Below are 56,170 nucleotides of genomic sequence, written 5' to 3' on the forward strand. Positions count from 1 at the left end.
GCCTGGGCGACGGTGTTGATGTCCCCGGTCTCCCAGCCGTCCACCTTCACCAGGGCGTCGTAGAAGGCGTCGGTGGAGTAGTACGGGTCGCGGATCTGGGCAGCGGTTCCCCAGCCCTGCGAGGGGCGCTGCTGGAAGAGGCCCAGCGAGTCGCGGTCACCGTAGTCCAGGTTGCGTACGCCTGATTCCTGGTAGGCGGTCGCCATCGCGATCGAGCCCGCGCGGGCCGGCAGCCCACGGTTGACCGCCCGGCCGACGATGATGCCGGCGTAGTGCGCCTGCCCCAGGTCGAGCACCGTCGAGTTGTTCGCGGCGACGAAGCGGCAACGGGACTCGAACGGGGTGGGGCTGATGAACTCGTTCTTGCGTAGCCACACCACGGCGCCGACGACCGTCGCCAGCACCAGGACGAAGGCGGTTGCAGCCGCGATCCCGCACCCCGCGGCCCGACGGGACCGGGGACGGGGACGGGGGGTGGCGGGAACCGAGCTGCGTGGAGGTCTCATCAGTTGGCGTGCAGGGCGGCGTTCAGCTCGACGGTGCGGCCGGCCCGGGACTTCACCTGGACCGCGCCGGTCAGCGAGTTCCGGATGAACAGCAGGCCGTCCTGGCCGGACAGGTCGGAGGCCCTCGCGGTGCTGCCGTCGGGCAGTTCGACCTTGGTGCCGGCGGTCACGTACAGGCCGGCCTCCACCACGCAGTTGTCGCCCAGCGAGATCCCGATGCCGGAGTTGGCCCCGAGCAGGCAGCCCTCGCCGATCGAGACGCGCTCCTTGCCGCCGCCCGACAGGGTGCCCATGATCGAGGCCCCGCCGCCGATGTCGGAACCGTCGCCGACCACGACGCCCTGCGAGATCCGGCCCTCGACCATGGAGTGGCCCAGCGTGCCGGCGTTGAAGTTCACGAAGCCCTCGTGCATGACGGTGGTGCCGCTGGCCAGGTGGGCGCCGAGCCGGGCCCGGTCCGCGTCGGCGAGGCGTACGCCGGCCGGGAGGACGTAGTCGACCATCCGCGGGAACTTGTCCACGCTCAGCACGGTGAGGTGGCCGAGCTTCGCGCGCAGGCGGGCCCGGGTCTCCTCGAAGTCGTCCAGGGAGCAGGGACCGGCGGAGGTCCACGCGACGTTCGGCAGGACGGCGAAGATGCCGTCCAGGTTGATCGAGTTCGGCGCGACCAGGCAGTGGCTGAGCAGGTGCAGGCGCAGGTAGGCGTCCGAGGTGTCCTGCGGCGCGGCGTCCAGGTCGATGCTGACCTGGACCGCCTCGGTACGGACCCGGCGTGCCTCGTCGGTGGTGACGCCGCTGCTGACGGCCGCCGGGGCGGGCGAACCGTCGGGGTCGCCCAGGGCAGGAGCGGGGAACCAGGTGTCGAGCACCTGACCGGACTCGTGGACGGTGGCCAGACCCCAACCGTGGGCCGTGCGTGCGCTGTCAGTCATGGGTCCGACTCTACCGAGTCGGGCCAGCACGACCCTGCCGTGTTCGTGGCCGTACGACCCCCGGCCGGGCCGAGGCTCGTACCGATGCCACGGTGCGAGGGGTCAGTGCCGCACGCCCCGGGCCCGGGCCGAGCGCAGGTCGGCGAGGGCCACCAGGGCACTGACGACGAGGACGGCGCTGATCAGCAGGTAGGCGTCGCGCAGGGCGGTGAACGCCCCGGTCGAGGCGAACGCGGCGAAGAAGATCGAGGTGATCACCGCACTGCCGATGGCGGTACCCATCCGCTGGGCGGTCGACATGACACCACCGGCGGTGCCGCCGACGGCCGTCGGGACGTCCTCCAGGGTGAGGGTCTGGTTGGCCGAGCCGAGCGCGCCCTGGCCGAGACCGGCCACCGCCCACGGCAGCGCCAGCCACCACCAGCTGATGCCGCTGCCGACGACCAGCGAGGCGACCAGGATCGCGCCCAGGCAGGCGATGATGATCGTGACGATCGAAGCCACCACGATCACCCGGCCCCGGCTCAGGGTGTGCCGCCCGGACCAGGCGGCCGCGCCGGCACTGACGATGGCGTTCGGCAGGGTGACCAGCCCGGCTGCGAAGGCACTCGCGCCGAGGCCCTGCTGCACGAACAGGGCCGCGATCACGAAGATGGAGGTGGAGCCGACGAAGAACGTGCCGGTGACTGCCGATCCGTAGCTGAAGGAGTGGTAGGAGAACAGCGCCAGGTCGACCATCGGTTCGTGGCCGCGGGCCTTGTACCGCTTCTCCCACGCGATCCAGGCCACGATCAGGCCCAGTCCGACCGGCACCAGCAGCCACCACCACGGGGAGCCGTGCGCCGTGAACGGGAACATCACGCACAGCACCGCCGCGGCCATCATCACTGAACCGACCGGGTCGAGGTCCAGGTGCGAGCGCTGCAGCCGGCTGGTGTCGCCGTGGGCGCGGGCGGCCCGGATCTCCCGGGACCGGCGGAAACGGCGACGCTCGCGGCCGAACGGCAGCCAGATCAGTGCCAGCACGACGCCGGCCAGGCCGATCGGGACGTTGACCAGGAACGAGGCGCGCCATCCGGACTGCGGACCCAGCCAGGCGATCATCGAGCCGGCCAGCAGCGGGCCGACGGCCACCGACACCGAGATCACCATGCCGAGCAGGGCGAAGGCCTTGGCGCGACCACGACCGCTGAAGAACTGCTGGATCATCCCCATCACCTGGGGGTTGTAGAGGCCGGCGCCGATGCCCTGGACGAACCGGGCGGCGTTCAGCGTCGCCGGGTCGGGGGCCAGCCCGCAGGCCAGGGAGGCGAGCGTGAACAGGGCCAGCCCCATCACGAAGAACATCCCACGGCCCAGCGAGTCGCCGATCCGGCCTGCCGGGATCAGGGTGATGCCGAAGGTCAGGGCGTAGCCCGACAGGATCCACTGGACGTCCGAGGCGGTCGCGCCGAGGCCCTGCTCGACCGACGGGAGGGCAACGTTGATCGACGAGATCGCCATCAGGGCCATCGCGATCGGCACCATCAGCACGAACAGGATCTTGTACCGGTGGAAGGTGCGGTCGACTCCCTCGACCCGGATCACGTTGCGGTCAGTCACCACCTGATTCAACCCCCTGCACCCGCAGGCGCCCAATCGTGGCGTGAAATTGTCTCGAGTAGGGTGCAGCCATGAGTCTGGACCTGCGCAGCGACGTCATCGACCTGCTCGCCGCGATCGTGGACATCGAGTCCGTCAGCGGCGGCGAGCAGCGGCTCGCCGACGAGGTGGAGGCCGCCCTGCGCGCCTGTGACCACCTGGAGGTCGTCCGGCTGGGCAACAACGTGGCCGCCCGCACCCGCACCGGGCGGGCCGAACGGGTGATCGTGGCCGGGCACCTGGACACCGTGCCGCTTGCGGACAACCTGCCCTCGGTGATCCGTACGGTCGACGGCGAGGAGCGGATGTACGGCCGGGGCACCTGCGACATGAAGGCCGGCGTCGCGGTCGCCCTGTCCCTGGCGGCCGAGCTCGAGGCGCCGTCCCGGGACGTGACCTGGATCTTCTACGACAACGAGGAGGTCGAGGCCTCCAAGAACGGGCTGAACACGGTCGAGCGGGAGCGCCCCGACCTGATGGAGGGGGACTTCGCAGTGCTCGGGGAGCCGTCGAACGCACGGGTCGAGGGCGGCTGCCAGGGCACGATGCGCTTCTCCATCACCGTCACCGGGGTGGCCGCGCACGCCGCCCGCGCCTGGCGCGGGGTGAACGCCATCCACGAGGCGGCCGACGTCCTGGACCGGCTCGGCATGTACGTGCCCCGCAAGGTCGTCGTCGACGGGCTGGAGTACATCGAGGGGCTCAATGCGGTCCGTATCTCCGGCGGGGTCGCCGGCAACGTCATTCCGGATGCCTGCACGATCGAGGTCAACTTCCGCTTCGCGCCGGACCGTACGCAGGCCCAGGCCGAGCGGTACGTCCGTGACTACTTCGAGGGCTACGACCTGGTGCTGGTCGACTCGGCCCCAGCGGCCAGGCCAGGCCTCGACCGACCGCTGGCGCAGGACTTCCTGCGTGCCGTCGGGACCGACCCGGCACCCAAGTACGGCTGGACGGACGTGGCGCGGTTCTCCGCCCGCGGTGTACCGGCGGTGAACTTCGGCCCCGGTGACCCGCTGAAGGCCCACCAGGACGACGAGTACTGCTCGCTGGAGTCGGTCCGTACGGTGCGCTCGGCGCTGGCCTCCTGGCTGACCGCGTGAGCCTGCGGGCCTGATCGGCCCGGGTACAGTGACCGCGTGAGCGATCCTCGTGCACGACGCCGCCGGCAGGGTCCGGTTGTCCGCGGACAGGGGCTCCTCCAGCCCACCACGACCGACCAGCGCCTGCTCAGCGGGCGCGGCGACACCGACTGGGTGCACGCCGACCCCTGGCGGGTGATGCGGATCCAGTCCGAGTTCGTCGAGGGCTTCGGGACCCTGGCCGAGCTGGGACCGGCGGTCAGCGTCTTCGGGTCGGCCCGGACCCGGCCCGACAGTCCTCACTACCGGGCCGGGGTGGAGGTGGGGCGCCGGCTGGCCGAGGCCGGTTTCGGGGTCATCACCGGCGGTGGCCCGGGTGCGATGGAGGCGGTCAACCGCGGCGCGGCGGAGGCCGGGGGCGTCTCGGTCGGGCTGGGGATCGAGCTGCCGTACGAGAGCAACTTCAACGAGTACGTCAACCTGGGGATCTACTTCCGCTACTTCTTCGTCCGCAAGGTGATGTTCCTGAAGTACGCCTCGGGGGTGGTCGCCCTGCCCGGTGGCGTCGGCACGATGGACGAGCTGTTCGAGGCCGTCACGCTGGTGCAGACCGGCAAGCTGACCGCCGTCCCGATCGTCATGTACGGCGTGGACTTCTGGGCCGGCGTACGCAACTGGATGGGGGCCACCATGGTGTCGGAGGGGTACGTCCGGCCCGAGGACCTCGAGCTGGTGCACGCCACCGACGACGTGGAGGAGATCGTGGAGCTGATGTGCGCCGCGCACCCGAGCGTGGTCGCGGCCTCCCGAGGGGCGGGGGGCTCCCGGTGATGCCGTGGTTGCTCGTCGGCCTGGCAGGTTTGGTGCTGGTGCTGGCGGCGCTGGCCGCCGTGGGCCGGCTGGGGGAGATGCCGGAGCCCCCGGTGGAGGACCAGTGGATCGGACCGGTGTCGAGCCCGCAGGCCGGGACCGGAGAGTGGCACGACACACCCCGGGACGCCCCGCCTCCAGCTTCTTTGCCCGATGCGGGATAATGGGCGTGGTTTGTACGATCACACGAGGTGAGGATGCACGATGGCAGCAATGAAGCCCCGGACCGGCGACGGCCCCATGGAAGTCACCAAGGAAGGCCGCGGGATCGTCATGCGAGTGCCGCTGGAGGGTGGTGGCCGACTGGTGGTCGAGATGAATGCCGCCGAGGCCACGGAACTGGCCGGTGCGCTGTCCTCGGTCGTCGGCTGAGCGATCACACCGGGCGGCACCGCATCCGCTGACCCGACGTTGGACGTGCTGAAGGGGCCCCGGAATCCCGGGGCCCCTTGCCGTGCCTGTTGCTTGCCGTGCCTGCGCCCGGACGTGACCTGCGCCCGGGCCGGACGGCCGTCAGCTAGTGGACGGCCTTCAGCTCCGGGTGGGCGGCGTAGTAGTCGATCGCCTTGCGGTAGACCTCGACGGTCTCCTGGGCGATCTTCTCCCAGGAGAAGACGTCGATGGCGCGGCGGCGGCCGGCCTTGCCCATCTCCTCGGCCCGGGCGGGGTCGCGGACCAGCTCGTTGAGCTTGGCGGCGAACTCGGTCTCGAAGTTCTTCACGTACTCCGGGTCATCGGCCCTGGCCGGGTCGTACGCCACCAGCAGGCCCGTCTCGCCGTCGTTGACGACCTCCGGGATGCCACCCACGGCGCTGGCCACCACCGCAGTCTCCGAGGCCATCGCCTCGAGGTTCACGATGCCGAGCGGCTCGTAGATCGACGGGCAGGCGAACACCGTGGCGTGCGCCAGCACCTGCCGTACGCTCGGGCGCGGCAGCATCTCCTGCACCCACGTGACGCCGCCACCGCGTGCCTCCTTCAGGTGGGCGAAGGCCGCGTTGAACTCCGCGGCGATCTCCGGCGTGTCGGGGGCACCGGCGAGCAGTAGCAGCTGGGTGTCCGGATCGAGCTGCTCGGCGGCGCGGACCAGGTGCACCAGGCCCTTCTGCCGGGTGATCCGGCCGACGAAGGCGACGTAGGGCCGGGACAGGTCCACGCCCAGCGATTCGATCACGTCGGTGTTCGGGTCGGGGTTGAACTCCTCGGGGTCGATGCCGTTCAGCACCACGTGGACCTTCTCCGGGTCCAGCTCGGGGTAGGCGGCGAGGATCGACTTGCGCATGCCGTTGGAGACCGCGATCACCGCGGAGGCGCCGTTGTAGGCGGTGCGCTCGGCCCAGGACGACAGGTTGTAGCCGCCGCCGAGCTGCTCCTTCTTCCAGGGCCGGTCGGGCTCCAGCGAGTGGGCGGACACGACGTGCGGGATCTCGCGGAAGATGCCGCCCAGGTGGCCGGCGAGGTTGGCGTACCAGGTGTGGGAGTGCACCAGGTCGAGGCCCTCGGGGAGGGCGTCGACCATCGACAGGTCGGCGCCGAACACCCGCAGGGCGGCGTTGGCACCCTCGGGATATTTCTCGGCGTGCGCGGTGGCGCCCTCGCGGGGCTCTCCCATGCACTGCACGTCGACGTCGATCAGCTTTCGCAGCTGGGGAACCAGCTGTTGGACGTGCACGCCGGCGCCGCCGTAGATGGTCGGTGGGTACTCCCTGGTCAGGACCGAAACACTCAGGCTCATGGAGTGATGGTTCCACACCTCGGACCGTTGGGTGACGGCGGCGTGAGGAAACTGAAAAGACTTGGCAAACCGCTTTACTGGGGCGGTGGCGGGCCATAAGTTCAAGGCATGACGTCCCGCCCCAAGGTTCTGTCCATCGTCCTCGCCGGGGGTGAGGGCAAGCGGCTGATGCCCTTGACCCTCGACCGGGCCAAGCCCGCGGTGCCGTTCGGTGGCACCATGCGCCTGATCGACTTCGTGTTGTCCAACATGGTCAACTCGGGTCTGCTCCAGGTCGCCGTGCTGACCCAGTACAAGTCCCACTCCCTCGACCGCCACATCACGCTCACCTGGCGGATGTCGAACCTCATCGGCAATTACGTCACGCCGGTGCCCGCCCAGCAGCGGCTCGGTCCGCACTGGTACCAGGGCAGCGCGGACGCGATCTACCAGTCGATGAACCTGATCCGCGACGCCAATCCGGACTATGTCGTCGTCTTCGGCGCCGACAACATCTACCGGATGGACATCGACCAGATGCTGAAGGCCCACATCGACTCCGGTCTCGGGCTGACCGTCGCCGGTATCCGCGTTCCCCGGGCCGAGGCCAGCGCGTTCGGCATCATCGACGCCGCGGGGGACGCCAAGATCCGCCAGTTCCTCGAGAAGCCGGCCGACCCGCCCGGACTGCCCGACAGCCCGGACGAGTCCTTCGCCTCCATGGGCAACTACATCTTCAACAAGGACGCCCTGGTCGCGGCCCTCGAGGCGGATGCCGCCGACGAGAACGCCCGCCACGACATGGGTGGTGACATCGTCCCGATGTTCGTGGAGAAGGGCGACGCCCAGGTCTACGACTTCACCCAGAACGAGGTACCCGGCGCGACCGAGGAGGACCGCAACTACTGGCGTGACGTGGGCACCATCGACGCCTTCTTCGACGCGCACATGGACCTGGTCGCGGTGAAGCCGAACTTCAACCTCTACAACGACGAGTGGCCGATCTTCACCTACCAGCGCCAGCTGCCGGGGGCGAAGTTCACCCTTCGTGGCACGGCGGAGGACTCCATCGTCTCGACCGGCAGCATCATCTCCGGTGGTGACGTGGACTCCTCGGTGCTGTCCCCGCAGGTACGGGTGGAGAAGTGGTCGAAGGTCGAGCAGTCGATCCTGATGGACAACGCCCAGATCGGCCGCAACGCCGTCGTCCGCCGGGCGATCCTCGACAAGAACGTGATCGTCGAGCGCGGTGCCGAGGTCGGTGTCGACCACGAGGCCGACCGGGCGCGAGGTCTCACCGTGTCCTCCGGTGGCATCACCGTGGTCCCGAAGGACTTCGTGGTCAAGGCCATCTGATCCCGGTTCGCCGGGCTCGACGTCAGGGAGGGCCCCACCCGTCGCGGGTGGGGCCCTCGTCATGCCTGCGGTGTCGTGGCCTGCGGTGTCGTGGCCTGCGGTGTCGTGGCCTGCGGTGTCGTGGCCTGCGGTGTCGTGGCCTGCGGTGTCGTGGCCGTGGCATCCTGTCCGGCGACCGGCGTCCGGCGCTCGAGCGGGGCGGTGCAGCCGGTGAGCCGGGCGGTGCGGGAGGTGGTGACTCAGTCGTCGGCGCGGGAGGCGACCAGCAGCCCGTTGCCTACCGGGAGCAGCGCCGGGATCCAGGCGGTCTCCATCGTGGTGACGGCCTCCAGGGCCTCGCGGATCACGATGGTCTCGTTGTCGTCGTTGGCCGGATCGGCGACCAGGTTGTTCCACAGGGCGTTGTTGACCACCAGCACCCCACCGGCGCGCAGCAGGCGCTGGGCCTGCTCGATGTATTCCGCGTACTCGAGCTTGTCCCCGTCGACGAAGACCAGGTCGTACGCCGCATCGGACAGCTTGGGCATCACGGACAGCGCATCGCCGGTGATCAGGCGGAACCGGTTGCTCGGGATGCCCGCGTCGCGGAACACCCCCCGGGCGACCCGCTGGGCCTCGGGGTCGCTGTCGATGCTCGTCAGCACCCCGTCCCCGGCCATGCCTGCGAACAGGGCGAGCCCCGAGACGCCGGTCCCCGAGCCGATCTCGACGACCGAGCGGGCCCGGGCGGTCCGGGCCAGGAAGGTCAGCATGGTGGCCACGCCGGGGGCTACGGGGACGATCCCGCTCCTGGCGGCGGCTTCGCGGGCGGCGGCGGCCTCGGGTCCCTCGTGGCGGAAGTGCTCGGCGAGGGCCCAGCTGGCCTGGTCGGGTCCCTGTCGGGGCGCACCACCGGGCTCGGCCGATTCGGCCCCCGCGGGGGCGGGCGGGGCCGGTTCCACCACCGGCGGGTTGTCCGGAGCGGTCGGGCTGAAGATGTCGTGCATCTTCGCCGCACTCGTGCTCCGCTTCGCGGTGGAGCCCGAGCCCGTGGTCGTCGCGGCAGGAGCCTGGCTGGCAGCCTTCTTGGTGGTCTTGCGCGTGGTCACGCGTCCACACTAACGAATTGGGGTGGGCCTGCCCCTAACATTGCCGTATGCAACACACCGTGGTCGCAGAGTTGGTGGCATCCGTCCTCAATGTCCACGTCGCGCCCGGAGACACAGTCCAGCCTCTGGACGAGGTCGTGGTCCTCGAGTCGATGAAGATGGAGATCCCCGTCCTCGCGGAGGTCACCGGCACGGTTGCAGAGGTCGTGGTCAACGTCGGTGACGTCGTCCACGAGGGGGACCCGCTGGTCCTCGTCACGATCGCCTGATCGCTCCACCCGTCCCGTCACAGATCGGCATAGAATCGCGCCATGCCCGAGCCCACGCACATGTCCGCCCAGCCGCCGTTCGGCCGCCTGCTGACCGCCATGGTCACACCGTTCGACGCCCAGGGGGAGCTCGACCTCGCCACCGCCCGTGAACTGGCGGCGCACCTGGTCGACGACCTGCGCCACGACGGCCTGGTGGTCAACGGCACGACCGGTGAGGCCCCGACGACCACCGATGCGGAGAAGGCGGCACTCGTCGCGGCTGTCGTCGAGGAGGTCGGCGACCGGGCACACGTTGTCGCGGGAGTGGGCACGAACGACACCCGGCACACCTGCGAGCTAGCTCGCCAGGCGGCCGCCGCCGGTGCCCACGGGCTGCTCGTTGTGACCCCCTACTACTCCAAGCCGCCACAGGAGGGCCTGCTGGCGCACTTCCGTACGGCCGCCGACAGCACCGACCTGCCGATCATGGTGTACGACATCCCGGCGCGTGCCGGCGTGCCGGTCGACACCCGTACGCTGATCGCCCTCGCCGAGCACCCGCGGATCGTCGCGGTCAAGGACGCCAAGGGCCTGATCGTCGAGTCCTCGAAGGTGATCGCGGAGACGGACCTCGCCTACTACGCCGGTGACGACGCGATCACCCTGCCGCTGCTCTCGGTCGGCGGCGTGGGCCTCGTGGGCACCTCCACGCACTTCACCGGGGCCCTGGCCAAGGACATGATCGAGGCCTGGGTGGCCGGGGACGCACGGACCGCGCTGGCCCTGCACCAGCGGGCGCTGCCGGCGTTCCAGGGCGTCTTCGCCGCCCAGGGCTGCAGCATGGTCAAGGCCGGCCTGGCGCGCACCTGGCGCTCCGTGGGTGACCTGCGCTCCCCGCAGGTGCTGCCGTCCCCGGCGCTGGTCGACGCGTTCATCGCCACCCTGCGTGCGGCCGACATTGCGTGAGCCGTCCGCGTCCCCGCGGCCCGGCCGTGGGGACGTCCGTCCGGAACGCGCGTGCCGGCATGGTCGTACGAGTCGGCTAGCGTAGGCGACGTGTTCGGTCTGGGTGCGGGAGAGATCGCGTTCATCGCTGTGATTGCGGTGATCCTGTGGGGACCCGACAAGCTCCCCGAGCTTGCCCGGAAGGCTGCTCGGCTGATCCAGTTCTTCCGCCAGGTCGCCAACAATGCGCAGACGTCGGTGCGCTCCGAACTCGGCCCGGGCTTCGAGGACTTCGACATCACCGACCCCAAGGGCTCGGTCCGCCGCTACGTGATGAAGCAGGGCGGCCTGGACGGGGTGGACGACCTGGTCGCCACCCTGCGGGAGGCCACCGCCGAGCTGGACGATGCCGCCGCAGACATCCGTCGCACCATCGACGCCAACGGCGACGGCGTGATCGACGCCGGTGAGCTGGCGGCGGCGCGGGCCGCGGCCTCGGCGGGCAGCCGCGTCCGGGAAGGCGCACCCTTCGACCCCGAGGCGACCTAGTCCGCCAGAACAAGCACCGCCAGAACAAGCACCGCCAGGACGAGCGCCGGCCGGTCACGCGCCCAGGGGCGCGTGACCGGCCGGTGGTGGTTCGGCGCGGGTGTCAGCCCTGGACCGGGGTGACGCCCAGCGACATGCCGGCCAGGCCGCGGGGCTTGGCGGCCAGCGTCGCGGCGACCTGCTCGATCACGGCGGCGGACGGGCCGGGCTCGGCCGAGCCCACGACCGGTTCGCCCTCGTCACCGGCGACCCGCAGCGTGACGTCCAGCGGGATCCGTCCCAGCAGCGGCACGTCGTAGCCCAGGCGGCCCGACAGCGTACGGGAGACCTGCTCGCCGCCACCGGAGCCGAAGATGTCGACCTCGTGGGTCTCGCCGCACTTCGGGCAGGTGGCCTCGAGGTAGGACATGTTCTCGACCACGCCGATGACCCGCTGGTGCAGCATGTCGGCCATGGTCCCGGCCCGCTCCGCGACCTCCGCGGCGGCGGCCTGCGGGGTGGTCACCACGAGCACCTCGGCGTCGGGGAGCTTGGCGCCCAGCGACATCGCGACGTCGCCGGTGCCCGGGGGCAGGTCGACGACCAGGTAGTCCAGGTCGCCCCAGTAGACGTCGGCGAGCATCTGCTGCAGGGCGCGGTCCAGGATCGGGCCGCGCCAGGCGATCACCTGGTCACGGCTCTGCTTGAGCATGCCGATCGACATCACCTTCAGGTCCCCGTACGGCACCGGCATGATGTACTCGCCGACCATGGTCGGCTGCGCCTCGGCCAGGCCGAGCATCGGGGGGATCGAGTGGCCGTAGATGTCGGCGTCGAGGATGCCGACCTTCTTCCCGCCACGGGCCAGGGCGAGGGCCAGGTTGGCGGTCACGGAGGACTTGCCGACGCCGCCCTTGCCGGAGGAGACCAGCAGCACCCGGGTCAGGTTGCCCGGCTTGGCGAAGGGGATCTCGTGCTGCTCGACCCCGCCTCGCAGCTGGACGTTGAGCGCCTTGCGCTGCTCGTCGGTCATCACCCCGAGCTCGACCTTCGCGCCGGCCACACCTGGGATCCCGCTGACAGCCTTCTGCACGTCCTCGGTGATCGTGGTGTGCAGCGGGCAGAACTGGACGGTCAGCAGCACCTCGACGGTCACCACCCCGTCCGCGTCGATGTCGATCCGGGGGATCATGCCCAGCTCCATCAGCGGCCGTTTGATCTCCGGGTCCATCACGCGGGACAGCGAGGCCACGACGGCCTTCATCAGGGGGTGGTCCGGGGGAGTCGTCACGACGTCAGGCATGCGCCCTAGGCTAACCGCTCCGGGCAACCGCCCCTACGGACGATCGACAGGCGTGCGTCGCTGCCACTCCCGCTCGCCGCGGGACTGGTCCTCACCGTCGCGCTCGTCGTCGTCCAGCTCCGCGAGCATCTCGCGGAGCTCGTTGCGCAGCTCCGAGCGGATGTAGTCGCGGGTGGCCATCTCGCTGACCGAGGCGCGCAGCGACGCGATCTCGCGGGCGAGGAAGTCCATGTCGGCCCGGCTCTGCGAGGCCTGCTTGCGATCCTCGGCCAGCCGGACGTGGTCGCGGTCGGTCTGCCGGTTCTCGGCCAGCAGGATCAGCGGTGCGGAGTAGGACGCCTGGGTGGAGAAGAACAGGTTGAGCAGGATGAACGGGTAGGGGTCCCACTTCAGCCCGAACAGGCCGATGACGTTGATGGCCACCCAGATGATCACGAAGACGGTCATCCAGCCCAGGAAGGCGGGGGTGCCCATGAACCGGGCGAAGGTCTCGGCGAACCGACCAAAGGTGTCGTCGTCGCTGCTGTTGCGCCGCCAGATCGAGATCCGGCCGGGCGTGCTGAGGCGGCTATCGGCCATCGCGGGCCCCCTTCGGCCGGTCGGGGGTGCGCGCGCGGCGCAGTTCCAGGTCCCGTACGTGCCGGTCCGAGCTCCAGTGCGCCTCGCTCGGGGCCAGTCCGTCCATCTGGTCGCCTCGCCAGTCATCGGGCAGCATCGCGTCGAGGACGTCGTCGACGGTCACCGCGCCGAGCAGTTGGCGCTCCTCGTTCACCACGGGGGCACAGACCAGGTTGTAGGTGGCGAAGTAGCGGCTCACGGTGGAGACGTGCGCGCTGGGCTTGAGCGGCTCCAGGTCGGTGTCGACCAGGCTGGAGACCAGCACCGAGGGTGGTTCGCGCAACAGGCGCTGGACGTGGACGGCGCCGAGGAAGCGACCGGTCGGTGCCTCCAGCGGGGAACGGCAGACGTACACCATCCCGGCCAGGGCCGGGGTCAGCTCCTCGTTCCGGACCCGGGCCAAGGCCGTAGCGACGGTGTCGTCGGGGGCCAGGATCACCGGCTCGGGCGTCATCAGGCCGCCGGCGGTGTGCTCGCCGTACTCCATCAGCCGGCGGACGTCCTGGGCCTCGTCCGGCTCCATCCGGTCCAACAGCTTCTCGGCGACCTCCGGGGTCAGCTCGGCGACCAGGTCGGCGGCGTCGTCGGGGTTCATCTCCTCCAGCACGTCCGCGGCGCGCTCGACCTCCAGCGCCTGGATCAGCTCCACCTGCTCGTCCTCGGGTAGTTCCTCGAGGGCATCGGCCAGGGTCTCGTCGTCGAGGGCGTGGGCGATCTCGCTGCGCCGCTGCGGCGTCATGTCGTGCAGCTCGCGGGCGATGTCGGCGGCCTTCATGTCCTCCAGCTGGGCGAGCACCTCACGGGTCGACCGTCCGGCGCCGACGACGAACACGTCGATGTCGCTCCAGTCCACGATCGTGTCGTACGTCCGGCGGGCGAACGGGCCGGTGGAGGCACGCAGCGCCACCTCGTCGATCTCCCAGTCGTGGGACCGGGCCTGGCGGATCGACACGTCGTAGATCCACGCCGGCTTGGTGTGCCCACGGCGCTTCACCTGGGCGTCGATCAGGTCGTGGAAGACCAGCATCTCCGACTCGCGCCGCTCGAAGCGTCGGGTGTTGAGCACCCCGGAGATGGTCACCTGGAGCGCCTCGATGTTGTGCACCCGGACCATCGGGACGAACACCCGGTGCTGGGCGAACAGCTCGACGACCAGCCCCTTCGCCCGTGGGGCCCGGCCGGCGGAGCGGACCTGGACGACCACGTCGCGGACCGTCCCCAGCTTGTCGCCCGCAGTGTCCATCACCGGCAGTCGGCGCAGCCGGGACAGGAAGATCGAGGAGTTGGTCGCGCTCACGTGGGGGAGAGTACCCCGTGCTTGCAGCCGACGAATAGGGTTGCGGTGTGGTGTCCTCCAATCAGCCAGCTGTGCCAGCCATCCGCCGTACGGTCCTCGCCGTGCCGGGTTCCAGCGACCGGTTCCTGACCAAGGGCCTCGGGCTGGGGGTGGACGCAGTCTTCCTCGACCTGGAGGATGCCGTCGCCCCGCCTGCCAAGGCCGAGGCCCGCGGCCGGATCGTGGAGTACCTGCACAAGGACTGGGCTGCTCCAACGGTCACCGTCCGGGTGAACGACTGGACCACCCAGTGGACCTACGCGGACGTGATCGAGGTGGTCGCCGGGGCCGGTGACCGGATCGACGCCCTGGTGCTGCCCAAGGTGCAGGGTCCCGACCACATCCGGGCGCTCGACCTGCTGCTGACCCAGGTGGAGCGTACGCACGGCCTGCCGGTCGGCCGGATCGGGATCGAGGCCCAGGTCGAGGACGCCCGCGGCCTGCTCAACGCGGATGCGATCGCCGGTGCCTCCGCGCGGATGCGCTCCCTGGTCTACGGTCCGGGCGACTTCGCCGCGTCGATGGGCATGCCGAGCCTCAACGTCGGCGCGCAGCCGGCCGGCTACGAGATCGCCGACGCCTACCACCACGTGCTGATGACGATCCTGGTCGCCGCGCGCGCCCACGGCATCGCCGCGATCGACGGGCCGTACGTGGCCATCCGCGACGTGGAGGGCTTCACCGCCGCCGCCCGCCGGGTCGCGGCCCTCGGCTACGACGGCAAGTGGGTGCTGCATCCGGCCCAGGTCGAGGCCGGCAACGCCGCCTTCACCCCGGACCGGGCAGCGTACGACCGGGCCGAGCGGATCATGGCCCGCTACGCCGAGGCCACCTCGCAGGCCGGTGGCGCGGTGGGCGCTATCGTCGTGGACGACGAGATGGTGGACGAGGCCGGGATGAAGCTGGCCGCCACCGTCGCTGCCCGCGGCCGCGCGGCCGGCATGTCACCGACACAGGAGGAGGACTGAGGGATGGCCGTTCCCGACCCGCGCCGGCTGGCATCACTGTTCGAGCTGGAGTTCCCCCAGCTGCTGGCGACGTACAACTCGTACGCGGAGGCGCAGCGAGCCGTGGACTACTTGTCCGACAAGTCCTTCCCGGTGCAGAACCTGGCCATCGTCGGGACCGACCTGCGCTCGGTCGAGCGGGTCACGGGCCGCAAGGACTGGGGCACCGTGGTCAACCGGGGCCTGTCCAACGGCCTGTCGATCGGCCTGCTGTTCGGCGTGATGGCGATGCTCTTCTACCCCCCGCAGACCAACATCTACGAGCTGGCGGCGATCGCCGTGGTCGTCGGCGTGGTGATCAGCGTGGTGTTCGCCCTGATCGGCTACCTGATGACCCGCGGCCGGCGCGACTTCACCTCGGTGACCCAGACCATCGCGACCCGCTACGAGGTGCTCTGCGAGCACAAGGTCAGCATGAAGGCCCGCGAGCTGCTCGCCCAGATGCCCGGCGGGCGCAACGACTTCCGCTGACCGTGGGCACCCGGACCCTACGGCCCCGCCTCACAACCAGTTGTTGCGCCGGAACAGCAGGAACAACGTGGTCATCAGCGACAGGATGATCCCCAGGACCACGAAGTAGCCGTACTGGGTGTGCAGTTCGGGCATGTGGTCGAAGTTCATCCCGTAGATGCCGGCGATCAGGGTCGGCACCGCGGCGATCGCCACGAACGCCGAGATCTTGCGCATGTCCTCGTTCTCGCTGACCGACAGCCGGTTCAGCGAGGCGGCGAGGATCGTGGAGAGCACCTCGTCGTAGGACTGGATCGCCTCCCGCGCCTCCGTGTGGTGGTCGGCAACCTCCCGGAAGTAGGCCTGCGCCTCCGGCGGGATCGCCTTGAACGTACGGGTCGCCAGCGCATGCAGCGGCGCGCCGAGCGGCGCGACGCCACGCTTGAACTCGATCAGCTCGCGCTTGATCTGGTACACCTGCTCGATGTCGCGGGCACCCTCCGGGGAGAACACCGCCGCCTCGACCTCGTCCACGTCCTCCTCGAAGTCGTTGACGACCTGCTGGTAGTCGTCGACCACCGTGTCGAGCACCCCGTACAGCACCGAGGCCGGGCCGTGGACCAGCCGGCCCGGGTGCTTCTCCATCGACTTGCGCAGCCGCTTCAGGGAGGTCTGCGAGCCCCGGCGTACGGTCATCACGAAGGCGGTGCCGACGAAGACCATGATCTGCCCGGTGGTGACGATCTCGGAGGTCTCGGGGCGTTCGCGCCGGGGGACGTACGCGACCGTCGAGACGACCAGGAACAGGGTGCGGCCGAACTGCTCCAGCTTGGAGCGGGTGTGGCCCTCGACGGCGTCCTCGATCGCGAGCGGGTGCAGGTTGAAGCGGCGGGCCAGGCCGGCCATGTCCTCGTCGTCGGGGTCGCGCAGGCCGAGCCAGACGAAGCCCTCGTTCGCCAGTGCGTGCGCGGTGGCCTCCTGGAGGTCGGCGCAGTCCTGGCGGATGCCGTCGACGTACCAGCCCCAGTTCACCACCGAGTCGGGGATCTCGGTGGGGAAGCCCTCGGCGGTCCAGTCGTGCCGGGGACGCTCCGGGAGCGTGCGCGGCGGTGCGCCCGGACCAGGGGTAGGTAGCGAGGGGGCGGGCGCTGGGGCGGGGGGCGTGGGCGTCGACGGGCGGCGCGGCGGGAACAGCGACGGGGCCATGACCTCATCCCTCCAGGAGTGGGGCCATCCAGGCCTCGACGTCGTCGGGCCGGCGGGGGAGCTTGTCGGACAGCACCCGGGGGCCGTCCTCGGTGACCAGGATGTCGTCCTCGATCCGGACCCCGATGCCGCGCAGTTCGTCCGGCACCAGCAGGTCGGTGGACTTGAAGTACAGGCCGGGCTCGACGGTGATCACCATGCCGGGGCGCAGCTCGCCGAGGCGGTACTGCTCGGCCCGGGCACGGGCGCAGTCGTGCACGTCGATCCCCAGGTGGTGCGAGGTGCCGTGCACCATCCAGCGCCGGTGCTGGCCGCCCTCCTCGGAGACCGATTCCTCCGGGGTGACCGGCAGCAGGCCCCAGTCGTACAGGTGCTGGGCCAGCACGGTGACCGCCGCCTGGTGCACGTCCCTGAACGTGGTGCCCGGCCGGCAGACCGCGATGGCGGCGTCGGCGGCGGCGAGCACCGCCTCGTACACCCTGCGCTGCGGGTCGGTGAAACGACCGTTCACCGGCAGGGTACGGGTGATGTCTGCGGTGTAGAGCGTGTCGACCTCGATGCCGGCGTCGACCAGGATCAGGTCACCGTCGCGGACCTCCCCGTCGTTGCGGATCCAGTGCAGCGTGCAGGCGTGGTCACCGGCCGCGGCGATCGTGTCGTAGCCCAGCGCATTGCCCTCGTGTCGGGCGTACAGGCCGAAGACGCCCTCCACCCAGCGCTCGCCGCGACCCTTGGCGACCGCCTCGGGGAAGGACCGGACCACCTCACCGAAGGCGGCGCAGGTCTTGTCGCAGGCCTGCTGCATCTGCTCGATCTCGAAGTCGTCCTTGACCAGCCGCAGCTCGGACAACGCGACCTCGAACTCGTCGTCACCCTCGGTGGCGTCCTGCTCGGCGCCGACCTGGGTGCGCAACGCGTCGACCTGGGCGGTGAGGGCGGTGTCGGCCTCCCGGACCAGCCGGATCCTGGTCGACCCGGCGTTCTTGGCCAGGGCGTCGGGGAGCTGGTCGATGGGGGCGCAGGCCAGCCCGGTCATCGCGGCCATCTCGTCGAGCGACTCGCGCTGGCCGACCCACATCTCGCCGTAGCGTGCGCTGGCGTAGAACTCCTCGTCGGTGCGCGGGGCCCGGGGCTTGAAGTAGAGGGTGGCCTGGTGGCCGTCGTCGGTGGGCTCCAGGACCAGGACGGCGTTCGGCTCCCGGTCGGTCCCCAGCCCGGACAGGTGCGCGAAGGCCGAGTGTGGCCGGAACCGGTAGTCGTTGTCGTTGTTGCGGGTCTTCAGCTCGCCGGCCGGCAGGACCAGCCGCTCGCCTGGGAACATCTCGCCGATGGTCCTCCGGCGGCGTGCCGCGGGCCCTGTGGCGGGCAGCGGCTCCGGCAGGTCGGCGGGATAGGGCGCCCAGTCGCCGACGATGAACTCGCGGAAGGCGTCCGAGAAGGGACTCTGGCGGTTCGGCAGCTTCGTGGTTTCCTGGGGCACCTCGTCTTCAGCCATGCTGCCCATTGTGGCACCGGGTGCCACGGGCTCAGGCCAGGTAGCGGGGCAGCGCCGGGCGGACCAGCAGGTAGGCGACCAGCCCGACCACGGAGGTCCCGAGCAGGATCAGGGCCAGCGGGGTCGGGCTCTCCCGGGTGACCAGGCCGACCACCGGGGCCAGGGCGCCGCCGATGGCGAAGCGTACGGCGCCGAGGACGGCGGCCGCCGTGCCCGCCGAACGGCCCTGGCGGTGCAGGGCGATGACGGTGAGGTTCGCGTTGTGGATGGCGACCAGGGCCATCGCGAAGAACAGCGGTGCCACGAAGCCGACCACCCCGCCGATCCCGCGGGAGACCAGCACGAACAGCACGATGGCCACGACCACCGAGGCGACGGTGGCGCCCAGTTCGGTCCGGACCAGCCCGAAGCGGCGCAGCATGATCGGGTTGAGCTGCCCACCGGCGACCATCGCCAGGCCGATCGCGCCGAAGAGCAGCGCGTACGTCTGCGGGTCCAGCCCGAACTGGCCCTGCAGGATGAAGGAGGAGCCCGAGATGTAGCTGAACAGGGTGCCGGCACTGGCGGCGCTGCCGACCACCATGGCGATCACCACCGGGTCGCGGAACAGTCCCAGGTAGGCGCGGGCGGTCGCGGCCGGGTGCGGGTCCATCCGGCGTTCGGCGGGGTGGGTCTCGGGCAGCCAGAACGCCGCGGCGAGCAGCAGCACCACGCCGGCCGCCGCGAGGAACACGAAGGTCCCCCGCCAGGACATCACCTTGAGCATGAAGCCGCCCACCGTCGGGGCGAGCACCGGGGCCAGGCCCATCACCAGCATCAGCCGCGACATCAGCGCCGCCGCCCGCTCACCGGTGAACAGGTCGCGCACCACCGCCATCGCGGTGACGGCCGCCGCGGTGCCGGCCAGCCCCTGCAGCACGCGCAGCACGATGAGCAGGTCGATGTTGCCGGCCAGGGCACACCCGATCGACAGCAGGGTGTGGGCGGCCATCCCGGCGATCACCGGCAGCCGGCGCCCCAGGGAGTCCGACAGCGGCCCGGCGACCAGTTGCCCGACACCCAGGCCGATCAGCGACCCGGCCAGGGTCGACTGGACCTGGGAGTGGGTGGCCATCAGTTCCCGGGCCATGTCGGGGAAGGCCGGCAGGTACACGTCGGTGGACAACGGGCCGATGGCGGCGAGCAGTCCGAGGACGACGACGAGTCGTACGTACATCCCTCGCGGGATCGGCACTGCTGTCGTGGGGGAGCTGGCCACTGGGCCTCCGGGTCTCGGCGATGGACAGGGATCGACTAGACCAGAGATGGCGGACCGGCTGCCAGCGGACCGTGCCGTATCGCGGCATCGGGGCGGGGACGGTCGGGTGGGCAGTCACGGCCGCGCTGGCCTAGAGTGGAGAACCACACCGGAACAGCGGAGGACATTGGCGATGAAAGCCCCACAGAGTGCGCAGCGCCGGCTGCTGGACCTCAACAAGGTCGACACGGTCCTCGTCCAGCTGGCCCACCGCCGCAGGCACCTGCCCGAGCATGCCGAGGTGCTGCGGATCCAGGCCGAGCTGGGAACCATCGATGACGAGCTGACCTCGGCGGAGACCCTCGTCGCCGACACCGAGCTGGAGCAGCGCCGCGCCGAGACCGAGCTGGAGCCGGTCCGCGACCGCCGCCGTCGTGACCAGGTCCGGATCGATGCCGGTGACGTGGACGCCAAGGCGCTGCGCGGGCTGGTCGACGAGGTCGCGCACCTGGACCGGCGCATCGGTGAGCTGGAGGATGCCGAGCTGGAGGTGCTGGACCGCCTCGACCAGGCCACCGCCCTACGCGACGAGGTCGCCGCCCGGCGCGGAACGCTGGCCGAGCGGCTGAACGCCGCGGTGGCCGCCCGCACCAAGGTGGCCCAGGAGATCGATGCGGATGCCAAGGCCTACCTGGCCGAGCGGGCCACGATCGTCAAGGACCTGCCGCAGGACCTGTACGGCCTGTACGAGAAGATCCGCCAGCACAGTGGCTCGGGGGCGGCCGCGCTGACGGCCCGCCGCTGCCAGGGCTGCGGGCTGGTCGCGAACGCCTCCGACCTGCGCTCCTATGCCGCCGCGGCCGGTGACGACGTGGTCCGGTGCGCCGAGTGCGGGCGGATCCTGGTGCGTACGGAGGAGTCGGGCCTCTGAGCAGGGCTGACCGTCCGGCTCCGGGCTGCTGTCGGTGTCGGCCCTGTCCGGGCCGGGATCAGCGCCGTAGGGTGGGGACATGCCCGCGCGTCACCTGAACCTGCACGGCGTCGTGCCGTCGGCGCTCGCCGAGGGCGTCGCCCGCCTGCAGGCCAAGCTGAACATTCCCGAACAGTTCCCCGCTGACGTCCTCGCCGCTGCGGAGGCCGCCGCCCGCGAGCCCCGGCTGCCGGCGCTGGACCGCACGGACATCCCGTTGGTGACGATCGACCCTCCGGGCGCCCGCGACCTTGACCAGGCCCTGCACATCGCCCGTGACGGGGCCGGCTACCTGGTCACGTACGCGATCGCCGACGTGGCCGCCTTCGTCCGCCCGGGGGACCCGGTCGACCTCGAGGCGCACCGGCGCGGCCAGACGTTCTACGCCCCGCACCGCCGGTTCCCGCTGCACCCGCCGGTGCTCTCCGAGGGAGCTGCGAGCCTGCTGGCCGGCCAGACGCGTCCCTCGCTGCTGTGGCAGATCCGTCTGGACGCGGACGGTGCGACCCTGGATCGTACGGTCGTCCGTGCCTTGGTCCGGTCGCGCGCCCAGTTGACGTACGACGAGGTGCAGATGGAGCTGGACACCGACCGGGCGGACGACTCGCTCGACCTGCTGCGCGACGTCGGGCTGCTGCGTGAGGAGCGCGAGATCGCCCGCGGCGGCGTCAGCCTGAACATCCCCGAGCAGGAGATCGAGGTACGGGCCCCGGGCAAGTGGCGGCTGCGGTTCCGCGACCCGGTGCGGGTGGAGGACTGGAACGCGCAGGTCTCCCTGCTCACCGGGATGTCGGCGGCCGGGATCATGCTCGAGCACAACATCGGGATCCTGCGGACGCTGCCTCCGGCGGAGGAGTCGGCGCTGGCCAAGCTGCACCGCACGGCGCGGGCGCTGGAGATCCCCTGGCCCGTGGAGATGCCCTACCCGGAGTTCATCCGCAGCCTCGACATGCATCGGCCCGAGCATGCGGCGATGGGGGAGGCCGCGACCATGCTGTTCCGCGGCGCCGGCTACCACGCCTTCAACGGGGAGCGCCCGGTCCAGGACACGCACGCCGCCCTGGCCACCGAGTACGCCCACGTGACCGCGCCGCTGCGCCGCCTGGTCGACCGGTACGCCGAGGAGACCTGTGTCGCGCTGTGCGCCGGCAAGCCGGTCCCGGAATGGGTGCTGGCCTCCCTCGACCGGCTGCCGGAGGAGATGAGCGCGTCCAACTCCCGAGCCGCCACCTTCGAGCACGCGATCATCGACATGACCGAGGCGCTGACGCTGTCGGGGCGGGTCGGCCAGGAGTTCGTCGGGACCGTGACCGAACTGCGGGGCAAGGCGCCGGAGCGGGCCAAGGTGATGATCAGCAAGCCCGCAGTGGAGGCCGATGTCGTCGGCACGCCACCGCTGGGGGAGCGGATCCGGGTACGGCTGGACGGGGTGGACGTGGCGGAGGGCCGGACCGAGTTCAGCCTGGTCGGTCCATCCTCGCCGGTGGCGTACACTGGGCGTTCGGACGAGTCGAGCGGACGGCCGCGGCACCTTGGTGCTGAGGAAAGTCCGGGCTCCGAAGAGCAGGGTGGTGGGTAACGCCCACCCGGGGTGACCCGCGGGACAGTGCCACAGAGAACAGACCGCCTGCCGCAAGGCAGGTAAGGGTGAAACGGCGGTGCAAGAGACCACCAGCACCCCAGGTGACTGGGGTGGCTCGGTAAACCCCACCCGGAGCAAGACCACACAGGGAGCGTTCGAGGGCTGCTCGCCCGAGCTTCCGGGTAGGTCGCGTGAGGCCGCTGGCAACAGCGGTCCAAGATAGATGGTCGTCGGCGCCCTCGGGCGTCACAGAACCCGGCTTACAGCTCGACTCGTCCCCCACTTCCCCGTCCCGGCTCACCAGTCGGGCCGCCGGTCGGTGCCCCAGGTCGTCGGCGAGGCGTTGTCCTCGAAGTGCAGGTGCTTCCCGCGGGCGCCTGTGCCGGTGTCGGATGACTTCGCGATCACCTGCCCCGCCTCGACCGGTCCGGTCACCCGGCTGCCCTTGAGCAGGTGGCAGTACCAGTAGTGGCGGCCGTTGTCGGCGGACAGGATGGCGATGCAGCCCAGGACCCCGTCGTCGCGGACGGTGACGGTGCCGGGCCGGACCGCCACGACAGGGGTGCCCTCGGGGCAGGCGTAGTCGTCCCCGGTGTGGTAGCCCTTTGCCGGCCACAGTCCTGCCTTCCGCTTCCCGTACGGGGTGGAGACCCCGCAGCCGGGGACCGGGGCGTCAACCCGGCCCGAGGTGGGGGTGGAGGGGGTGTCGCGCTGGCGGTCGGCGTCCCAGTACCGCAGGCCGATCCGCTCGGTGAGGCGGTAGACCGACGTCTCGCCGGGTACCCCGTCGGCGTCCGCGCCGGTGTAGCCCAGGCTGCGCTGCCAGGCCGACCAGTAGTACCTGAAGTGGGTGGTCCAGGGGGTGCCCTGCGGCGGCATGATCGTGTCCTGGGCCAGGTCGAGGGTCGCTCGGATCGAGGCGCAGGCCTGGACCCGGTGGACGTGGTCCTCGCCGGTCAGGTCGTCCTGGCGGGCCGCCTTCTGCAGCCGCTGCAGGGTCAGGGTGGTGGTCCAGGGGGACGCACCGGCGGGCCAGTCGCGGTTCTGCCCGTCGTCGGGGGTCGGCTCCGGTGGGGGCGGTTCGGGCTGGGGCGGGTCGGGTGGGATCGGGGCGCCGCCGAGGGCCCACTCGTCCCAGGCGGCGAGTGAGTCGAACGCCCACACGTCCTGGTCGACCGGATCGCACGCGCACTGGTGGCCGACCCAGGGGTGCTTGATGCCGGGCACGCCGGCCGGGTTGTCCGGGTCGGCGATCCACAGCCCGTCCAGCGCATCGGACGTGTCGTCGACAGTGGTCCAGATGTTGCGGTCGCAGTAGAGCAGCAGGCGGCGCCCCGGCGCGAGGCGCCGCACCTCGGCGGCGAACTGGGCCCGGTACTCCCGGGCCCGCTGGGCGACCAGGGCCGCGACCTGCTGGGGCGTCCTGCCCTCGAGGGCGGAGGAGCCGAGGATGTCGGCGTTGCTCTGGTCGTACCACTCCCAATCAAGGCACAGCACATCCGTGTCCGACAGAAGGGGCTGGATCGTGTCCAGGAAGAACCGTGCCTCGAGGGCGCCGTCACGTGACAGGTTCGGGTAGTGGTAGTGGATCGTCCGGGCACCGATGGCGCGCGAGCCGTTGACCTGCGCCTTCCAGTGCGGGTTGGTGTACGACACCCCCTGGGTCGCCTTCACCCCGACGACCTGGCTGCCGCGCCAGTCCGGTGAGGGCCCCTGGTGGGACGAGACGTCGATTCCGGTCAGCATGAGCCCTCCTCAGGGCCATCGGAACGGCGGATCCCGGACTGGGTCTCAGAGCATGGCGAGGTCCGGGCCTTCAGACAGGGTCACCGGCCAGGGCGGACCGGGACATGCGGGCGCGTCCTCCCGGCGTGATCGCCCGAGGAAACCAATCGCCCGAGGAAACCACCTGACAGCGATCCGCCGCCGGTCGGCACCACGGTGGGAGGGATTCCAGTATGGACACACCCACAGGGCCCGGGGAATCCACTTTCGGTCAGGGTTCGACCGTCGCCGTGCTACGCCTCAGCCGACGGTCGCGAAGGCCGACATCAGCTGGTCGTGGGTGATCGGCGAGCCCTCGATGGTCTGGACGATCGAGCCCTGGTCGAACACCAGGACGCGCCGGCAGGACGTGGCCAGCTCGTCGATGTCGGAGGAGACCAGCAGGACGGCCGCGCCGTTCTCCGCGGCCTCGTTCAGCTTCGCCCGCATGGCTGCCCGGGCGTCGTGGTCCAGGCCACGGCCGGGCTCGCTGACGATCAGTACGTCGGCGTCCTGGGTCATCCAGTCACCGAGCAGCACCATCTGCTGCTGGCCACCCGACAGCGCCTCCGCCTCCACGGCCGGCAGACCTGCCCGGCGAGCGCGGCGCCCGCGCAGCTTCTTCGAGGCGTTCTGGAGCTTCTCCAGGGCCGACATCATCTGGGAGAGTCCCTCGACCTCGGTGTCGAAGTCGGAGCCGTCGGCCCAGCCGCCGGCCATCATCGCCCGGGCCAACGAACGGCGACGCTCCTGCGGGGCCTCCTCGTCGGGGCCGGCGAGGTAGGCGATCCGCATCGTGGCGGCGTCGGCGGGGGAGTTGATCGTACGGTTGTAGCCGTTGATGCGCAGCGTACGGAAGGTGCCGGGAGCGCGCCCGTTGAGCGCGGCCACCACTGCGTCCTGGCCGGCGTGCCGGGGACCGGTGAGACCGATGACCTCCCCGGTGCGGACCGTGAAGCTCACGTCGTGGGCACCCGGAGCGTCCAGCCCCTCGATCTCCAGCAGCGGGGTGTCGGTGCCGAGGGCGTCGTAGTTGCGACCGTCGTCGGCGGCCATCGCCCGCCGGCCGCGGGACGGGCCCGGGGCCGGGTCGGCGGCGGCCGCAGGCTCCTCGACGGCCGGCTGCGCGGCGTCCACCGGGGCCGGCGCGTCCGAGGTCGCGGAGGCGTCCATCGGTGCCGGCGCCTGGCCGAACGCCTCGGGTGCCGGGGTGTGCTCGGGTGCCGGGGTGTGATCGGGTGCCGGGGTGTGATCGGGTGCCGGGGTGTGATCGGGTGCCGGGGTGTGCTCGGGTGCCGGGGTGTGATCGGGTGCTGGGGTGACGCCGAACCCGGTGGCTTCCTCGGGTGCCCCGAACGTGGCGGCCTCCTCGGGCACGCTCTCGGTGAGCTCCTCGTCGAGGCGGTCCGGGAACCAGGCGCGACGTGCCGAGCGCGTACGCATGTGGGCGGCGATGTCCTCGGTCGTCACCGTCAGCGGGTCGAGGACCTCCGGGATCCGCCCGTCGCGGACGATCGCGATGTGGGTCGCGACGGCCTGCACCTCGCGCAGCCGGTGCGAGACGTACAGCACTGACCGGCCCTGGCGGGTCAGCCGGCTGATGATGAAGTGCAGCTGGTCGAGCTCCTGGACGTTCAGCGATGCCGCCACCTCGTCCATGATCACCAGCTGCGCGTCCTCCGCGAGCAGGCGCACCGCCTCGACCAGGCCCTGCTCGGCATGGGCGAGGCCGCCCAGCGGGCTGTCGGGGGAGAGTCGTACGCCGGCGTCGTCGAGCAGCCACTGGGCCGGGCGGATCAGCGCCCGCTGGGGCCGGTCGGCCTGGTAGGTGTTGCGGAAGATCGCCTGGGCGACGGTCATCGCCGGGTCCAGCGTGAAGTCCTGCTGGATGATGCCGACGCCGCGGGACTGGGCGTCCTCGGTGCTCTTGGGCCAGTACGGGGCGTTGTTCAACCGCATGGTGCCGCCATCGGCCTGCTGGTGGCCGGCGAAGATCGACATCAGTGTGGTCTTGCCTGCACCGTTCTCACCGACGACACCGATCACCTGGCCTCGGCCGACCTTGAGGTCCACACCGTCCAGGACCCGGGTGGTCCCGTACGACTTGGTGATACCGACGATGTCGAGGAGCGTATCCACGCCTGGTCCTCCTGCAGGATTCGGATGGCTGTTCTGGGGAAGTGCCGGGAGCCTGTCCGGCGCCTGCCCAATGTACCGACTCCGGTGGGGAAGCTCCTACCGAGAGATCCTGTGACTACCGCACCACGGGGTCGTCCGCGACGGTGAGCACCTCGACGCCGTCGTCGGTCACCACCATGGTCTGCTCGAACTGGGCACAGATACTGCCGTCCTTGGTCAGCACGGTCCAGTCGTCGTCCCATTGGTACCAGTCGATCCCGCCCAGGGTGATCATCGGCTCGATCGTGAACGTCATGCCCGGCTTCAGCAGGGTGGTGGCGAACGGCGAGTCGTAGTGGGGGATGACCAGGCCGGAGTGGAAGGCGGAGTGCACGCCGTGTCCGGTGTAGTCACGGACCACGCCGTACCCGAAGCGCTTGGCGTACTTCTCGATCGCCAGGCCGATCACGTTCACCCGTCGCCCGGGCTTGACCACCTTGATCGCGCGGTCCATCGCCTCCTTCGTACGGTCCACCAGGTCGACCACCTCGGGGGCGACGTCGCCGCACAGGAAGGTGTAGCAGTTGTCGCCGTGGACGCCGTGCTTGTACGCGGTGACGTCGATCTTGACGATGTCACCGTCCTCGAGCGGGCGCAGGTCCGGGATGCCGTGGCAGATCACCTCGTTGACCGAGGTGCAGATCGACTTGGGGTAGCCGCGGTAGTTCAGGGTGGACGGATACGCCCCGTGGTCGCACATGTACTCGTGGGCGATCCGGTCCAGCTTGTCGGTGGTGATGCCGGGGGCGACCGCGCGGCCGGCCTCGTGCATGGCGTTCGCCGCGATCCGGCTGGCCTCGCGCATCTTCTCGATCGTCTCGGCGCTCTGCACGTCCGGCCCGTCGTACGCGTCGATCGTCGGGTCGTCCTTCGCCTTCGCGGCGTACTCGGGGCGCTCGATGCCGGCCGGCACGGACAGGACAGGGGTCACGGGGAACTGTTCGACGGGTGTCACGATGCACAGGGTACTCGGCGACCGCGGGGTGGGCCGAGTCCTGACAGCGGGCGCCCGGGCAGCCGGTCAGGGCAGGGGGAGGAGGCCGCCCGCCCGGATCGCTGCGATCGCGTCCGCCACCAGGGACGCGGCCGCGGGGTGCTCCCCGTAGCGTTCGGTCGCCTCGCTGAGGACCTCGGCCTCGTCCCCGCCACGTAGCAGGACCTCCAGGGCGGTCCAGCCGATCGGTCCCAGCCGGACCGGAACCGTCCCGACCAGGACCAGGACCTCCTCGCCGATCCTGACGGCATCGGTCCAGTGGTCGGGCCGGCCCTGTGGCCGCCAGGGCTGCCAGTTCTCCGCTGCCCGGACGGGTGGGGTCGCCGCGAGGTCGGTCAGCAGGTCGGTCGTCTCGGCGATGTCGGAGTAGGAGAGCCGGACCACGCCGTGGCAGCGGTCGACGGTGCGGCACAGGACCTGCAGCGGGTCGGGCAGCGCGGACAGCGCGGAGATCTGCTGGGACGCCTCGAGCAGGCCGTCCAGCAGGTCGACCGGGGAGAGCGAGGGGACGGTCGGTTCCTCGTGGCGATCGAGCAGCACCAGCCGGGTCAGCCGCAGGTGCGACGGGGTCGGGGCCAGACCCAGTTCGTCCGGGCCGTGCTGGGCCTTGCGACCGTTCTGCTCGGTCACCACGGACAACGGCTTGGGGTAGGGCAGCACGTCCGGTTCGGCACCGATGCCGACCGAGACCGTCTCGTCCGTCACGTACCCGAACGCGTCGGCACACAGGGTCCGGGCGGCGGTGGTCTTGCCGGTGCCCGAGGGGGCGACCAGGGCGACCACGTCGCCCTGGCGCGTGGCCAGCCCTGCGGCGTGGAACATCAACCGCTCGCCCATCGCACGTTCGATGGCCTGCAAGGTGAGCTGGGAGGCCAGACCGTAGCCGTCCCGCTCCAGGAAGTCCCCGGTGTCCCCCGCGTCGGTCTCGATCGCCTCGGCGTCGGACGGAGCAAGGCACCGGCTCCACTGCTGGGCCAGCGCATCGCGCGTGGCGGCCCGGCGGGTCAGCACCCGGAAGTGCGTCCCGAGTACCACCAGGTCGAGCCCAGGCGTTCCATGGTCGTCCATCGTCACCCCATCTCGACCGGTCGCCACACGATAGCAAGGAGGCGTGGCAGCCAGAGGGACAGGCGTGCCATGCTGGGAAGGACGGTACGTCGGCGCACCGTGCTTCGGGCGATCGGAGATGACCATGACCGAGTTGGAAGACACCTGGTGGTACTGCATCAAGCACCACGCCGTGGAGCATTACGGAGGGTGCCGGGCGGCGGACCGGCTGGGGCCGTACGACACGCGTGAGGAGGCCCAGCACGCTCTGGAGCGAGTCAGCGAGCGCAACGAGGCGTGGGACGAGGATCCGCGCTGGAACGATGACGAGGACGACAAGGATCGCTGACCGGGCCTGCTCGGGTCCGGCGCAGGTCGGCTAGCCGCGGCCTTCCCGGGAGGGATCGGGCCCCGGTGCGGACGGGGGCTCGTCACGGATCGCCGGCATCTGGATCGTCGTCGCGGACTCCTCGTCCCACTGGCCCACCGACACCAGTGCCAGGTCGCCGCCGAGCGGGACGACCTGCGGTGCGGGTTGTGGCGAGGGCGCCGACCGCGGTGAGGGCGCCGACCGGGGGTGCTGGTCCGCGGCCGGTTGCCGGACCCGTGCAGGGCGCGGCCAACCGGCCCAGGAGCCGTGCTCGTCCCGGCGTCGGTTCCATCCGTACAGGTGCCGATCGGTCACGCCATGACTCTACCCTCGCGGTCCTGTGGGGCCCCGGTGAGGGGTGCCGGGAGGTGGCGAAGGGGGACGTGGCGAAGTCGGCGGTCCATCGTCACACCACTGAAACACGTTTCGCGGCAGACTGTGGCCATGGACAAGCAGACCGAATTCGTGCTCCGTTCGCTCGAGGAGCGAGACGTCCGTTTCGTCAGGCTGTGGTTCACCGACGTGCTGGGATTCCTCAAGTCGGTCGCCATCGCACCGGCCGAACTCGAGGGCGCCTTCGACGAGGGGATCGGCTTCGACGGGTCAGCGGTCGAGGGCTTCGCCCGCGTCTACGAGTCCGACATGGTCGCCCACCCCGATCCGTCCACCTTCCAGCTGCTGCCCTGGCGTGAGGAGGCAGGAGGGACGGCCCGGATGTTCTGCGACATTCGCCACCCCGATGGCTCCCCGTCGTGGGCCGATCCGCGCTACGTGCTGAAGCGGACGCTGGCTCGCGCCTCGGACATGGGCTACACCTTCTACTGCCATCCGGAGATCGAGTTCTTCCTGATCGAGCCCGAGCGCCAGCCGGGTGCCGAGCCGACGCCGATCGACCACTCCGGGTACTTCGACCACACGGCCCAGCCGCAGGGCACGGACTTCCGCCGGGCCGCGATCACCATGCTGGAGCAGATGGGGATCTCGGTCGAGTTCTCCCACCACGAGGCGGGTGCCGGCCAGCAGGAGATCGACCTGCGCTACGCCGACGCGCTCTCGATGGCAGACAACATCATGACCTTCCGGGTGGTGGTGAAGGAGGTCGCGATGAGCCAGGGCTTCCGGGCCACCTTCATGCCCAAGCCCTTCACCGACGAGCCCGGCTCCGGCATGCACACCCACCTGTCGCTCTTCGAGGGCGACAACAACGTCTTCCATGACGCCTCCGCGGAGTACAACCTGTCCCGGACCGGGCGGCACTTCATCGCCGGTCTCCTCTCGCACGCGGCCGAGATCACCGCCGTCACCAACCAGTGGGTGAACTCGTACAAGCGCCTGGTGCACGGGGACGAGGCGCCCTCCTTCATCAGCTGGGGCCGCAACAACCGCTCCGCGCTGGTCCGGGTGCCGATGTACAAGCCGACCAAGGGAAGCTCGGCCCGGGTCGAGCTGCGCTCCATCGACACCGCGGCGAACCCGTACCTGGCGTACGCCCTGGCCCTGTCTGCCGGTCTGGACGGCATCGAGCGGGAGCTCGAACTGCCCGCCGAGGCCGAGGACGACGTGTCGTCGCTGAACGACCGGGAGCGCAAGATGCTCGGCATCGAACCGTTGCCGCGGAGCCTGGAGGAGGCGATCCGGGTGATGGAGGGCTCCGAGCTGGTCGCAGAGACCCTCGGCACCCACGTCTACGAGTACTTCCTGCGCAACAAGCGCGCCGAGTTCGCCGCCTACCGCCACCGCGTCACGGCGTACGAACTGGACACGATGCTGCCCAACCTCTGAGGGGCCGACGGGTCACTGCTCAGAGGGGTTCACTGCATCACGGGTAGCAGGCGGGACAGGTCCGCCCGCTGCCCGGAGGCCGACACCGCATGGGTGCTGACCGCCTCGCCCCAGGCCAGCCGGCCGGCGCAGAGCTGCAGGAAGGTCGCCGGGTCCATCTCGATCACCGCCGGTGGGGTCCCCCGGGTGTGGGTGGGTGCCGAGACCAGCCGCCCGGCCGGCGTCGCGGCGGGGTCACCGATCTGCACCGCGGCGAACGGGGGGACCCGTACCTCGATCGCCTGCCCAGGCGTGCGTGCCGCGAGGACGTCGGCCAGGGCCCGGACCGCGGTGGCGACGACGGCCCGGTCCGCCGGGGGGACCTTGCGGTCCGTCACGGCCAGGCCGCGCCGCATGTCGTCGCAGTACACCGCGATCTCGGTGACGTGCACCCGTAGGAAGTCCAGCAGGCTGAGCTGCCCGGCCCCCGTGTCGACCACCGGCGGCAGGTCTCCCTCGCCCAGGGCGACGGCGAGCTCCTCGGCCTGGGAGATCAGCTGCTCGCCCAGACGGGGGCCGCTGTCACGGTCGGCGATCGCCGCGGCCCGGCTGTGCCGGCGCGAGGCCGTCGCGAGCATGTGCGTGGCGTACACGTCGAGGTTCACCGGGCGGGTGACGGAGGGACGCTCCAGCTGGGCGGCCATGTCGGTGAGCTGCCCGAGGGCCAGTCCGGTCAGCAGCCGTACGTCCCAGCCAGGCAGTGGGGCGGGCAGGGCGTAGTCCTCCGGGTGCAGCGCGCGGGTCGTCTCCACCATGGTGTGCAGTGCATCGACGAGGGTCTGTCGCAGTTGCTGGACCTGTCGCTGGGATCTCATCGATGCTGCCACCCGTCGGACGTTACCCGCTGAGGGTTTCACCTACGTTTCACCAGGACCAGTGGACGGACCGCCCACCATGGCCACGACAAGCGGGTTCGTCGCCGGGCGCCGGGGAACGGGGACCACGTCGTACGATGCTGGGCATGGATCGGTTGGAGACCAACCTCGGACGCCTGGCCCGCCTGGGCTTCACCGACACGCAGCGCGCCCTGGCCATGCTGTCGACCTGGCCCGGTGGTGCCACGGACTGCGCCGACCTGCTGAGCGGGGTGGCCGATCCGGACCTGGCCCTGACCGGGCTCTACCGGCTGGCGGACGAGGATCCCGGACTGCACGCCAGGATGGCCGAGGACCCGGCACTGGCCACTCGGCTCGTCCATGTCCTGGGGGCCAGCGCCGGTCTGCAGCAGCACCTGGTCCGCCACCCCACCCATGTCGACCAATTGGCCGGGAGCCTGGCCCGCACGCCCGCGGCCACCCTGCGTAGGCAGTTGCTGGTGGCTGTCGGGGCGGACCCGGACGCGACGGAGCCGGTGGCGGCCCACCTCAGCGGGGACGAGTTGCGTCTCGCCTACCACGCCGCGGTGCTGCGGATCGCGGCCCGGGACCTCTCGGCCGAGGACCCCGCGACCATCCAGCCGGACATCTCGGCCGAACTGTCCGACCTGGCCGACGCGGTGCTCGAGGCGGCACTGGCCATCGCCCGCGGCGAGGTCGGGGCCGACCAGGCCGCCCGGCTGCGGTTCGCCGTGGTGGCGCTGGGCAAGACCGGCGGCCAGGAGCTGAACTACATCTCCGACGTCGATGTGCTCTATGTCGTCGAGCCACACGTGGACGACCAGGGCGCCCCGTGCATCGGCGGGAACGACCTGACCGTCCTCGGCAGCCGGATCGCCTCCGCCCTGGCCCGGATCTGCTCGGCCCATACCGGTGTCGGGACGATCTGGCCGGTCGACGCGGCCCTGCGCCCCGAGGGCAAGGCCGGGCCGCTGGTCCGGACCCTGGCCAGCCACGGCACCTACTACGAGAAGTGGGCCAAGAGCTGGGAGTTCCAGGCCATGCTGAAGGCCCGGGCCTCCGCCGGTGACCTGGCGCTCGGCCGGGCGTTCGTCGACATGGTCTCGCCGATGGTGTGGCAGATCGGGGGCCGGGAGGGGTTCGTCCACGACGTGCAGGCGATGCGCAGGCGGGTGGTCCGGCTGATCCCGGCGAAGGAACGGGACCGGGAGATCAAGCTCGGCGAGGGCGGCCTGCGCGACACCGAGTTCACCGTGCAATTGCTCGAGCTGGTGCACGGCCGGGTCGACGAGCGGGTCTGCAAGTCCGGCACGCTGCCCGGGCTGGAAGCGCTGGTCGAGTACGGCTACGTGGGTCGCGAGGACGGCGCGGAGATGGCCGCGGCCTACCGCTTCCAGCGGGCGATGGAGCACCGGGTCCAGCTGTACCGGATGCGGCGTACGCACCTGGTCCCGGACGACCCGGTGGACCTGCGCCGGCTCGGGCGCTCGCTCGGCTTCCGCCGCAACCCCGCCGAGGAACTGGTCAAGGCCTGGCGGGACAGCACCCGCCGAGTGGTGGCGCTGCACCAGCGGATCTTCTACTCCCCGCTGCTCGAGGCCGTCTCGCACATCACCAGCGAGGCCCTGCGCCTGACCACCCAGGCCGCGCAGGACCGGCTGCACGGCCTCGGCTACGCGGACCCGCGGGCCGCGCTCCAGCACATCGAGGCGCTGACCCAGGGGATGGGCCGGCCGGCGGAGATCCAGCGGCAGATCCTGCCGGCGATGCTCGGCTGGTTCGCCGACGGGCCCAACCCGGACGCCGGACTGCTGGCGTTCCGGAAGGTCTCCGAGGCCCTGGGGCGTACGTCCTGGTACCTGCGCGCCCTGCGGGACGGTGGCACGATGGCCGAACGGCTGGCGCTGGTCCTGTCGACCAGCCGCTATGCCACCGACATGCTGCTGCGCGCCCCGCAGGCGGTGCAGCTGCTGACCGACGAGGGCGACTCGATCCCGCGCCCCGCGGAGAAGCTGCGGGCCGACTTCACCGCCATCGCCCTGCGCCACGACGATGCCCTCGGGGCGGCGGACGCAATCCGGGCCCAGCGCCGCCGGGAGCTGCTCCGGACCTCGATGGCCGACATCCTGGGGCGGATCGACATCGAGGCGGTGGGGGAGGCCCTGTCCAACATCGCGGCCGCCACGCTGGACGCCACGCTCCAGGTCGTCTCCCGGGAGGCCGAGCAGCGTGGCGAGCCGCTGCCGGCGATCGCGATCATGGCGATGGGCCGCTGGGGTGGCGGCGAGATGTCGTACGCCTCGGATGCCGACTGCATGTTCGTGATGGAGGACAGCGACGACCCGGAGGCCCAGCGTCGGGCGATCGCGGCCATCACCCGGCTGCGCGAACTGCTGCGGCGCCCGGGCGCCGACCCCGCACTGGAGATCGACGCAGACCTGCGCCCGGAGGGCAAGGGCGGCCCGATGGTCCGCACGCTGGAGTCGTTCCGCGCCTACTACCAGCGCTGGTCCTCGACCTGGGAGGCCCAGGCCCTGGTCCGCTGCGCGGTGGGTGCCGGGGACCGGGAGCTGGGCAACAGCCTGGTCGAGGTGATCGATCCGCTGCGCTGGCCCGAGGGTGGGCTGACCGACAAGCAGGTCGTCGAGATCCGCCGGCTCAAGGCCCGGATGGAGTCCGAACGGCTGCCTCGCGGGGTCGAGCGCTCCCGGCACACCAAGCTGGGCCCGGGTGGCCTGAGTGACGTGGAATGGGTGGTCCAGCTGATCCAGCTGCAGCACGCGTACGAGCATCCGCAGCTGCGGACGACCGAGACCCTGCCCGCGCTGCGCGCGGAGCGGGAGCTGGGACTGGTGTCGGAGTCCGATGCCGAGATCCTGGAGCAGGCCTGGCTGCTGGCCAGCCGGATCCGCAACGTGATCATGCTGGTCCGCGCCCGGGCCTCCGACACGTTGCCGACCGACGGCGCCGACGGTGCCGCGGTCGCGGCGGCGATGGGTTTCGAGGGGTCAGGCCCGCTCAAGGCGCACTACCGCGAGGTCACCCACCGGGCCCGGGGTGTCGTCGAGCGCCTGTTCTGGGGGGAGTGACCCCGCCCGGAACAGGCGCTCGATCGTCGTACGTTCAGGCCGGTCCGGCCGACGGGTCTCGGTTCCGTCAGGCCTTGGCCTTGTGGTCACAGTTGGGGCACGTGCAGGCAGCGACGGTAGCGCCGCAGCCGCAGGCACACATCGGTTCGGTCGAAGAATCAGGGCTGCTCATTGGCTCTCCTCTCGTCGGGGACACGGGGAACTGCGCCACCAAGTGTGCCTCGCAAGACGCCGCTGTGGAAGGGGGACGAAGCGGTTCACAGCAGGTGTGAGGAGTATCACAGCTTGTCGGCACCGGTTTCGGCATGTTCGGTTCCGATTACAGCTCTGTACCGGGCGGCCTGAAGAGGGTGTGCGGCGGCCACCGGGTCCGCTACGTTCGTGCGAGCGTCGTACCGACCGCTTGTCGCGCGGCGCTCCCCGGCCACCCCGGCCCGGGGTTTCGGACGAGCCGTCGCCGCACCGCGACGGAGGAGGGGAGCTGGCCATGGACGGTCTGCAAGGCGCTCTCGACACCATCGACGGGTTCATCTGGGGCCCGTACCTACTGATCCCCCTGCTGCTGGGCACCGGCGTCTACCTGACGATCCGGCTCGGCGGCCTGCAATTCCTCAAGCTCGGGGCCGCCCTCCGGCTGGCCTTCGGCGACTCCCGGGAGGATGCCGAGGGCGACGTCTCCCACTACCAGGCACTGACCACCGCCCTGGCGGCAACCGTCGGCGTCGGCAACATCGCCGGCGTGGCGACCGCGATCAGCCTCGGCGGGCCCGGAGCCGTCTTCTGGATGTGGGTGACCGCGCTGCTCGGCATGGCGACCAAGTACGCCGAGGCGTTCATGGGCGTGCGGTTCCGCAGCCAGGACGCCAACGGCGGCATGAACGGCGGCCCGCAGCACTACCTCGCCAAGGCGATCCCGGGGCGCCTGGGAGTGACCCTGTCGGTGATGTTCGCGGTCTTCGCGCTGGTCGCCTCCTTCGGCATCGGCAACATGACGCAGGTCAACACCGTGGTGACGCAGATCGAGGGCAGCTTCCAGGTCGCGCCGTGGATCACCGGCCTGCTGCTCGTGATCGCCACCGGCCTGGCGGTGATCGGCGGCATCAAGTCGATCGGCAAGGTGACGGCCGCGTTCGTGCCGCTGATGATCGTGTTCTACATCGCGGCGGCCCTGCTGGTCCTGGTGCTGAACATCGGCAACCTGCTGCCAGCCTTCGGCGTGATCTTCTCCGATGCCTTCACCGGCACCGCGGCGACCGGCGGCTTCGTCGGCGCCGGCGTCGCGGCGGCGATCCAGTTCGGCGTGGCCCGCGGCATCTTCTCCAACGAGTCCGGCCTCGGTACGGCCGGTATCGCCGCTGCGGCCGCGAAGACCGCCCACCCGGTCCGCCAGGGCCTGGTCTCGATGACCCAGACCTTCATCGACACGATCATCGTGGTCTCGATGACCGGCCTGGTCATCGTCACCACCGGTGCCTGGCAGGTGCCGGGCCTGAAGGCCTCCCAGATCACCTCGGCCGCCTTCGACATGGGCCTGCCCGGCGACTGGGGCCACTACCTGGTCACCATCGCCGTCATCTTCTTCGCCTACTCGACGGTCCTGGGCTGGGAGTACTACGGCGAGCGCAACGCCGAGCGGCTGTGGGGCGTCCGGGCGGTGTACGTCTACCGGGTCGTCTTCACCCTGGTGGTGTTCGTCGGTGCGACCATCGAGCTGGACACCGTGTGGACCTTCTCCGACATCGCCAACGGCCTGATGGCGCTGCCGAACCTGATCGGCCTGCTGGTCTGCGGTGGGCTGATCGCCCGGGAGACCCGCGCGTACCTCAACCATGACGCAGACCTGCGCAACCCGCCGCTGGTGTCGACCCTCCATGGCACCGACGAGCTGGGGGAGCCGGTGGACGTCCTGGTCCGCTGACCTCGCTCCGACGCGGAACGGCCGGCCGGTTGCGTACGTCGCAGTCGGCCGGCCGTTCTCGTCCCCCGGGGCGCACGGCCCCCGGCCGTACGTCCCGGGACATCTCAGGCGCGCAGGTCGAACGCCAGGTCCAGTACCGGCGCCGAGTGGGTCAGTGCGCCGACCGAGATGTAGTCCACCCCGGTCCTGCCGTACGCGGGCGCGTCGGCCAGGGTGAGCCCGCCGCTGGCCTCCGTCCGTACGCCGGCGGGGCGGGTTAGGGCGACCGCCTCGCTGACGGTGTCGGCGTCCATGTTGTCCAGCAGCACCAGGTCGGCGCCGGCCTCGATCGCCTCGGCGACCTGGGCGAGGGTGTCGCACTCGACCTCGACGGCGGTCTGCGGGGCGTACTCGCGGACCGCGCGGAACGCTGCGGCCACCGAACCGGCCGCCGCGACGTGGTTGTCCTTGACCAGGGCGGCGTCGCCGAGTCCCATCCGGTGGTTGACCCCACCACCGCAGCGGACCGCGTACTTCTGCAGCACCCGCAGGCCCGGAACGGTCTTGCGGGTGTCCCGCACCCGGGTCGGCGTGCCGGCCAGCGCATCGGCCCAGGCCGCCGTCGCGGTGGCGACCCCGGAGAGCTGGCAGAGGATGTTGAGCATGCTGCGCTCGGCGGTCAGCAGCGTACGCAGCGGTCCGGTGGCGGTGAGCACGACGTCGCCGGTCCCGACCCGGTCCCCGTCGGCGGCCACCGTCTGGACCGTCAGGTCCACGCCCTGGGCCGCCGCCAGGGTGTACAGCACCGCTGCGGCGACCGGGACCCCGGCCAGGCAGCCGGGCCGGCGGACCACCACGTCGGCGGTGCCGGTCGCCTCGGCCGGCAGGGTGGCCTCGCTGGTGACGTCGGGGCCCCACTGCAGGTCCTCGGCGAGCGTACGGTCGGCGACCTCGGCGACGTGCAGCGGGTCCAGGCCGGCGGCCTCGAGCGCACGGGTCGTCTCCTCGGGCCAGGGCAGGACGGTGCCGGTGCCGGCGGTATCGGGGCTGGTGGTGGTGCTGGTCATGCCAGGGCCTCCTGGGGCTGGACGTAGGGACGGGCGGCGAGGGTGCTGTCGGGGTCCTCCCCGAGCGGGCGGGAGACCACCCGGGGGCCGGTGCCCGGTCCCAGCGAGAGGTGCAGGTGGCGCTGCCACAGCTCGGCCGGTGCGGGGTGGTCGGCGCGGCGGTGGCACCCGCGGGACTCGGTGCGGGCCAGCGCCGCCGTGGCGACCAGGACGGCCACCGTGTGCATGTTGGTCATGTCGAGCACCTCGTCGTCGAGCGGGGCGTCGGTCCCAGGCAGCCCGGCGAGCGCCTCCAGCGCTGAGGAGAGCGCCTCGGCGGTGCGGGACACCTCCACGCCGCGGTCCATGATCGTCCGCAGCTCCTCGCGGTGCGCCGGGTCGACGGTGCCTGCCGGGACGGGACGGGCCGACCCTGCCCGCCGGTGGTCCGGTCCGGGGGCCAGGTCGGTGGCCGGCACCCCACCCCTGCCGGTGGCCGCGGCCGCGAGCAGGGCCCCGACCCGGTCGCCGGCGACCAGGGCCTCGGTGACCGAGTTCGAGGCGAGCCGGTTGGCTCCCTGGACCCCGGTCCCGGCCACCTCGCCGACGGCGTAGAGGCCCGGGACCGTCGTCCGTCCGTCCAGGTCGGCGGCGATGCCGCCGCACAGGTAGTGCGCGCCGGGCCGGACCGGGATGGGCTCGGTCACCGGGTCGATCCCGCGCTCGCGGCACATCCGCAGGATGGAGGGGAACCGCTCCTGCCAGGTCGTCTCCCCGAAGCAGCGGCCGTCGAGGAACAGGTGGGGCTCGCCGGTGCCGGCCATGTGGGCCTGCATCGTCGCCGAGACGACGTCGCGGGGGGCCAGGTCGGCCAACGGGTGCCGGTCGGCCATCACGCGCGTACCGGCGTGGTCGATGATCACGGCACCCTCCCCGCGCACTGCCTCGGAGACCAGGACGCCGCGGTCGCCGGGGATGCGGTCGGCCGGGTCGATCCACAGCACCGTCGGGTGGAACTGGACGAACTCCAGGTCCCGCAGTTCGGCGCCGGCCCGGTAGGCCATCGCCAGGCCGTCGCCGGTGGCCACGGCCGGGTTGGTGGTGAGCGGCCAGACCTGGCCCATCCCGCCGCTGGCCATTACGACGGCGGGGGCGAGCCACTCCCCGATCGTCCCGTCGTGCTGGCGGACGCGTACGCCCCGGGCCCGGCCGGCCGGGTCGGTGAGCACGTCGACCGCGCGCATCTGCTCGACGACCTCGACCGAGGAGCCGGGGGTGGTCACCGCGCGGCGCAGTGCGTCGGAGAGGGCCCGCTCGACCTCGTGGCCACTCGCGTCGCCGCCGGCGTGCAGGATCCGGCGGGCGTGGTGGCCGCCCTCCAGGTGCAGGTCGTACGATCCGTCGGCGTCGCGGTCGAACTGTGCCCCGAGGGTGACCAGTCGTCGGATCGCGGCGGGGGCGGCCTCGACCAGCTGGCGGACGGCGGCGGGCTCGCACAGGCCGGCGCCGGCCACGAGGGTGTCCTCGACGTGGCAGGTGGCCGAGTCGTCCTGGGCCCAGACCGCGGCGAGACCGCCCTGGGCCCAGTCGGTCGAGCTGTCCGTCAGGCCGGCGCGGGTCAGCAGCACCGCTGGTACCCCGGCGGCGGCCAGGTGGACGGCGGCGGACAGGCCGGCGGCGCCGGAGCCGACGATGACCACGCCCGTCTCGCGTCGCCAGGCCGGGGCGGGGGTGGGGATCTGGCGTGCGGGGGAGCGGGTCATCTCACTCGCCCTTCCCGGGGTTGCCGATGGCGATCATCCGCTCGACCGCGGCACGGGCCCTGGCCGCGATCTCGGGGGCAACCTGCACCTCGTCGGTGCCGTCGCGCAGGCTGGCGAGCAGCTTCTCGGGAGTGGTCATCTGCATGAACGGGCAGGCGGCCTTCGGGTTGACCGCCTCGAAGACGGTGTGCGGGTTCGCCTGCCGCAGCTGGTGCAGCATGCCGATCTCGGTGGCCACGAGCACCTTGGTGGCGGTCTCCTTCCGGGCCAGGTCGAGCATCCCGCCGGTGGACAGGATGTGCGTACGCTCCTGCGGGAGCTCACCGGAGTCGGCCAGCCACAGCGCGCTGGTGGTACAGCCACACTCGGGGTGGACGTACAGGTCGGCGTCGGGGTTGGCGTGCACCTTGTCGACCAGGGCGCTGGGGGAGATGTCGGCGTGCACATGGCACTCGCCGAGCCAGACGTGGATGTTGTCCCGCCCGGTCATCCGGCGCACGTGCGCGCCGAGGAACTGGTCGGGGCCGAACAGCACCGGCCGGTCCGCGGGGATCGACTCGACCACCTCGACCGCGTTGGAGGAGGTGCAGCAGATGTCGGTCTCGGCCTTCACCGCGGCGGTGGTGTTGACGTACGAGACGACGACCGCGTCCGGGTGCTCGGCCTTCCAGGCGCGCAGCTGGTCGGCGTCGATGGTGTCGGCCAGCGAGCAGCCCGCGGCCGCATCCGGGATCAGCACCCGCTTGTCGGGGGAGAGGATCTTGGCCGTCTCGGCCATGAAGTGCACCCCACAGAAGATGATGGTGCCGGCCGAGGACTCGGCTGCCAGCCGGGACAGGGCCAGCGAGTCACCGACGTGGTCGGCGACGTCCTGGATGGGCGCGGGCTGGTAGTTGTGCGCCAGGATCACGGCGTCCTGGGCGTCGGCCAGCCGGCGGACCTCCTGGCGCCAGGACTGCCACTGGTCGGCGGTCCAGGTCCGGGAGTCGGTGCCGGTGATGTCGGTGATGGTCATGGAGTCTCCTCTGCCGCGTTTTCGACTATGAGGCGAAAACTGGTTGGAACTGTAACATGAGACACGTGGGTGAGCGCAAGGGGACGGCGGGCGAAACCATCGGGAACCAGGAGCGAACGGCGGCCGACTGCGGCCGGGTGGCCGGCAGTGGCCCGTTGCGGGATGCCGGTGGAGTCGCCAAATTCCGGCACGAGGCGATCGCCGCGGTGCTCCAGGTGCGCCCGGGCCCGGACGGCATGGTGCTGTCGGTGCTGGCCCGGCGACGGCTACGGGCCCCGTACGCCGCGAGCTGGGCGCTGCCGAGCGGGCCGGTGGAGGTCGACGAGTCGATCGGGCAGAGCGTGCGACGCCACCTGGCGACCAAGCTGGACCTGGCCGAGGTGGCGCACCTGGAGCAGCTGGAGACGCTGAGCAGTCCGGGCCGCGATCCGTACGACCGGACCATCGCCACCGCCTTCCTGGGACTGCTGCCCTGGACGAGCGATCCGGAACTACCGGGGACGGCCGCCTGGCTGCCGGTCGCCGAGCTGCCGGCCATGGCGTTCGACCACGCCGCGGTGGTCCGGCACGCGGTGGACCGGATGCGAGCCAAGCTCTCGTACACCAACATCGGGTTCGCGCTGGCGCCGGCGGAGTTCACCATGGCCGGGCTGCGGGATGCGTACGCGGCGGCACTGGGCCACGACGTCACCGCCACCAACCTGCAGCGTGTGCTGGGGCGGCGCGGCCAGCTGGAGGCCACCGGCGCAGTCTCCGCCCCTGGCAGTGCCGGTGGCCGCCCGGGCAAGTTGTTCAGGTTCACCCATCGGGAGCTCGAGGTGACCGACCCGTTCGCCACCCTGCGGCCTTCCCCGGCACCCGCGAGGAGTGCCGGCGGGTCCTGAGGTCGGCGGATGGTCGTGTGGTCCGCGGCCGGTCCTGAGATCCTCGGGGGGCGGCCGGCGGGTCCCGGGGCAGCGGCCGTCGTCGGGGCTGGCCGAGGGGGTGACGCGGTGCCGCTCGGGTGGAAGCATGGATCCATGGCCAACAAGGCGAAGAACGGCGACCAGCCGGTGACCCGGCAGCGGATGGACAAGAAGATCTACGAGGCCGAGCTGCTACGCCTGCAGGGCGAGCTGGTCGAGATGCAGGAGTGGATCAAGACCACCGGACAGCGGATGGTGGTGATCTTCGAAGGGCGTGACGCGGCTGGCAAGGGGGGCGCGATCAAGCGGGTCAGCGAGTACCTCAACCCTCGTGTCGCCGAGACCGTCGCACTGCCGGCGCCGACCGAGCGGCAACGTACGCAGTGGTACTTCCAGCGCTACATCCCGCACCTGCCGGCCGCGGGGGAGATCAAGCTGTTCGATCGCTCCTGGTACAACCGTGGCGGCGTGGAGCGCGTGATGGGGTTCTGCACACCTGACGAGTACGTACGCTTCCTGCGCCAGTGCCCGATCTTCGAGCGGATGCTGATCGAGGACGGCATCATCCTGCGCAAGTACTGGTTCTCGGTCTCCGCCGAGGAGCAGTACGCGCGCTTCCAGTCGCGACTGACCGACCCGATGCGCCGGTGGAAGCTGTCCCCGACCGACCTGGAGTCGTTGACCAAGTGGGAGGAGTACTCCCGAGCCAAGGACGAGATGTTCGTCCATACCGACCTGCCAGAGGCCAGGTGGTGGGTCGTGGAGTCCGAGGACAAGCGGGCGGCGCGGATCAACATGATCGCCCACCTGCTCGACTCGGTGCCGTACGAGCATGTCCGGCCGCCGAAGATCGTGCTGCCGGCGCGCCCGGAGTCCGACGGCTACCGGCGGACCGAGAAGGCGCTGCAGCACGAGGTGCCCGACTACGCCACCAGTCTGACCGACAAGGACGTCCCCTCGCCCTACCAGGACCCGGAGGACTAGCTCGGGGGCCGGGGGTGGCGCTGGGGTCGACAGGCTGGGGTCGGCGACCTCGCCCTCCCCGGGCGGGGATTCCCTGTACTGATTCCCGATCGCCGGCCCGGATCCACGCGATGCCGTGACGAGAACACTGGGATCGGGGGCGTCCGTTGGGATCCAGTACAGGGGTCCGGCGGGGCTCGTCCCGGTGGCCGGTGCAGCACGCCGCAGGGCCGCCGTCACCGAGGGGTGACGGCGGCCCTGTGGTTCCGGGCGCCCCGGGGAGACGCTTCCGGGTGGGGCGGGGGTCAGCGAACGCTGACCGACTCGCGCACCGGGGCGCCGGCGGGCTGCTGCTGCGTGCGGTTCAGCAGGATGCCGTCGACCGACCAGCGGCCGGCACCGGTGGCGGCGAGGGCCAGGGCGCCCGCGCCGATGGCGCCGACGAGCTCCCAGCCGCCGTCGCCGACGAAGATGCCGTTGCTCAGGTGGACCAGGAGGGCGGCACCGAGCATGTCGAGGAAGACCAGCAGGCCGACGATCGGGGTGAAGGCACCGACGACCAGCAGGATGCCGCCGACCAGTTCGACGACGGCCGCGAAGGTCGCGGAAACGGCGGGCAGCGGGACGCCCATGCCGGCGAAGGCCTGGGTGGTGCCGGCCAGGGTCCACTCGGCGAACTTCTGGTAGCCGTGGGCGACCAGGATGATGCCGAGGATGACCCGGCTGACGAGGAGGACGGTCGAGCGAACGGTGGCGTTCGGGGTGAGGATGGTGCGCATGGGTGGCTCCTGGGGTGCGATGAGCGTGCAGGCAGTGGGCCGCCACGGAGGGCGACATCTTCGTTGACAGTTCAAACATAAAGCACGAGGACATGAATTTCAAATTTCAACCATTCTTGTCCCGCAGAAGCGCTGCTGCCTCCCCAGGAGGAGCAGGCCTCCCCAGGGGGAGCGGGCCTCTCGCCCTTCCCGACGGTGCCCGGCAGGCGTAGCGTGGCGGGATGCGGATCGCCATGGCCAGTGACCACGCCGGATTCGGGCTCAAGGGGGAGATCGCGCACGTACGGCTGGGGCACGTACGGCCGTGAGCGCCCAGACCCGGGTGGGGTCACCCGGGCCGGTCGTCTGGGCCGGCGGTCAGGCCGGCTGGTCCGGGTCCCCGAGGATCCGGTTCAGGTCGTAGCTCACCGGTTCCTCCAGCTGGGCGTATGTGCAGGACTCGGGGGTCCGGTCGTCCCGCCAGCGCACCCACTGGGCGGTGTGCCGGAACCGGTCGCCCTCCATGTGGTCGTACCTGACCTCGGCCACCCGCTCGGGGCGCAGCGGGGTGAAGGACAGGTCCTTGCGTGCGTTCCAGCGTGATCCCGCCGCCGCGGAGGGGGTGCGCGGGGCCGCCTGGTCGCGGTTGTCCGGTGATCCCTCCACCGGCTGCAGGGCGCCCCACGGATGGTCCTCCATGGTGGTGACCCACGGCTGGAGCTCGGCGTACAGCTCCTGGCGACGGGCGATCGGGAAGGCCCCGACCACGCCCACGTGGTGCAGGGTCCCGGCGTCGTCGTAGATGCCCAGCAGCACCGACCCGACCGCGTCGGGATGGTCCTTGAACAGCCGGTAGCCGGCGACCACGCAGTCCGCGGTGCGCTCGTGCTTGATCTTGAACATCACCCGCTTGTCCTCCACGTACGGCAGGTCGACGGGCTTGGCCACCACGCCGTCGAGCCCGGCGCCCTCGAACTCGGAGAACCAGCGTCGGGCCACGTCCCGGTCGCGGGTGGCCGGGGTGAGGTGGATCGGCGCCCGGGCCCCGGCCAGGGCCTCCGCCAGGGCGGCCCGGCGTTCCTCGAAGGGCTTCTCGGTGTAGTCGACAGTGCCGAGCGCGAGCAGGTCGAAGGCGACGAAGCTGGCCGGCGTCGCGGCCGCGAGCTTGCGGATCCGGGAGGCCGCCGGATGGATCCGCTGCTGCAGGACGTCGAAGTCGAGCCGGTCGCCGTGCTCGGGGTCGACCATGACGATCTCCCCGTCGATGCAGCTCGGGTCGGGGAAGTTGTCCAGCACTGCCTCGACCAGTTCGGGGAAGTAGCGGGTCATCGGGCGCTCGTTGCGGCTGCCGATCTCGACCTTGTCCCCGGAGCGCCAGATGATCGAGCGGAAGCCGTCCCACTTGGGCTCGAAGATGACCTCTCCGCGAGGCAGGTCCTTGACCGGCTTGGCCAGCATCGGGCCGAACGGCGGGACGATGGGCATGCCCCAGTCGGCGTCGCGCTCGGCCTTCGGTGCGAGGTACTCCTCGTCGGCGCGGTCGGTCCGGCGCTTGCTCGGCGGCACGCGTGGCGGTTCGCCGGGCATCTTGGGATAGTCGGGCGGGAAGTTGAGCTCGCCGAGCCCGCGCTCGACGTCGGCCTGCCACAGCGCCAGGGCGCCCTCGAGGTCCCCCACGTCGGCATCGATCGAGGACCATGGACAGGGCCGGTCGGCCAGCAGGCCGGGGACCGTACGGACGGTGAATTGGTGCGGGTCGGCGTCGGCGAGCTCGGCCCACGACAACGGCGTGGACACCGGCGCCCACGGCAGCGGCCGGGGACTGTACGCGGCGGCGATGGTCCGGTCCCGGTTGGCCTGGTTGAAGTCGACGAAGATGCGCTCGCCGCGCTCCTCCTTCCACCACGAGGTGGTGACCAGGTCCGGGAGCCGGCGCTCCAGCTCCCGGGCGATCCCGATCACCCCGTGCCGGACCTCGAGGAACTCATGGGCGGGGGAGATCCGGGCGTAGACGTGCACCCCCCGGTTCCCGGACGTCTTGGCGTACGCGGTCAGCCCGATCCCTGCCATCAGCTCCCGCAGGGCGTTCGCCGCCTCGACGGCATCGCGGAAGTGGCGACCGGGCTGGGGGTCCAGGTCGATCCGCAGCTCGTCCGGGTTGTCGGGATCGGCCGTCCTGACCGGCCAGGGGTGGAAGGTGATGGTGCCCATCTGGGCTGCCCAGGCCAGGGCGGCCGGCTCGGTGAACACCAGTTGCTCGTGGCGGCGCCGGGAGGGGTACGTGCACATCACCCGGGGCAGGTAGGCCGGAGTACCTTGCGGTGGCCGCTTGGAGAAGAACTCCTCGCCGTCGATGCCCTCGGGGAAACGCTGAAGGGTCATCGGCCGGTCGCCGTTCAGGTGCAGGAACGGCTCGGCGACGGCGAGCAGGTACTCGGCCAGCTCGCCCTTGGTCACGCCCCGGCCGTCGGGGAGACCGGCGGCCGGCCAGAGCAGCTTGTCGGGGTGGGACAGCTTCACCTTCCGGGGACCATCGGGACCGGGCACCGCGAGGACCAGAGGTTCGCTCATGTCGGCAGCGTAACCGGCGGTAGGTGCCGCGACCAGAGCCCACGCTGGGGGCGGGGCACGGGCCCGGCCCGCGGCATCGCCGCGGTCGGGTCCCATGGAAAACTGAAACGGCGGCCGCCTCGCGCCACCCCGAGGGGTGGGCAGGCCGGCCGCCGTTCACACGACGATCAGTGGGTCAGGGACCCGGCCGATCAGATGTCGTAGTACAGGTCGAACTCGTACGGGTGCGGGCGCTGGCGCAGGGCGGCGATCTCCGCCTCCTTCAGCTCGATCCAGGTGTCGATCAGGTCCGGGGTGAACACGTCACCGACGAGCAGGTACTCGTGGTCCTCGCGCAGGGCGTCGAGCGCACCCTCCAGGGAGGCCGGGACGGTGGCGATGTCGGCGTGCTCCTCGGGCGGCAGCTCGTAGAGGTCCTTGTCGATCGGCTCCGGCGGCTCGATCCGGTTCTGGATGCCGTCGAGGCCGGCCAGCAGCATGGCCGAGAAGGCCAGGTACGGGTTCGAGGACGGGTCGGGGCAGCGGAACTCGACGCGCTTGGCCTTCGGGTTCGGGCCGGTGATCGGGATGCGGATGCAGGCCGAACGGTTGCGCTGCGAGTACACCAGGTTCACCGGGGCCTCGAAGCCCGGCACCAGGCGGTGGTAGGAGTTCGCGCTCGGGTTGGTGAACGCCAGCAGGGACGGGGCGTGCGCGAGCAGGCCACCGATGTACCAGCGGGCCATGTCGGACAGGCCGCCGTAGCCGTTCTCGTCGAAGAACAGCGGCGTGCCGTCCTTCCACAGCGAGGAGTGCACGTGCATGCCCGAACCGTTGTCGTTGAAGACCGGCTTCGGCATGAAGGTGGCCGTCTTGCCGGCCTCCCACGCGGTGTTCTTGATGATGTACTTGAACTTCATCACGTCGTCGCCGGCGGCCTGCAGCGTGTTGAAGCGGTAGTTGATCTCCTGCTGGCCCGCGTTGCCGACCTCGTGGTGGGCGCGCTCGAGGATGAGCCCGGCGTTCTCCAGGTGCTCGACCATGTCCTGGCGCATGTCGGCGAAGTGGTCGACCGGGGCGACCGGGAAGTAGCCGCCCTTGTTCTTCACGTGGTAGCCGCGGTTGCCACCCTCGCGAGCGGTGCCGGTGTTCCAGGCAGCCTCCTCCGAGTCGATGGCGTAGAAGCTCGTGTGCTCGTTGGTGTCGAAGCGCACGTCATCGAAGATGTAGAACTCGGCCTCGGGGGCGAAGAACGCGGTGTCCGCGATACCGGTGGAGGCCAGGTACGCCTCGGCCTTGCGCGCGATGTTGCGCGGGTCGCGGCTGTAGGGCTCCTTGGTGATCGGGTCGTGCACGTAGAAGTCGATCACCAGCGTCTTCGCCTTGCGGAACGGGTCGAGGTACGCGGTGGTCGGGTCCGGGAGCAGGGCCATGTCCGACTCGTGGATCTTCTGGAACCCAGTGATCGACGACCCGTCGAAGGCGAGCCCCTCGTCGTACGCGTCCTTGTCGAACGACTTGGCGGGCACGGTGAAGTGCTGCATCACGCCGGGAACATCGCAGAACCGGACGTCGATGACTTCGACGCCCTCCTCCTTGATGTAGGCCAACAGGTCGTCAGCTCCCTGGAACATTGCGCCTCCGGAAAAGGTAGGTAATGGTTGGACTGCGCGGTCAGCCTACGGACAGCGGATTTCTCGATCGTTGCGCAGGTATTGCGGCCATGTTACGGCCGGGCACTCCTGCGCTGTCGAGGGGGCTGGCCCCAGCCGGGTAGGCTGGCGATCGTGACGGAAAACGCCTACGACACCGGTACGGAGCTCACGTACCCGGGCCAGCGACTCGGACTCCCCGAAGCCGGACCGGGATCGCTGGCGACCTGGGGTCAGCGGGCCACCGCGCTGGTGCTGGACTGGGCGATCTCCACGGCCCTGGCCGTACTGATCACCTGGGGAGCGGTCCTCAACGGCAGCGGCCCGGAGCGCTTCGCGACGCTGGTGGTCTTCTTCCTCGAGAAGACCGTGACCACCGCGCTGACCGGCTCCAGCATCGGCCAGCTGATCGTGGGCATCGGTGTCACCCGCGCGAACGGCACCGCCATCCCGTGGTGGGTGGCCGTGGTGCGTACGTTCATGATCTGCCTGGTCATCCCCGCGGCCGTGATCGGTGACGACCGGCGCAGCCTGAACGACATGATGCTGCGCGCGCTCGTCGTCAAGCGCCGCTGACGCAACAGCGTCACGTACGGCCGAACACCCGATCAGGCACTCCCGACCAGGAACGGCCGATCAGGACTGGACGTACGCCACGAGCTGGTCGCGCTCGGCGCGGAGCTCGTCGACGTGGGCCTTCACGACGTCACCGATGCTGACCAGGCCACGCATCACGCCGTCCTGGACGACCGGGATGTGCCGGACGCGCTGGTCCGTCATCAGGGCGGCGAGCACCTCCACGTCCGTGTCGGGGGTGCACGTCACCACGTCTGCAGTCATGATCCCGGACACCGGGGAGTCGGGCGAGGCGGTGCCGACACTGCGCGCGATGTCGCGTTCGGACACCAGCCCGACGATCGGGGAGTCGCTCCCGACGATGACGATGCAGCCGATCCCACGGTCGCGGAGCAGCGCGACGGCGTCGGCGATGGTGGCGTCAGGTGAAAGGGTGACGACGTCGGTGCCCTTGCGACGCAGCAGGTCGGTGATACGCATGCAAAACGGTAACCCGCCGTGCCCGTTCCGCACCAGAGGTTCGCGAAGAGGATGCCCGCGAACCCGACGTGGGGAGGATCCTGCCGATGACAGGATCCTCCCCACGCGGTGCTGCTGTACTTCTGTGCTGCTGTACTTCTGTGCTGCTGTACTTCTGTGCTGCTGTAATTCTGGGCCGGCTCGGCTCAGCGGTTCTGCCAGGCCTTGGCAGGCTCGTCGTGGATCGACAGCGGCTCGAACAGCTCGGGCTCCTCCTCGGGGGTGAGCGCGGTGTCCTTGTACAGCCAGTCCGTGAACGAGTAGTCGTACGTGTCGCGGGCCTCGAGCAGGGCGTTGCGGAAGTCCGCCTCGGGCTTGGGCAGGTGCCACAGTTCACCCCACTTGCGCGAGGTGGTCAGCACCCGGCGGCAGTGCTCCGGGCGCACTGCGTTGTACGCAGTGAGCACGGTGTCGGCGTCGATGGTGCCGTCGGCACGGCGGTTCTTGGCCGCGTGCTCGGCCATCACGTACGCGTCCTGGATCGCCATGATGGCGCCCTGGGCGATGTACTGGAGCGGCGGGTGGGCCGAGTCGCCGAGCAGGGCGATGTGCCCGTCGACCCAGTCCATCAGGGGCTCGCGGTCGAACATCCGCCACCAGCGGTCCCGCCACATCAGCGGCAGGCCCTCCTCGATCGCCTCGCAGCTGCCCTCGAAGGCCTTGTCCAGCTCGTCCGGCGTGCCCCAGTCCTCCTCGCCCGCCAGGGCCTTGGGGGACTCGAAGACCGCGACCTGGTTGAACATCTGGCCGCCGCGCAGGCCGTACTGCACGAAGTGGCGGCCCGGGCCCACGTAGACCACGACGTCGTCGAGGAAGACGTGGTTGTCGGCGACCTCGCCGACCGGGAAGGCTCCGCGGTAGGCGACGTAGGCCGAGTTGACCGGCTGGTCGTCGCTCATCATGGCGCGGGCCACCGAGTGCAGGCCGTCGGCCGCGATGACGATGTTGCCCTCGGCGACGTCACCGTCCTCGAAGACCGCGCGGGCACCGTCGGGGGTGTTCTCGTAGCTGACGCACCCCTTGCTGCCGTGCAGCGTGGCACCGGCGCGCACCGCGGCCTCCATCAGGATCCGGTGCAGGTCGGAGCGGTGGATCACCATGTACGGGTAGCCGTACCGCTTCTCCATGTCGCGCAGGTCCATCTGCGTGATGATGTGCCCGTCCATCGCGTCGAGCATCTTCATCCCGGACGGCAGCACGCCGGCGGCCTTGACCTCGTCGAGGACGCCCCAGTAGTCGAGGATCCGGGTGCAGTTCGGGGCGATCTGCATGCCCGCGCCGACCTCGCCGAACTTCGAGTGCTTCTCGAACAGCTGAACGTTGAATCCCTTGAGCGAGAGCGCGAGCGCTGCCGCCATGCCGCCGATGCCGCCACCGACGACCACTACATCACCCTTGAAGGTGGTCATGTTCTTGTTTCCTTCCTCCCCCTACGGGGAGATCTGTCAGGTGTTCGAGTTGTCAGAGCCAGGCCGGCAGGCCGGGCAGGTCGTTTCCGTCGGTAGTACGGGACGGGCCGCCGGGACGTCCGGCGAGCCATGTGGTGAGCTCGCTGAGCGGGGCCGCCACGACGATCGGGTCGCCGGTGCCGGGGATCTCCACCGCCACGTCCGCATCGGTCGCGCTCGCGGACACCGCCGGGTGCTCCGGGGTACGGGAACGCTTCGCGGCGATGTCGGCGACCAGCGCGGCGCAGAAGTCCGCCGGCAGGTCGGCGAAGCCGACACCACCGAGGTCGACGGCGTGCACCATTACCTCGCGGCTGCGCATCCACGGCAGCTCCGTCGCGGGGACCGTACGTCCCTGGGCGGTCACCACGGTGTGCTGCCACTGCTCGTCGGTCAGCCCGGCGACATCGGCATCGAGGGCCGCCACGGAGCGGTGGTACCACTCGCGCAGCTCGGCGGCGTCCTTGTGGGAGCCGGTCTCGATGTCCTCGTTGCGCTGGGTCGGCGAGGAGTACATCGGGGTCTCCTCGCCGGTCCGGGCCCAGTGCACCAGGTGCTGCAGGGCCTCGGCGTTCGCGCAGACGTGGGCGAGGAGGTGCTTGCCGGTCCAGCCGTCCAGGTCGGTCGGCCCGGCCAGCTGCTCGTCACTCACCCGCGACAGGGAGGTAGTGAACAACTCGGTTCCCTGCGCCATCCAGCGCCGGGTGTCGTCGAAGGCCGGGCTCACTCCACGACCTCGGCGACGCAGCGGTTCTCGCAACGACCCAGGCCCTCGATCTCGGTGACCAGCACGTCGCCGGCCTTCATGTACTGGGAGGGCTTGCGGGCGTGGCCCACGCCGCCGGTGGTGCCGGTGGCGATCACGTCGCCGGGCTCCAGGGTGAGGATGGTGGAGATGTACTCGACCAGGGTGATCGGGTCGAAGACCAGGTCGCCGGTGGTGTCGGACTGCTTGGTCTCGCCGTTCAGGGCGTCCTCGATCTTCAGTGCGGGGCGCCCGCCGCCGACCTCGTCCTTGGTGACCAGGTAGGGACCCATCGGGGTGGTGTTCGCCCAGGTCTTGCCCTGCAGCCACATCTTGGAGCGGTACTGCCAGCCACGCATCGTCACGTCGTTGAGCGTCGAGTAGCCGGCGATGGCCGCCTCGGCCTCGGCACCCTTGGCGCGGCGGACCTTCTTGCCGATCACGATTGCCAGCTCGGCCTCCCAGTCGTACTGGTCGTCCTCGGGCGGCAGGATGATGTCGTCGTTGGCACCGATCAGGGCCTCGGGGTACTTCGCGAACAGCGTCGGGTACTCCGGCAGGTCGCGGCCCATCTCCTTGATGTGCGTGCGGTAGTTCAGGCCGACACAGATGATCTTCTTCGGTTCCGGGGTGACCGGGGCGAAGTCGGCGTCGGCGGCGGACAGCGTCGGGCCGTCGGCGGCCGCCCTGGCCTCCCAGTCCTCCGAGGCGAGCAGCGTGCTGACACTGTCGACGCCCAGGTCGACGAACGTGTCGCCCTCGACACGGACGGCCTTGGTGCCCTCGGTCGTACGGATGGTGGCGAGCTTCATGGGATCTCCTTCGATCGTGCGGGTGAGGGGGTGGATCAGGCGTCGATTTCGCTGCGGTACAGGTCGAGCTTCTCGAAGATCGGGGTGTCGGCGAACCGGAACAGGTCCAGGGCGCCGGAGTCCGAGTCGGAGGCGGAGGCCTCGGAGCTGATGGAGAAGGTGGTCCAGGAGGGCACCACGAAGATGTCACCGCGGGTGACCGACCAGGTGCGGTCGCCGACGCTGACCTTGCCGGCGCCGTCGAAGACCTGGAACACCGAGGAGCCGACCTCGCGACGCGGGGCCGTGGCGGCACCCTTGCGCAGGCGGTGGATGGACGTACGGATCGTCGGCAGCACGTCGCCGGCATTGGTCGGGTTGGTGTAGCGCACCGCGGCGTGGCCCGGCTCGACGGTGACGTCGTGGCCCTCGGCCTCCATCGCCAGCTGCTGGGTCAGGGCGGCGTCAGTGTTGGCCCAGCGGTAGGCGAACAGCGGGGAGAACGGAATGGGCTGGGCGGCGTACTTCTCCGGGGTCAGGCCCCCGTACTGCCACAGCCGCTCGCTGCGGGACTGCTGGGGGGTCGTACGCTCCTCGTCGGTGAACTGCTCGGGGCCGAACTCGAAGAAGGTGGAGTCGGTCGCGTACTGGAACGGGATGTCGAGCCCGTCGATCCAGGCCATCGGCTGGTCGGTCGGGTTGAAGTGGCCGTGCCAGTTCCAGGTCCCCTGCGGCAGGAAGTCGCCGCGGCGCATCGGGATCGGGTCACCGTTCACCAGGGTCCACACGCCCTCACCCTCCACCACGAAGCGGAACGCGTTCTGGGTGTGGCGGTGGTACGGGGCGTCCTCGCCCGGGCCGAGGTACTGGATGGCGCACCACAGGGTGGGCGAGATGTAGGGGCGTCCGCCCAGGGTGGGGTTGGCCAGCGCGATCGCGCGGCGCTCGCCGCCACGGCCGACCTGCACGATGTCGCCGGCCTGTTCGGCCAGGGGCAGCAGGTCCGACCACTTCCACAGCCACGGGGCCGCCTTGGCCTGCGGCTTGCCCGGCATCAGGTCGCCGATCTCGTACCACAGCGGGATGAGCATCTCCTGCTCGAATCCCCGGTAGAGGTCGGCGAGCTCGGGGCTGGGTGCCGGCTGGGTGGGGCCCTCGATGACCGGGAGCTTCACCGGGGAGGGGAGAGTGTTGTCAGGCATGGGGTTCTCCTTCGAGTTCGTGGGGCGAGCGGAGGGTGTCAGCGGGCGTCGCTGGTCGACGGGGTCGTCCCGAGGAGGACGGGGACGGCGGTGGGCCGGTGCTGGATGACCAGACCGGTGATGACCAGCAGGGTCGCTGCCGCTGCGGCCGCGGCCGGGGAGAGCGCAGCCAGCGAGAGCGCGGCGAGGGTGCCGGCGAGGATGGCACCGGAGGGGAGGAGGGTCACGCGCTCGTCGGGGCGTTGCCGGAGCGCGGCGCGGCTCCTCGGTGCGGACGTCATTGTCATGTGATGAACGTTACCGCGATTCTGCCAGAGTGAACTTATAATTCTGGAGTGAAGAATCCTCCCCCGTATGCCATCACCAGCGTCGACAACGCGCTGCGACTGGCGTCGATGCTGCAGCTCGAGGGGCCGATGCGGGTGGCCGACGCCGCGGAGCGACTGGGCGTGGCCCGCTCGACCGCGCACCGGCTGCTGCAGATGCTCGTCTACCGCGACTTCGCGGCCCAGCGTGAGGACCAGCGCTACGTGGCCGGCCCCATGCTGGCCCACGGCACGACACCGCATTCCGGCATCGCCGAACTGCGGGCCGTGGTGCTCCCGCACCTGCGCGAGCTGGCCGTGGCCACTGGCGAGACGGCGAACCTGGTCGTCCTGGTCGGTACCCAGGCGCGGTTCGCCGCCTCGGTGGAGTCGATGCAGGCGCTGCGGGTCGGGGACCGTGAGGGCATGGCCTTCCCTGCCCACCTGACCTCCGGTGGCCGGGCCATCCTGGCCGAGCTGCCCCCGCACGAACGGCTGCGGGTCCTCCGCCAGTTGTCGATGGGGCATCCGGTCGCCGGGGACAACTCGATCGACCCGATCGAGGGCGCTGCGATCGTCGAGCGGATCCAGCGCCTCGGCTACGCCGTCAACGACCAGGAGACCGAGCGCGGCGTGACGGCGGTCGGCGTGGCGATCCATGGACCCGGCACCGAGGGGGGAGCGGCGATCACCGTCTCGATGCCCACCCAGCGTTTCGCGACAGTGCACCTGCCGGGGATCGTCGGGGCGATGCGAGCCGCGGCCGCGGGTATCGAGGCGTCCCTGGTCGAGGCGGCACAGGCGGCCGAGGCGCTGGACGCTCGCTGAGGGGTCCGTCACCTACCGGGCAGTCAGGGCGCGACGCGGCTACCGTTGGGGTATGCGTTCGACGTCAGTGCGCCCCCCGGCCGTTGCGGGGATGTTCTACCCGGGGTCGTCGACGGACTTGGCTCGGGACGTGGACGACCTGCTGGCCCGGGCGGCCGTCGACGTACCTGCCGGGGCCTCGGTGCCGAAGGCGGTGATCGTGCCGCACGCGGGTTACGTCTACTCCGGCTCGACCGCGGCCCTCGGCTTCGCCCGCCTCGCCGCGGCGGCCGACCGGATCACCCGGGTGGTCCTGTTCGGACCCTGCCACCGGGTGGCCGTCCGCGGACTGGCCCTTCCCGCCGCTGGTGCCTTCCGCACCCCCCTGGGTGACGTGCCGATCGCGCTGCCGGACCTGGCCGACCTGCCGCAGGTGGTGGTGAGTGCCGCAGCCCACGCCGCTGAACACTCGTTGGAAGTGGAGCTGCCCTTCCTACAGCGGGTCCTCGGGGACTTCGAGCTGGTCCCCTTCGCCGTCGGTGAGGTCGGCGGCGAGGATGTCGCGGAAGTCGTCGACCGGCTGTGGGGTGGTCCGGAGACCGTGCTCGTGTTCAGCTCCGACCTGTCCCACTACCACCCGTACGCCGAGGCCCAACGGCTGGACAGGGAGACGGTGGACCGGCTGCTCGCGCTGCGCGGGCCGATCGCGCCGGAGCGGGCGTGCGGGGCCCGGGCGGTCAACGGCCTGCTGGTCAGCGCCGCCCGCCGAGGCCTCGTGACCGAGCTGTACGGGCTGTGCAACTCCGGCGACACCGCCGGTGACAAGCGGCGGGTGGTCGGCTACGCCGCCATCGGCGTGGGCTGATGTTCCCCGACGACATGGGGCCGGTGCTGCTGCCGCTCGCCCGGGCCGCGATCGCCGATCGGCTGCACCTGCCCGGGCCCGAGGTCCCCGCGGCGGACTGGCTGGCCGAGCCGGGCGCCAGCTTCGTCACCCTGCACCTGGCCGGCCGGCTGCGTGGCTGCATCGGCACCCTCGAGGCGTACCGGAGCCTGGGGGAGGACACGGCTGCCAATGCTCGGGCCGCTGCCTTCGCCGATCCCCGGTTCCCGGCCCTGACGGTGCGGGAGTATGCCGGGATCGAGGTGGAGGTCTCGGTGCTGTCGGCACTGGAGCCGGTCCCGTACGACGACGAGGACGACCTGCTCGGCCGGCTCCGCCCCGGGATCGACGGCGTGGTGCTGCGGGCCGGGCGCCGGCGCGGGACGTTCCTGCCGCAGGTATGGGACCAGTTGCCCGACCCCTCCCGCTTCCTCGACCACCTCAGGAGGAAGGCCGGGCTGCCGGGGAACGGCTGGGATCCCGCCTGGCAGGTCGACCGGTACACCGTGCGGAGGTGGAGCGAGCAGACAGCCGCTTGATCGGCGCGCCATGCTTGGAGGAAGGCGTCCTCAAGGTCGAGGACGCGAGCATGCGGAGTGAATGATGACCGATTCGGCGTACCCGGCCCGCTACTGGCACCGACTGGACGACGGGCGCATCCAGTGCGACCTGTGTCCCCGTGACTGCCGCCTTCGCGATGGCCAGCGCGGCTACTGCTTCGTACGACAACGGGTCGGTGACCAGATGGTGCTGACGACCTATGGCAAGTCGTCGGGATTCTGCATCGACCCGATCGAGAAGAAGCCGCTCAACCACTTCTACCCGGGCACCAGCGTGCTCTCCTTCGGGACCGCCGGCTGCAACCTGGGCTGCAAGTTCTGCCAGAACCACGAGATCTCGACCGCCCGCGAGATGGAGACGCTCGCCGATTCCGCCTCCCCGGCCGACCTGGTGCGGGCGGCCCAGGAGTGGCACTGCGACTCGCTCGCCTTCACCTACAACGATCCGGTGATCTTCGCCGAGTACGCCATGGACGTCGCGGAGGCCGCCCAGGAGGCAGGGATCCACACCGTCGCCGTGACGGCTGGCTACATCCATGCGGAGCCCCGCCGGGACTTCTACGCGCACATGTCGGCGGCCAACGTGGACCTGAAGGGGTTCCGGGACGACTTCTACCGCAAGATCACCGGCGCCCGGCTCGGCGCGGTGCTCGACACCCTGTCCTACCTCCGGACCGAGACGGACGTGTGGTTCGAGATCACCACCCTGCTCATCCCTGGCCTGAACGACGACCCGGAGGAGCTGAGGCAGGAGGCGCGCTGGATCGCGGCCGAACTGGGCCCGGACACGCCGCTGCACTTCTCCGCGTTCCACCCCGACAACCGGATGCTCGACACCCCGCCGACCCCACCCGCGACGCTGACCCGGGCCCGCGAGATAGCGATGGACGAGGGGCTGAACTACGTCTACACCGGCAACGTGCACGACCGCGCCGGCGACACCACCCGGTGCTCCGGCTGCGGTGGCAAGCTGATTGTTCGTGACTGGTACCGGATCCTGTCCTACCGGCTCACCTCCGACGGCCGCTGTCCCGACTGCGGGCAGCCGCTGCCGGGACGGTTCGGGGCGGAGGCCGGGGACTTCGGCCCGCGGCGCATTCCGATCCGGATCGGGCACCAGGGCGACTAGCGGCTGGGAGCGCCAGTCCCCCCTGCCGCAGCGGCCGGGGCGTCAGTCCTCCAGGACGGAGGCGGCCTCCAGCCACTCCTCCTCGAGGGCCTCGTGCTTCTGCTCCAGCTCGCCCAACCGGGTCTGCAGCTGGCCGAGCCGTACGTAGTCCGAGGCCTCCGAGGCCATGTCGGCATGCAGCCGGGCAATCTGCTCGCTGATCCTCGCCAGCTGGCCCTCCAGCCGGGCCATGTCCTTCTGCGCCCGACGGGTCTCGGCAGGGGAGGGGCCCTGGGGCTCGGGTGCCTCCGCCGTTCCGGACCCTGTCCCAGGCTCGGCTGCTCCGGCTGCCGCGGACTGCAGGGCCCGGCGACGCTCGAGGTACTCGTCGACACCCCGGGGCAGCATCCGGACCGCGCCGTCGCCGAACAGCGCGTACGTCACGTCGGTCGTGCGCTCCA

51 protein-coding genes, 1 other RNA gene and 1 pseudogene (2 of these 53 cut by a window edge) are annotated in these 56,170 nt (G+C 70.8%); 23 read left to right on the forward strand and 30 right to left on the reverse strand.

Annotation, left to right across the window (positions count from 1 at the left end):
• The 3 genes from GA0111570_RS18320 to GA0111570_RS01640 form a co-directional block, all read right to left on the reverse strand.
• Positions 1-506: the 5' portion of a hypothetical protein gene (locus tag GA0111570_RS18320; protein ID WP_139283114.1), read on the reverse strand. Its footprint begins 406 nt before the window's first position; the window shows 506 of its 912 coding nt (coding positions 1-506); it begins with the start codon at positions 504-506; its stop codon lies off the left edge, out of view.
• Positions 506-1,438, reverse strand: a complete 933-nt coding sequence (gene dapD, locus GA0111570_RS01635) for a 2,3,4,5-tetrahydropyridine-2,6-dicarboxylate N-succinyltransferase (protein ID WP_092605678.1) — start codon at positions 1,436-1,438, stop codon at positions 506-508. The genes GA0111570_RS18320 and dapD overlap by 1 nt, the downstream gene beginning before the upstream one ends.
• A 102-nt stretch (positions 1,439-1,540) precedes the next feature.
• Entirely contained in the window at positions 1,541-3,040 is a 1,500-nt protein-coding gene (locus GA0111570_RS01640; protein ID WP_245702972.1) for an MFS transporter, read from the reverse strand.
• 71 nt (positions 3,041-3,111) lie between these two features.
• Between GA0111570_RS01640 and dapE the strand changes: the two genes are divergently transcribed.
• From dapE to GA0111570_RS01660, 3 genes are all read left to right on the forward strand, one after another.
• Complete coding sequence (dapE, locus tag GA0111570_RS01645) at positions 3,112-4,182, forward strand: succinyl-diaminopimelate desuccinylase (RefSeq protein WP_092605680.1); 1,071 nt, start codon at positions 3,112-3,114, stop codon at positions 4,180-4,182.
• A gap of 36 nt (positions 4,183-4,218) precedes the next feature.
• Positions 4,219-4,992, forward strand: coding sequence for an LOG family protein (locus GA0111570_RS01650; RefSeq protein ID WP_092605682.1), 774 nt, complete (start codon positions 4,219-4,221; stop codon positions 4,990-4,992).
• Between the two features lie 243 nt (positions 4,993-5,235).
• The gene (locus GA0111570_RS01660) at positions 5,236-5,403 is read left to right on the forward strand and encodes a DUF3117 domain-containing protein (protein WP_092605686.1); all 168 of its coding nucleotides are present in this window, start codon (positions 5,236-5,238) and stop codon (positions 5,401-5,403) included.
• Between the two features lie 145 nt (positions 5,404-5,548).
• Here the strand turns inward: GA0111570_RS01660 and glgA are convergent, their stop codons facing one another.
• Positions 5,549-6,760, reverse strand: a complete 1,212-nt coding sequence (gene glgA, locus GA0111570_RS01665; protein ID WP_092606017.1) for a glycogen synthase — start codon at positions 6,758-6,760, stop codon at positions 5,549-5,551.
• Between the two features lie 114 nt (positions 6,761-6,874).
• Between glgA and glgC the strand changes: the two genes are divergently transcribed.
• The gene (glgC, locus tag GA0111570_RS01670; RefSeq protein ID WP_092605688.1) at positions 6,875-8,101 is read left to right on the forward strand and encodes a glucose-1-phosphate adenylyltransferase; all 1,227 of its coding nucleotides are present in this window, start codon (positions 6,875-6,877) and stop codon (positions 8,099-8,101) included.
• 239 nt (positions 8,102-8,340) lie between these two features.
• Here glgC and GA0111570_RS01675 read toward each other — a convergent pair whose 3' ends face one another.
• Positions 8,341-9,189: an O-methyltransferase gene (locus GA0111570_RS01675; RefSeq protein ID WP_245702973.1), complete on the reverse strand. Its 849-nt coding sequence runs from the start codon at positions 9,187-9,189 to the stop codon at positions 8,341-8,343.
• 47 nt (positions 9,190-9,236) lie between these two features.
• Here GA0111570_RS01675 and GA0111570_RS01680 point away from each other — a divergent pair, with 47 nt between their 5' ends.
• From GA0111570_RS01680 to GA0111570_RS01690, 3 genes are all read left to right on the forward strand, one after another.
• Positions 9,237-9,458, forward strand: coding sequence for a biotin/lipoyl-binding carrier protein (locus tag GA0111570_RS01680; RefSeq protein ID WP_092605690.1), 222 nt, complete (start codon positions 9,237-9,239; stop codon positions 9,456-9,458).
• 60 nt (positions 9,459-9,518) lie between these two features.
• Complete coding sequence (dapA, locus tag GA0111570_RS01685) at positions 9,519-10,406, forward strand: 4-hydroxy-tetrahydrodipicolinate synthase (RefSeq protein WP_092605692.1); 888 nt, start codon at positions 9,519-9,521, stop codon at positions 10,404-10,406.
• 90 nt (positions 10,407-10,496) lie between these two features.
• Positions 10,497-10,934, forward strand: coding sequence for a Sec-independent protein translocase subunit TatB (locus GA0111570_RS01690; protein WP_175557268.1), 438 nt, complete (start codon positions 10,497-10,499; stop codon positions 10,932-10,934).
• Positions 10,935-11,037: 103 nt separating this feature from the next.
• Here the strand turns inward: GA0111570_RS01690 and GA0111570_RS01695 are convergent, their stop codons facing one another.
• The 3 genes from GA0111570_RS01695 to GA0111570_RS01705 are packed head-to-tail and all read right to left on the reverse strand — an operon-like array spanning position 11,038 to position 14,131.
• Complete coding sequence (locus tag GA0111570_RS01695) at positions 11,038-12,216, reverse strand: Mrp/NBP35 family ATP-binding protein (protein WP_092605696.1); 1,179 nt, start codon at positions 12,214-12,216, stop codon at positions 11,038-11,040.
• 33 nt (positions 12,217-12,249) lie between these two features.
• Positions 12,250-12,795, reverse strand: coding sequence for a DUF1003 domain-containing protein (locus tag GA0111570_RS01700; protein WP_092605698.1), 546 nt, complete (start codon positions 12,793-12,795; stop codon positions 12,250-12,252).
• Complete coding sequence (locus GA0111570_RS01705) at positions 12,785-14,131, reverse strand: magnesium transporter MgtE N-terminal domain-containing protein (RefSeq protein ID WP_217633966.1); 1,347 nt, start codon at positions 14,129-14,131, stop codon at positions 12,785-12,787. The genes GA0111570_RS01700 and GA0111570_RS01705 overlap by 11 nt, the downstream gene beginning before the upstream one ends.
• A 71-nt stretch (positions 14,132-14,202) precedes the next feature.
• On the opposite strand from GA0111570_RS01705, the gene GA0111570_RS01710 reads away from it, so the two are divergent.
• Entirely contained in the window at positions 14,203-15,138 is a 936-nt protein-coding gene (locus GA0111570_RS01710; protein WP_092605700.1) for an HpcH/HpaI aldolase/citrate lyase family protein, read from the forward strand.
• A 3-nt stretch (positions 15,139-15,141) separates the two neighbouring features.
• Positions 15,142-15,648, forward strand: a complete 507-nt coding sequence (locus GA0111570_RS01715) for a YflT domain-containing protein (protein WP_092605702.1) — start codon at positions 15,142-15,144, stop codon at positions 15,646-15,648.
• Between the two features lie 30 nt (positions 15,649-15,678).
• Here the strand turns inward: GA0111570_RS01715 and GA0111570_RS01720 are convergent, their stop codons facing one another.
• The 3 genes from GA0111570_RS01720 to GA0111570_RS01730 are packed head-to-tail and all read right to left on the reverse strand — an operon-like array spanning position 15,679 to position 19,586.
• Positions 15,679-16,833: a magnesium and cobalt transport protein CorA gene (locus GA0111570_RS01720; RefSeq protein ID WP_092605704.1), complete on the reverse strand. Its 1,155-nt coding sequence runs from the start codon at positions 16,831-16,833 to the stop codon at positions 15,679-15,681.
• Between the two features lie 4 nt (positions 16,834-16,837).
• Positions 16,838-18,337, reverse strand: coding sequence for an aminopeptidase P family protein (locus GA0111570_RS01725; RefSeq protein ID WP_092605706.1), 1,500 nt, complete (start codon positions 18,335-18,337; stop codon positions 16,838-16,840).
• A gap of 22 nt (positions 18,338-18,359) precedes the next feature.
• The gene (locus GA0111570_RS01730) at positions 18,360-19,586 is read right to left on the reverse strand and encodes a multidrug effflux MFS transporter (RefSeq protein WP_175557269.1); all 1,227 of its coding nucleotides are present in this window, start codon (positions 19,584-19,586) and stop codon (positions 18,360-18,362) included.
• 172 nt (positions 19,587-19,758) lie between these two features.
• Here GA0111570_RS01730 and GA0111570_RS01735 point away from each other — a divergent pair, with 172 nt between their 5' ends.
• The 3 genes and pseudogenes from GA0111570_RS01735 to rnpB all read left to right on the forward strand — a co-directional run bounded on the left by GA0111570_RS01735 (position 19,759) and on the right by rnpB (position 22,396).
• Positions 19,759-20,496 (forward strand): zinc ribbon domain-containing protein, encoded by a 738-nt coding sequence (locus GA0111570_RS01735; RefSeq protein ID WP_092605710.1) that lies wholly within the window; start codon positions 19,759-19,761, stop codon positions 20,494-20,496.
• Positions 20,497-20,575: 79 nt separating this feature from the next.
• A pseudogene (locus tag GA0111570_RS01740) lies at positions 20,576-21,943 on the forward strand (ribonuclease catalytic domain-containing protein); the annotation flags it as partial.
• Between the two features lie 98 nt (positions 21,944-22,041).
• Positions 22,042-22,396: RNase P RNA component class A (gene rnpB, locus GA0111570_RS01745), an RNA gene on the forward strand.
• An 18-nt stretch (positions 22,397-22,414) separates the two neighbouring features.
• Here rnpB and GA0111570_RS01750 read toward each other — a convergent pair.
• The 4 genes from GA0111570_RS01750 to GA0111570_RS01765 all read right to left on the reverse strand — a co-directional run bounded on the left by GA0111570_RS01750 (position 22,415) and on the right by GA0111570_RS01765 (position 28,121).
• A complete protein-coding gene (locus tag GA0111570_RS01750; RefSeq protein ID WP_092605712.1) occupies positions 22,415-23,863 on the reverse strand; it encodes a GH25 family lysozyme in 1,449 nt (482 codons plus the stop codon).
• A 279-nt stretch (positions 23,864-24,142) separates the two neighbouring features.
• Complete coding sequence (locus GA0111570_RS01755; RefSeq protein WP_092605714.1) at positions 24,143-26,020, reverse strand: ATP-binding cassette domain-containing protein; 1,878 nt, start codon at positions 26,018-26,020, stop codon at positions 24,143-24,145.
• A gap of 115 nt (positions 26,021-26,135) precedes the next feature.
• On the reverse strand, positions 26,136-26,891 hold the full coding sequence (map, locus tag GA0111570_RS01760; RefSeq protein WP_217633985.1) for a type I methionyl aminopeptidase: 756 nt from the start codon (positions 26,889-26,891) through the stop codon (positions 26,136-26,138).
• A 189-nt stretch (positions 26,892-27,080) separates the two neighbouring features.
• Positions 27,081-28,121, reverse strand: coding sequence for a P-loop NTPase family protein (locus GA0111570_RS01765; RefSeq protein WP_139283116.1), 1,041 nt, complete (start codon positions 28,119-28,121; stop codon positions 27,081-27,083).
• A gap of 124 nt (positions 28,122-28,245) precedes the next feature.
• On the opposite strand from GA0111570_RS01765, the gene GA0111570_RS01770 reads away from it, so the two are divergent.
• Positions 28,246-28,449 (forward strand): hypothetical protein, encoded by a 204-nt coding sequence (locus GA0111570_RS01770; protein ID WP_217633967.1) that lies wholly within the window; start codon positions 28,246-28,248, stop codon positions 28,447-28,449.
• A gap of 30 nt (positions 28,450-28,479) precedes the next feature.
• Here GA0111570_RS01770 and GA0111570_RS01775 read toward each other — a convergent pair whose 3' ends face one another.
• A complete protein-coding gene (locus tag GA0111570_RS01775) occupies positions 28,480-28,785 on the reverse strand; it encodes a hypothetical protein (RefSeq protein ID WP_092605722.1) in 306 nt (101 codons plus the stop codon).
• A 129-nt stretch (positions 28,786-28,914) separates the two neighbouring features.
• On the opposite strand from GA0111570_RS01775, the gene GA0111570_RS01780 reads away from it, so the two are divergent.
• A complete protein-coding gene (locus tag GA0111570_RS01780) occupies positions 28,915-30,252 on the forward strand; it encodes a glutamine synthetase family protein (protein ID WP_092605724.1) in 1,338 nt (445 codons plus the stop codon).
• 29 nt (positions 30,253-30,281) lie between these two features.
• Here GA0111570_RS01780 and GA0111570_RS01785 read toward each other — a convergent pair whose 3' ends face one another.
• Positions 30,282-31,106, reverse strand: a complete 825-nt coding sequence (locus tag GA0111570_RS01785; protein WP_092605726.1) for a sterol carrier family protein — start codon at positions 31,104-31,106, stop codon at positions 30,282-30,284.
• Between the two features lie 146 nt (positions 31,107-31,252).
• On the opposite strand from GA0111570_RS01785, the gene GA0111570_RS01790 reads away from it, so the two are divergent.
• Together GA0111570_RS01790 and GA0111570_RS01795 are read left to right on the forward strand one after the other, a co-directional pair.
• Positions 31,253-34,216 carry a bifunctional [glutamine synthetase] adenylyltransferase/[glutamine synthetase]-adenylyl-L-tyrosine phosphorylase gene (locus tag GA0111570_RS01790; RefSeq protein ID WP_092605728.1) on the forward strand — a complete coding sequence of 988 codons (2,964 nt, stop codon included), beginning with the start codon at positions 31,253-31,255 and terminating at the stop codon, positions 34,214-34,216.
• Positions 34,217-34,703: 487 nt separating this feature from the next.
• A complete protein-coding gene (locus tag GA0111570_RS01795) occupies positions 34,704-36,134 on the forward strand; it encodes an alanine/glycine:cation symporter family protein (RefSeq protein WP_092605730.1) in 1,431 nt (476 codons plus the stop codon).
• Positions 36,135-36,238: 104 nt separating this feature from the next.
• Here the strand turns inward: GA0111570_RS01795 and nadC are convergent, their stop codons facing one another.
• Genes nadC through nadA form a run of 3 tightly spaced genes read right to left on the reverse strand, consistent with a single transcriptional unit; the run spans position 36,239 to position 39,937 of the window.
• Entirely contained in the window at positions 36,239-37,180 is a 942-nt protein-coding gene (nadC, locus tag GA0111570_RS01800) for a carboxylating nicotinate-nucleotide diphosphorylase (protein WP_092605732.1), read from the reverse strand.
• Positions 37,177-38,922, reverse strand: coding sequence for an L-aspartate oxidase (gene nadB, locus GA0111570_RS01805; protein ID WP_092605734.1), 1,746 nt, complete (start codon positions 38,920-38,922; stop codon positions 37,177-37,179). The genes nadC and nadB overlap by 4 nt, the downstream gene beginning before the upstream one ends.
• A 1-nt stretch (position 38,923) precedes the next feature.
• On the reverse strand, positions 38,924-39,937 hold the full coding sequence (gene nadA, locus GA0111570_RS01810) for a quinolinate synthase NadA (RefSeq protein ID WP_092605736.1): 1,014 nt from the start codon (positions 39,935-39,937) through the stop codon (positions 38,924-38,926).
• A 65-nt stretch (positions 39,938-40,002) separates the two neighbouring features.
• On the opposite strand from nadA, the gene GA0111570_RS01815 reads away from it, so the two are divergent.
• Positions 40,003-40,821, forward strand: a complete 819-nt coding sequence (locus GA0111570_RS01815) for an NUDIX hydrolase (RefSeq protein ID WP_342689702.1) — start codon at positions 40,003-40,005, stop codon at positions 40,819-40,821.
• A gap of 135 nt (positions 40,822-40,956) precedes the next feature.
• Positions 40,957-41,826, forward strand: coding sequence for a polyphosphate kinase 2 (gene ppk2 / locus GA0111570_RS01820; protein ID WP_342689703.1), 870 nt, complete (start codon positions 40,957-40,959; stop codon positions 41,824-41,826).
• Between the two features lie 284 nt (positions 41,827-42,110).
• Here the strand turns inward: ppk2 and GA0111570_RS01825 are convergent, their stop codons facing one another.
• The 3 genes from GA0111570_RS01825 to glnA form a co-directional block, all read right to left on the reverse strand.
• The gene (locus tag GA0111570_RS01825; protein ID WP_092605738.1) at positions 42,111-42,584 is read right to left on the reverse strand and encodes a DoxX family protein; all 474 of its coding nucleotides are present in this window, start codon (positions 42,582-42,584) and stop codon (positions 42,111-42,113) included.
• A 357-nt stretch (positions 42,585-42,941) separates the two neighbouring features.
• Positions 42,942-45,134, reverse strand: a complete 2,193-nt coding sequence (locus GA0111570_RS17960; RefSeq protein ID WP_092605740.1) for an ATP-dependent DNA ligase — start codon at positions 45,132-45,134, stop codon at positions 42,942-42,944.
• Between the two features lie 191 nt (positions 45,135-45,325).
• A complete protein-coding gene (gene glnA / locus GA0111570_RS01835; RefSeq protein ID WP_092605742.1) occupies positions 45,326-46,747 on the reverse strand; it encodes a type I glutamate--ammonia ligase in 1,422 nt (473 codons plus the stop codon).
• Positions 46,748-46,900: 153 nt separating this feature from the next.
• Here glnA and GA0111570_RS01840 point away from each other — a divergent pair, with 153 nt between their 5' ends.
• Positions 46,901-47,341 carry an RDD family protein gene (locus GA0111570_RS01840; protein WP_092605744.1) on the forward strand — a complete coding sequence of 147 codons (441 nt, stop codon included), beginning with the start codon at positions 46,901-46,903 and terminating at the stop codon, positions 47,339-47,341.
• A 60-nt stretch (positions 47,342-47,401) separates the two neighbouring features.
• On the opposite strand, the gene GA0111570_RS01845 is transcribed toward GA0111570_RS01840, so the two are convergent.
• The 6 genes from GA0111570_RS01845 to GA0111570_RS01870 form a co-directional block, all read right to left on the reverse strand.
• Positions 47,402-47,821: a CBS domain-containing protein gene (locus GA0111570_RS01845; protein ID WP_092605746.1), complete on the reverse strand. Its 420-nt coding sequence runs from the start codon at positions 47,819-47,821 to the stop codon at positions 47,402-47,404.
• A gap of 185 nt (positions 47,822-48,006) precedes the next feature.
• Positions 48,007-49,269 carry an FAD-dependent oxidoreductase gene (locus GA0111570_RS01850; protein ID WP_092605748.1) on the reverse strand — a complete coding sequence of 421 codons (1,263 nt, stop codon included), beginning with the start codon at positions 49,267-49,269 and terminating at the stop codon, positions 48,007-48,009.
• Positions 49,270-49,321: 52 nt separating this feature from the next.
• On the reverse strand, positions 49,322-50,035 hold the full coding sequence (locus GA0111570_RS01855; RefSeq protein ID WP_245702976.1) for a maleylpyruvate isomerase family mycothiol-dependent enzyme: 714 nt from the start codon (positions 50,033-50,035) through the stop codon (positions 49,322-49,324).
• Complete coding sequence (locus GA0111570_RS01860; protein WP_092605750.1) at positions 50,032-50,865, reverse strand: fumarylacetoacetate hydrolase family protein; 834 nt, start codon at positions 50,863-50,865, stop codon at positions 50,032-50,034. The genes GA0111570_RS01855 and GA0111570_RS01860 overlap by 4 nt, the downstream gene beginning before the upstream one ends.
• A gap of 35 nt (positions 50,866-50,900) precedes the next feature.
• Positions 50,901-52,046: a cupin domain-containing protein gene (locus tag GA0111570_RS01865; protein WP_092605752.1), complete on the reverse strand. Its 1,146-nt coding sequence runs from the start codon at positions 52,044-52,046 to the stop codon at positions 50,901-50,903.
• A 38-nt stretch (positions 52,047-52,084) separates the two neighbouring features.
• The gene (locus GA0111570_RS01870; protein ID WP_139283117.1) at positions 52,085-52,333 is read right to left on the reverse strand and encodes a hypothetical protein; all 249 of its coding nucleotides are present in this window, start codon (positions 52,331-52,333) and stop codon (positions 52,085-52,087) included.
• 48 nt (positions 52,334-52,381) lie between these two features.
• Between GA0111570_RS01870 and GA0111570_RS01875 the strand changes: the two genes are divergently transcribed.
• The 4 genes from GA0111570_RS01875 to amrS all read left to right on the forward strand — a co-directional run bounded on the left by GA0111570_RS01875 (position 52,382) and on the right by amrS (position 55,730).
• Positions 52,382-53,179 (forward strand): IclR family transcriptional regulator, encoded by a 798-nt coding sequence (locus tag GA0111570_RS01875; protein ID WP_092605756.1) that lies wholly within the window; start codon positions 52,382-52,384, stop codon positions 53,177-53,179.
• Positions 53,180-53,231: 52 nt separating this feature from the next.
• On the forward strand, positions 53,232-54,023 hold the full coding sequence (gene amrB / locus GA0111570_RS01880; RefSeq protein ID WP_092605758.1) for an AmmeMemoRadiSam system protein B: 792 nt from the start codon (positions 53,232-53,234) through the stop codon (positions 54,021-54,023).
• Complete coding sequence (gene amrA / locus GA0111570_RS01885) at positions 54,023-54,580, forward strand: AmmeMemoRadiSam system protein A (protein ID WP_092605760.1); 558 nt, start codon at positions 54,023-54,025, stop codon at positions 54,578-54,580. The genes amrB and amrA overlap by 1 nt, the downstream gene beginning before the upstream one ends.
• Before the next feature lie 64 nt (positions 54,581-54,644).
• Positions 54,645-55,730: an AmmeMemoRadiSam system radical SAM enzyme gene (gene amrS / locus GA0111570_RS01890; RefSeq protein ID WP_092606029.1), complete on the forward strand. Its 1,086-nt coding sequence runs from the start codon at positions 54,645-54,647 to the stop codon at positions 55,728-55,730.
• Positions 55,731-55,772: 42 nt separating this feature from the next.
• On the opposite strand, the gene GA0111570_RS01895 is transcribed toward amrS, so the two are convergent.
• Positions 55,773-56,170 carry the end of an ABC-F family ATP-binding cassette domain-containing protein gene (locus GA0111570_RS01895; RefSeq protein WP_092605762.1) on the reverse strand. Its footprint extends 1,429 nt past the window's final position, so the window shows 398 of its 1,827 coding nt (coding positions 1,430-1,827); its start codon lies beyond the right edge, outside the window; its stop codon occupies positions 55,773-55,775.

The sequence above is a fragment of the Raineyella antarctica genome, assembly GCF_900092135.1.
Lineage (GTDB): Bacteria > Actinomycetota > Actinomycetes > Propionibacteriales > Propionibacteriaceae > Raineyella > Raineyella antarctica.

What these genes read in the sequence shown, in the direction of transcription:
- GA0111570_RS01825 (WP_092605738.1), bottom strand. Translation starts at nt 42,584, where the DNA reads ATGCGCACCATCCTCACCCCGAACGCCACCGTTCGCTCGACCGTCCTC.
- GA0111570_RS01780 (WP_092605724.1), top strand. Translation starts at nt 28,915, where the DNA reads ATGGACAAGCAGACCGAATTCGTGCTCCGTTCGCTCGAGGAGCGAGAC.
- dapA (WP_092605692.1), top strand. Translation starts at nt 9,519, where the DNA reads ATGTCCGCCCAGCCGCCGTTCGGCCGCCTGCTGACCGCCATGGTCACA.
- GA0111570_RS01720 (WP_092605704.1), bottom strand. Translation starts at nt 16,833, where the DNA reads ATGGCCCCGTCGCTGTTCCCGCCGCGCCGCCCGTCGACGCCCACGCCC.
- amrA (WP_092605760.1), top strand. Translation starts at nt 54,023, where the DNA reads ATGTTCCCCGACGACATGGGGCCGGTGCTGCTGCCGCTCGCCCGGGCC.
- GA0111570_RS01865 (WP_092605752.1), bottom strand. Translation starts at nt 52,046, where the DNA reads ATGCCTGACAACACTCTCCCCTCCCCGGTGAAGCTCCCGGTCATCGAG.
- GA0111570_RS01695 (WP_092605696.1), bottom strand. Translation starts at nt 12,216, where the DNA reads ATGCCTGACGTCGTGACGACTCCCCCGGACCACCCCCTGATGAAGGCC.
- GA0111570_RS01715 (WP_092605702.1), top strand. Translation starts at nt 15,142, where the DNA reads ATGGCCGTTCCCGACCCGCGCCGGCTGGCATCACTGTTCGAGCTGGAG.
- GA0111570_RS01660 (WP_092605686.1), top strand. Translation starts at nt 5,236, where the DNA reads ATGGCAGCAATGAAGCCCCGGACCGGCGACGGCCCCATGGAAGTCACC.
- GA0111570_RS01795 (WP_092605730.1), top strand. Translation starts at nt 34,704, where the DNA reads ATGGACGGTCTGCAAGGCGCTCTCGACACCATCGACGGGTTCATCTGG.
- GA0111570_RS01680 (WP_092605690.1), top strand. Translation starts at nt 9,237, where the DNA reads ATGCAACACACCGTGGTCGCAGAGTTGGTGGCATCCGTCCTCAATGTC.
- GA0111570_RS01845 (WP_092605746.1), bottom strand. Translation starts at nt 47,821, where the DNA reads ATGCGTATCACCGACCTGCTGCGTCGCAAGGGCACCGACGTCGTCACC.
- glnA (WP_092605742.1), bottom strand. Translation starts at nt 46,747, where the DNA reads ATGTTCCAGGGAGCTGACGACCTGTTGGCCTACATCAAGGAGGAGGGC.
- dapD (WP_092605678.1), bottom strand. Translation starts at nt 1,438, where the DNA reads ATGACTGACAGCGCACGCACGGCCCACGGTTGGGGTCTGGCCACCGTC.
- GA0111570_RS01750 (WP_092605712.1), bottom strand. Translation starts at nt 23,863, where the DNA reads ATGCTGACCGGAATCGACGTCTCGTCCCACCAGGGGCCCTCACCGGAC.
- GA0111570_RS01870 (WP_139283117.1), bottom strand. Translation starts at nt 52,333, where the DNA reads ATGACAATGACGTCCGCACCGAGGAGCCGCGCCGCGCTCCGGCAACGC.
- GA0111570_RS01700 (WP_092605698.1), bottom strand. Translation starts at nt 12,795, where the DNA reads ATGGCCGATAGCCGCCTCAGCACGCCCGGCCGGATCTCGATCTGGCGG.
- GA0111570_RS01850 (WP_092605748.1), bottom strand. Translation starts at nt 49,269, where the DNA reads ATGACCACCTTCAAGGGTGATGTAGTGGTCGTCGGTGGCGGCATCGGC.
- GA0111570_RS01735 (WP_092605710.1), top strand. Translation starts at nt 19,759, where the DNA reads ATGAAAGCCCCACAGAGTGCGCAGCGCCGGCTGCTGGACCTCAACAAG.
- glgC (WP_092605688.1), top strand. Translation starts at nt 6,875, where the DNA reads ATGACGTCCCGCCCCAAGGTTCTGTCCATCGTCCTCGCCGGGGGTGAG.
- nadA (WP_092605736.1), bottom strand. Translation starts at nt 39,937, where the DNA reads ATGACCATCACCGACATCACCGGCACCGACTCCCGGACCTGGACCGCC.
- GA0111570_RS17960 (WP_092605740.1), bottom strand. Translation starts at nt 45,134, where the DNA reads ATGAGCGAACCTCTGGTCCTCGCGGTGCCCGGTCCCGATGGTCCCCGG.
- dapE (WP_092605680.1), top strand. Translation starts at nt 3,112, where the DNA reads ATGAGTCTGGACCTGCGCAGCGACGTCATCGACCTGCTCGCCGCGATC.
- nadB (WP_092605734.1), bottom strand. Translation starts at nt 38,922, where the DNA reads ATGACCCGCTCCCCCGCACGCCAGATCCCCACCCCCGCCCCGGCCTGG.
- GA0111570_RS01765 (WP_139283116.1), bottom strand. Translation starts at nt 28,121, where the DNA reads ATGGACGACCATGGAACGCCTGGGCTCGACCTGGTGGTACTCGGGACG.
- GA0111570_RS01770 (WP_217633967.1), top strand. Translation starts at nt 28,246, where the DNA reads ATGACCGAGTTGGAAGACACCTGGTGGTACTGCATCAAGCACCACGCC.
- amrS (WP_092606029.1), top strand. Translation starts at nt 54,645, where the DNA reads ATGACCGATTCGGCGTACCCGGCCCGCTACTGGCACCGACTGGACGAC.
- nadC (WP_092605732.1), bottom strand. Translation starts at nt 37,180, where the DNA reads ATGACCAGCACCACCACCAGCCCCGATACCGCCGGCACCGGCACCGTC.
- GA0111570_RS01860 (WP_092605750.1), bottom strand. Translation starts at nt 50,865, where the DNA reads ATGAAGCTCGCCACCATCCGTACGACCGAGGGCACCAAGGCCGTCCGT.
- ppk2 (WP_342689703.1), top strand. Translation starts at nt 40,957, where the DNA reads ATGGCCAACAAGGCGAAGAACGGCGACCAGCCGGTGACCCGGCAGCGG.
- GA0111570_RS01725 (WP_092605706.1), bottom strand. Translation starts at nt 18,337, where the DNA reads ATGGGCAGCATGGCTGAAGACGAGGTGCCCCAGGAAACCACGAAGCTG.
- GA0111570_RS01790 (WP_092605728.1), top strand. Translation starts at nt 31,253, where the DNA reads ATGGATCGGTTGGAGACCAACCTCGGACGCCTGGCCCGCCTGGGCTTC.
- GA0111570_RS01785 (WP_092605726.1), bottom strand. Translation starts at nt 31,106, where the DNA reads ATGAGATCCCAGCGACAGGTCCAGCAACTGCGACAGACCCTCGTCGAT.
- amrB (WP_092605758.1), top strand. Translation starts at nt 53,232, where the DNA reads ATGCGTTCGACGTCAGTGCGCCCCCCGGCCGTTGCGGGGATGTTCTAC.